General features: G+C 39.0%; 48 protein-coding genes (1 of these 48 running past the window's edge). 16 read left to right on the forward strand and 32 right to left on the reverse strand.

Features of this window, described 5'->3' with window-relative positions:
- Positions 1–179: 179 nt before the first annotated feature.
- From H0W62_10240 to porU, 4 genes are all read right to left on the reverse strand, one after another.
- Complete coding sequence (locus H0W62_10240; protein ID MBA3648909.1) at positions 180–1,529, reverse strand: transposase; 1,350 nt, start codon at positions 1,527–1,529, stop codon at positions 180–182.
- A 303-nt stretch (positions 1,530–1,832) separates the two neighbouring features.
- Complete coding sequence (locus tag H0W62_10245) at positions 1,833–2,318, reverse strand: 2-C-methyl-D-erythritol 2,4-cyclodiphosphate synthase (protein ID MBA3648910.1); 486 nt, start codon at positions 2,316–2,318, stop codon at positions 1,833–1,835.
- A 21-nt stretch (positions 2,319–2,339) separates the two neighbouring features.
- Positions 2,340–3,539, reverse strand: a complete 1,200-nt coding sequence (porV, locus tag H0W62_10250) for a type IX secretion system outer membrane channel protein PorV (protein MBA3648911.1) — start codon at positions 3,537–3,539, stop codon at positions 2,340–2,342.
- Between the two features lie 46 nt (positions 3,540–3,585).
- Positions 3,586–7,464: a type IX secretion system sortase PorU gene (gene porU / locus H0W62_10255; GenBank protein MBA3648912.1), complete on the reverse strand. Its 3,879-nt coding sequence runs from the start codon at positions 7,462–7,464 to the stop codon at positions 3,586–3,588.
- 122 nt (positions 7,465–7,586) lie between these two features.
- Here porU and H0W62_10260 point away from each other — a divergent pair, with 122 nt between their 5' ends.
- Together H0W62_10260 and H0W62_10265 are read left to right on the forward strand one after the other, a co-directional pair.
- Positions 7,587–8,609: a PorP/SprF family type IX secretion system membrane protein gene (locus H0W62_10260; GenBank protein ID MBA3648913.1), complete on the forward strand. Its 1,023-nt coding sequence runs from the start codon at positions 7,587–7,589 to the stop codon at positions 8,607–8,609.
- A 190-nt stretch (positions 8,610–8,799) separates the two neighbouring features.
- Complete coding sequence (locus H0W62_10265; protein ID MBA3648914.1) at positions 8,800–10,251, forward strand: SUMF1/EgtB/PvdO family nonheme iron enzyme; 1,452 nt, start codon at positions 8,800–8,802, stop codon at positions 10,249–10,251.
- A 786-nt stretch (positions 10,252–11,037) separates the two neighbouring features.
- Here H0W62_10265 and H0W62_10270 read toward each other — a convergent pair.
- On the reverse strand, positions 11,038–14,007 hold the full coding sequence (locus H0W62_10270) for a T9SS type A sorting domain-containing protein (protein ID MBA3648915.1): 2,970 nt from the start codon (positions 14,005–14,007) through the stop codon (positions 11,038–11,040).
- A gap of 257 nt (positions 14,008–14,264) precedes the next feature.
- Between H0W62_10270 and dinB the strand changes: the two genes are divergently transcribed.
- Positions 14,265–15,491, forward strand: coding sequence for a DNA polymerase IV (gene dinB, locus H0W62_10275; GenBank protein MBA3648916.1), 1,227 nt, complete (start codon positions 14,265–14,267; stop codon positions 15,489–15,491).
- A 122-nt stretch (positions 15,492–15,613) separates the two neighbouring features.
- Here dinB and thrS read toward each other — a convergent pair whose 3' ends face one another.
- Both thrS and H0W62_10285 read right to left on the reverse strand, forming a co-directional pair.
- Positions 15,614–17,539: a threonine--tRNA ligase gene (gene thrS, locus H0W62_10280; protein MBA3648917.1), complete on the reverse strand. Its 1,926-nt coding sequence runs from the start codon at positions 17,537–17,539 to the stop codon at positions 15,614–15,616.
- Between the two features lie 17 nt (positions 17,540–17,556).
- Positions 17,557–18,576 (reverse strand): tetratricopeptide repeat protein, encoded by a 1,020-nt coding sequence (locus tag H0W62_10285; GenBank protein MBA3648918.1) that lies wholly within the window; start codon positions 18,574–18,576, stop codon positions 17,557–17,559.
- A 229-nt stretch (positions 18,577–18,805) separates the two neighbouring features.
- On the opposite strand from H0W62_10285, the gene H0W62_10290 reads away from it, so the two are divergent.
- The 4 genes from H0W62_10290 to H0W62_10305 all read left to right on the forward strand — a co-directional run bounded on the left by H0W62_10290 (position 18,806) and on the right by H0W62_10305 (position 21,723).
- Positions 18,806–19,888: a mannose-1-phosphate guanylyltransferase gene (locus tag H0W62_10290; GenBank protein MBA3648919.1), complete on the forward strand. Its 1,083-nt coding sequence runs from the start codon at positions 18,806–18,808 to the stop codon at positions 19,886–19,888.
- Positions 19,889–19,990: 102 nt separating this feature from the next.
- Positions 19,991–20,182 (forward strand): cold shock domain-containing protein, encoded by a 192-nt coding sequence (locus H0W62_10295; protein ID MBA3648920.1) that lies wholly within the window; start codon positions 19,991–19,993, stop codon positions 20,180–20,182.
- Positions 20,183–20,313: 131 nt separating this feature from the next.
- On the forward strand, positions 20,314–20,961 hold the full coding sequence (locus tag H0W62_10300) for an SGNH/GDSL hydrolase family protein (protein MBA3648921.1): 648 nt from the start codon (positions 20,314–20,316) through the stop codon (positions 20,959–20,961).
- Positions 20,962–20,964: 3 nt separating this feature from the next.
- Positions 20,965–21,723, forward strand: a complete 759-nt coding sequence (locus tag H0W62_10305) for an SDR family NAD(P)-dependent oxidoreductase (GenBank protein MBA3648922.1) — start codon at positions 20,965–20,967, stop codon at positions 21,721–21,723.
- 9 nt (positions 21,724–21,732) lie between these two features.
- Here H0W62_10305 and H0W62_10310 read toward each other — a convergent pair whose 3' ends face one another.
- The gene (locus tag H0W62_10310) at positions 21,733–22,950 is read right to left on the reverse strand and encodes an aminotransferase class V-fold PLP-dependent enzyme (protein MBA3648923.1); all 1,218 of its coding nucleotides are present in this window, start codon (positions 22,948–22,950) and stop codon (positions 21,733–21,735) included.
- Positions 22,951–23,060: 110 nt separating this feature from the next.
- Between H0W62_10310 and H0W62_10315 the strand changes: the two genes are divergently transcribed.
- From H0W62_10315 to H0W62_10330, 4 genes are all read left to right on the forward strand, one after another.
- Positions 23,061–24,368 carry an aminotransferase class V-fold PLP-dependent enzyme gene (locus H0W62_10315; GenBank protein MBA3648924.1) on the forward strand — a complete coding sequence of 436 codons (1,308 nt, stop codon included), beginning with the start codon at positions 23,061–23,063 and terminating at the stop codon, positions 24,366–24,368.
- Between the two features lie 107 nt (positions 24,369–24,475).
- Positions 24,476–24,784: an antibiotic biosynthesis monooxygenase gene (locus H0W62_10320; protein MBA3648925.1), complete on the forward strand. Its 309-nt coding sequence runs from the start codon at positions 24,476–24,478 to the stop codon at positions 24,782–24,784.
- 241 nt (positions 24,785–25,025) lie between these two features.
- A complete protein-coding gene (locus H0W62_10325; GenBank protein MBA3648926.1) occupies positions 25,026–25,340 on the forward strand; it encodes a response regulator transcription factor in 315 nt (104 codons plus the stop codon).
- Positions 25,306–25,464 carry a hypothetical protein gene (locus tag H0W62_10330; GenBank protein ID MBA3648927.1) on the forward strand — a complete coding sequence of 53 codons (159 nt, stop codon included), beginning with the start codon at positions 25,306–25,308 and terminating at the stop codon, positions 25,462–25,464. Before H0W62_10325 ends, H0W62_10330 begins: the two co-directional genes overlap by 35 nt.
- 67 nt (positions 25,465–25,531) lie before the next feature.
- Here the strand turns inward: H0W62_10330 and H0W62_10335 are convergent, their stop codons facing one another.
- From H0W62_10335 to asnB, 10 genes are all read right to left on the reverse strand, one after another.
- Positions 25,532–26,983 carry an RtcB family protein gene (locus tag H0W62_10335; GenBank protein ID MBA3648928.1) on the reverse strand — a complete coding sequence of 484 codons (1,452 nt, stop codon included), beginning with the start codon at positions 26,981–26,983 and terminating at the stop codon, positions 25,532–25,534.
- A gap of 113 nt (positions 26,984–27,096) precedes the next feature.
- The gene (locus H0W62_10340) at positions 27,097–30,570 is read right to left on the reverse strand and encodes an efflux RND transporter permease subunit (GenBank protein ID MBA3648929.1); all 3,474 of its coding nucleotides are present in this window, start codon (positions 30,568–30,570) and stop codon (positions 27,097–27,099) included.
- A 150-nt stretch (positions 30,571–30,720) separates the two neighbouring features.
- Positions 30,721–31,881, reverse strand: coding sequence for an efflux RND transporter periplasmic adaptor subunit (locus H0W62_10345; GenBank protein MBA3648930.1), 1,161 nt, complete (start codon positions 31,879–31,881; stop codon positions 30,721–30,723).
- 38 nt (positions 31,882–31,919) lie between these two features.
- The gene (locus tag H0W62_10350) at positions 31,920–33,272 is read right to left on the reverse strand and encodes a TolC family protein (protein MBA3648931.1); all 1,353 of its coding nucleotides are present in this window, start codon (positions 33,270–33,272) and stop codon (positions 31,920–31,922) included.
- The gene (locus H0W62_10355) at positions 33,269–33,913 is read right to left on the reverse strand and encodes a TetR/AcrR family transcriptional regulator (GenBank protein ID MBA3648932.1); all 645 of its coding nucleotides are present in this window, start codon (positions 33,911–33,913) and stop codon (positions 33,269–33,271) included. Before H0W62_10355 ends, H0W62_10350 begins: the two co-directional genes overlap by 4 nt.
- Positions 33,914–34,105: 192 nt before the next feature.
- Positions 34,106–35,278 (reverse strand): amidohydrolase family protein, encoded by a 1,173-nt coding sequence (locus H0W62_10360; GenBank protein ID MBA3648933.1) that lies wholly within the window; start codon positions 35,276–35,278, stop codon positions 34,106–34,108.
- 232 nt (positions 35,279–35,510) lie between these two features.
- Positions 35,511–36,602, reverse strand: coding sequence for a glycosyltransferase (locus tag H0W62_10365; GenBank protein ID MBA3648934.1), 1,092 nt, complete (start codon positions 36,600–36,602; stop codon positions 35,511–35,513).
- Between the two features lie 12 nt (positions 36,603–36,614).
- Complete coding sequence (locus tag H0W62_10370; GenBank protein ID MBA3648935.1) at positions 36,615–37,841, reverse strand: glycosyltransferase; 1,227 nt, start codon at positions 37,839–37,841, stop codon at positions 36,615–36,617.
- Positions 37,842–38,771, reverse strand: a complete 930-nt coding sequence (locus tag H0W62_10375) for a class I SAM-dependent methyltransferase (protein MBA3648936.1) — start codon at positions 38,769–38,771, stop codon at positions 37,842–37,844.
- Positions 38,723–40,570 carry an asparagine synthase (glutamine-hydrolyzing) gene (gene asnB, locus H0W62_10380; protein MBA3648937.1) on the reverse strand — a complete coding sequence of 616 codons (1,848 nt, stop codon included), beginning with the start codon at positions 40,568–40,570 and terminating at the stop codon, positions 38,723–38,725. The genes H0W62_10375 and asnB overlap by 49 nt, the downstream gene beginning before the upstream one ends.
- A gap of 100 nt (positions 40,571–40,670) precedes the next feature.
- Here asnB and H0W62_10385 point away from each other — a divergent pair, with 100 nt between their 5' ends.
- A complete protein-coding gene (locus H0W62_10385; GenBank protein ID MBA3648938.1) occupies positions 40,671–41,567 on the forward strand; it encodes a sulfotransferase domain-containing protein in 897 nt (298 codons plus the stop codon).
- Positions 41,568–41,584: 17 nt separating this feature from the next.
- Here H0W62_10385 and H0W62_10390 read toward each other — a convergent pair whose 3' ends face one another.
- The 5 genes from H0W62_10390 to H0W62_10410 form a co-directional block, all read right to left on the reverse strand.
- Positions 41,585–42,637, reverse strand: a complete 1,053-nt coding sequence (locus H0W62_10390) for a GNAT family N-acetyltransferase (GenBank protein MBA3648939.1) — start codon at positions 42,635–42,637, stop codon at positions 41,585–41,587.
- Positions 42,634–43,401, reverse strand: coding sequence for a class I SAM-dependent methyltransferase (locus H0W62_10395; protein MBA3648940.1), 768 nt, complete (start codon positions 43,399–43,401; stop codon positions 42,634–42,636). The genes H0W62_10390 and H0W62_10395 overlap by 4 nt, the downstream gene beginning before the upstream one ends.
- A complete protein-coding gene (locus H0W62_10400; protein ID MBA3648941.1) occupies positions 43,394–44,380 on the reverse strand; it encodes a polysaccharide deacetylase family protein in 987 nt (328 codons plus the stop codon). The genes H0W62_10395 and H0W62_10400 overlap by 8 nt, the downstream gene beginning before the upstream one ends.
- 66 nt (positions 44,381–44,446) lie before the next feature.
- A complete protein-coding gene (locus H0W62_10405; protein MBA3648942.1) occupies positions 44,447–45,733 on the reverse strand; it encodes a hypothetical protein in 1,287 nt (428 codons plus the stop codon).
- A gap of 25 nt (positions 45,734–45,758) precedes the next feature.
- A complete protein-coding gene (locus H0W62_10410) occupies positions 45,759–46,700 on the reverse strand; it encodes a GNAT family N-acetyltransferase (protein MBA3648943.1) in 942 nt (313 codons plus the stop codon).
- A gap of 112 nt (positions 46,701–46,812) precedes the next feature.
- On the opposite strand from H0W62_10410, the gene H0W62_10415 reads away from it, so the two are divergent.
- On the forward strand, positions 46,813–48,063 hold the full coding sequence (locus H0W62_10415; GenBank protein ID MBA3648944.1) for a glycosyltransferase: 1,251 nt from the start codon (positions 46,813–46,815) through the stop codon (positions 48,061–48,063).
- On the opposite strand, the gene H0W62_10420 is transcribed toward H0W62_10415, so the two are convergent.
- Positions 48,015–49,181, reverse strand: coding sequence for a glycosyltransferase family 4 protein (locus H0W62_10420; GenBank protein MBA3648945.1), 1,167 nt, complete (start codon positions 49,179–49,181; stop codon positions 48,015–48,017). The genes H0W62_10415 and H0W62_10420 overlap by 49 nt on opposite strands.
- Positions 49,182–49,300: 119 nt before the next feature.
- Between H0W62_10420 and H0W62_10425 the strand changes: the two genes are divergently transcribed.
- From H0W62_10425 to H0W62_10435, 3 genes are read left to right on the forward strand one after another with little or no spacing between them, the layout of a single operon-like run.
- Positions 49,301–50,458: a glycosyltransferase gene (locus H0W62_10425; protein ID MBA3648946.1), complete on the forward strand. Its 1,158-nt coding sequence runs from the start codon at positions 49,301–49,303 to the stop codon at positions 50,456–50,458.
- Positions 50,439–50,813 carry a hypothetical protein gene (locus H0W62_10430; protein MBA3648947.1) on the forward strand — a complete coding sequence of 125 codons (375 nt, stop codon included), beginning with the start codon at positions 50,439–50,441 and terminating at the stop codon, positions 50,811–50,813. Before H0W62_10425 ends, H0W62_10430 begins: the two co-directional genes overlap by 20 nt.
- On the forward strand, positions 50,804–51,268 hold the full coding sequence (locus H0W62_10435) for an FkbM family methyltransferase (protein ID MBA3648948.1): 465 nt from the start codon (positions 50,804–50,806) through the stop codon (positions 51,266–51,268). The genes H0W62_10430 and H0W62_10435 overlap by 10 nt, the downstream gene beginning before the upstream one ends.
- Here the strand turns inward: H0W62_10435 and H0W62_10440 are convergent.
- The 8 genes from H0W62_10440 to H0W62_10475 form a co-directional block, all read right to left on the reverse strand.
- Positions 51,260–52,153: an FkbM family methyltransferase gene (locus H0W62_10440; protein ID MBA3648949.1), complete on the reverse strand. Its 894-nt coding sequence runs from the start codon at positions 52,151–52,153 to the stop codon at positions 51,260–51,262. The two genes, H0W62_10435 and H0W62_10440, sit on opposite strands and share 9 nt — an antisense overlap.
- 13 nt (positions 52,154–52,166) lie before the next feature.
- Positions 52,167–53,201 carry a glycosyltransferase gene (locus H0W62_10445; GenBank protein MBA3648950.1) on the reverse strand — a complete coding sequence of 345 codons (1,035 nt, stop codon included), beginning with the start codon at positions 53,199–53,201 and terminating at the stop codon, positions 52,167–52,169.
- Positions 53,194–54,243: a DegT/DnrJ/EryC1/StrS family aminotransferase gene (locus H0W62_10450; protein MBA3648951.1), complete on the reverse strand. Its 1,050-nt coding sequence runs from the start codon at positions 54,241–54,243 to the stop codon at positions 53,194–53,196. Before H0W62_10450 ends, H0W62_10445 begins: the two co-directional genes overlap by 8 nt.
- Before the next feature lie 91 nt (positions 54,244–54,334).
- A complete protein-coding gene (locus tag H0W62_10455; protein MBA3648952.1) occupies positions 54,335–55,081 on the reverse strand; it encodes a methyltransferase domain-containing protein in 747 nt (248 codons plus the stop codon).
- Positions 55,082–56,035: a GNAT family N-acetyltransferase gene (locus tag H0W62_10460; GenBank protein MBA3648953.1), complete on the reverse strand. Its 954-nt coding sequence runs from the start codon at positions 56,033–56,035 to the stop codon at positions 55,082–55,084. It lies immediately after the preceding gene.
- Positions 56,032–56,430: an FdtA/QdtA family cupin domain-containing protein gene (locus H0W62_10465; GenBank protein MBA3648954.1), complete on the reverse strand. Its 399-nt coding sequence runs from the start codon at positions 56,428–56,430 to the stop codon at positions 56,032–56,034. Before H0W62_10465 ends, H0W62_10460 begins: the two co-directional genes overlap by 4 nt.
- The gene (locus H0W62_10470) at positions 56,427–57,314 is read right to left on the reverse strand and encodes a sulfotransferase domain-containing protein (GenBank protein MBA3648955.1); all 888 of its coding nucleotides are present in this window, start codon (positions 57,312–57,314) and stop codon (positions 56,427–56,429) included. The genes H0W62_10465 and H0W62_10470 overlap by 4 nt, the downstream gene beginning before the upstream one ends.
- Positions 57,304–57,671, reverse strand: partial view of an ABC transporter ATP-binding protein gene (locus tag H0W62_10475; protein ID MBA3648956.1) — the 3' end only. It continues 874 nt past the right edge of the window; only the last 368 of its 1,242 coding nucleotides appear in the window; its start codon lies beyond the right edge, outside the window; its stop codon occupies positions 57,304–57,306. The genes H0W62_10470 and H0W62_10475 overlap by 11 nt, the downstream gene beginning before the upstream one ends.

Raw genomic sequence — 57,671 nt, forward strand, 5'->3', positions numbered from 1 at the left:
TAGGGTATTCCCGAAAATGTTTCAAATTCATTTGGAGTGATGGCTAATGCTTGCTGATCATCTTGCTAAGAGATATTTTTTTGATTCATGGAGCAGCGGATATCCTTTTGGTTTAGCAGCGAACACACTTCGTGCTGCAGTCTTTTCAACCTTGATATTTTGTGCGGAGTTTTATGCTGTCAGTCGCAGCGAGCGTTGTGGTGGCGCATGATTTTGCCTGGTGGTTTCAAAGCGTTTAGCCATCGTGACGGCATTGGCAGTATGAATGCCGAAGAAGATCCAACAGGTTTCAGTATGCGGTGAACGGGCATTGACCTTATCAAGCAAGTAGTGATTTTTTTCGTTGCCGAAGCTACCTTCCAGTTTGGTACTGCGCTCACGGTTGAGCAGTGTGCGCATGAGTGCTGCTTGTTGGATGTGTGCCGTCTCTGTTTTCCTTTTGGGATAAAGTTGGTGACAATGCCTTTGCTCTTGCAATAGGTACGATTAGCGTTGGTGGCATAGATGGCGTCGGCAGATACTTGCTTGCATTTGCCAAACAGGTCTTGGTGCATACGAATGCCCTGCTGCAGACGTGTGCCTTCGTTGAAGACATCATAACTGAGATGTTCGATGAAGCTGATGCCATCGATCTGCAGCTTGTTAACCTTGGCACCGAACTCTACCTGCTTGACCTCTTTGCCGCGAATGATCGGGCGGATGTATGATTTGCTGATGCTCACGATGCGGTCTTCAATTTTCTCTCCATGAAGTTTTTTAAACTGCTGCTCATAGAGGCGATGGATAGTTTTTAATCGCTTGCTTTTACTCCCGGAAAATATCACGCGATACTTCTCACATAGCTCACCGAGCAGTTCCAGCAAGCGGCGTAAATACTTCACGAGTCTTTGGCGCAACTTCTTCTCCCACCGCCGCGTTTTCTTTCGGCTCTTCTGGTAGGATAAAAAATCATTGCTCCTGTCAGCATAATTGTTGCGGCTGCGACGCTGATGATGCTTGCGACGAATCTGTTGCATCAATTGATGAACCGTGTTACACCCTTGCCACAACAGCTTTACATCCGTGGGGTATGCGATGCGGCTTTCGTAGCAGGTAGCATCTTGTGAGCCTGATTGTGTTTGTTGCATACAGGGCTTCCATCGCGTGGCAAATACTTTCTGCCACTTGTCAATATCCAAGTGCTGACCAAGAAAACTTCTCCATTGGCTGGGCAAATCTTTGTCGCCAATTACTTCACCTGGTTTAAGTTGTATGCCACAAAAATATTGCAGTGACCAATCGGTGTTGATCCGCTCGATGAGTTTGGCATCACTCAACTGTAAATAATGTTTGAGATACTGCAGCGCGATTCCACCTTTGGCATCCAACCACGGCTTGCGACCTAATCCACTCAATGAAGATCGCGGTGCGGGCACCAGTGCTGCTAACTTTTCAAAGGGAATACTGAGATAAATTTTGCCAACATCAGTGCCATTAAATCTTTTCTCTAAAAGTGAAGGACCAAGCTGGAACAGAAGATTTTCATACATTTGAAGTGCAAATTTGATTGCCCCAAAATTGATCACTTCGTGACTTTTTTGGGGATTTTTCTTTGCACATACTACTGTGGAATCTTTGCCAAGTACGCATTCTGCATTTTCGGGAATACCCTAGTTAAAGGTGAACAGTGAGCCTTCGATTCTTCTGTTTGTTCACTGAATAGACTAAATAGTTCCCTGCTTAATTTCCTTTGTAAGCCGCAAACAAGCAACAGCGTAAGACTTCTGCCAAGGTTTTTTACAGAATTTTCATGGAAGAATTCCTCAGGCAACTAACCAGGTTTAAAATGCGGGTTATAATGTATATTCAATCAGAACGACTGCGTATGCGGCAATCCCCTCATTTCTTCCTACATAACCCAGCTTCTCATTGGTAGTTGCTTTAATCGAGATACAATCCTCATATAATCCTGTAACCTCTGCCAGAGATCGCTTCATGGAAGGTATGTAGGAATTTATCTTCGGATGCTCCAGGCAGACAGTTGTATCAAGGTTTCCCACCCGATATTTTTTTTCAGCAAGCAATTCCACAACCCGCTTCAATAAAATTTTGCTATCAATATTTTTATACTGCAGATCTGTATCAGGAAAATGAAATCCGATATCTCCCAGCCCTGCAGCGCCCAATAAGGCATCACAAATGGCGTGGATCAAGACATCGGCATCAGAATGCCCTACCGCTCCTTTGGTATGGGGAAGTTTCACTCCACCCAAATAAAAGTCATTTCCCTCAGCTAAAGGATGCACATCAAAGCCAAAGCCAATCCTGAATGGTGACAAAAAAATAATTTAATAACCCGTCTAATCCTGCTCTGAAGGTGGTGTTTCCTGCTGTGCGCCTTTCAAATTGTTAAAGTCAAACAATAAAGAAAAACGAAGGGTATTATCTAATGGATTCTTTTGGCTGGAAGTAGGTACCAAATAGGAAAAATTAAGGCCGAAGACATTATACTTTATACCTAAACCAGCTGTGAGGAACTGCCTGCCTCCTTTATTCTTGCTTTCGAAAAAGTATCCCGCCCGCACACTGAACAAGCTTTTATACCAGTATTCTGCTCCGCCTTGCACATCAATCTCCTGCATTTCTTCACTAAAACCTCCGGGAGCATCTCCAAATGATTTAAAGATGCCTGATATAACACCTACATTTCTGAAGTTGCCGGACGTATCCGGTGTGGGAACAAGCAATTTATTGAAATTAAGATCGAGTGACAATTTATTATATTCATTAAAGTCAAACGATACATCTCCACCTAACCCCAGGTTTGTTGGAATAAAGTCCTTATTCTCCGCAGATTCTGTATAGGTAATTTTATTACCGATGTTTGCAACAGTTGCCGCAATATTATAACTGCCTTTAGTGGTACCGAACTGAGCATTATGAGTATAAAAAAATGATATATCTGCTTTTACTGCTGTGCCCGCCTTAATAGGAACATTACTTACTGCAAAACCGGCCGCAAGGTTAGAATAGATAAATCCAAGATTCAGGCCTGTTCCAAAGTGATCTGTCAGTTTTCTGGAATATCCAGCATCAATAGCAAATTCTTTAGGGTTGAAATCGCCCAGGGTTTGACCGGAAGCATTTGTAAAGGTGATACTTCCCAGTGAAAAATAACGAAGGCCAAAAGATATTGCCGAGTTAGGATCAACTTTATAATATCCTCCTAAAGTTGCGAGGTAGATATCATTAACCAATTCACGTAGCCAGGGGGTATACGTAGCCGACAACGCCAGATCCTGCTGAGCAAAAGGCAGCTTCGCACCGTTCCAAAATATAGCATTTGCATCCGGTGAAAGAGCAAGCCCTGCATCGCCGATGGCAGCCGATCGGGCATCGGGAGCTATTCTTAAGAATGGAACAGCGGTATTAATAGTGTTTACACGGCCATCCAGCGAATCGGCAATACTCGGGGTTTGCGCTTTAACATAAGATGATATCAGAATAATAATTGTAATAACTGCAATAGAAGCCTTTCGAAATAAAGATATTGTATTCATTAAAATGGAGTGAGATGAAACTGAATGAGAAAACAAAAATATTTTTTTATTTAAGAATGACCAATTTTTCATACCTATCAGCCTTGAAACCATTTGCAGCTCTTACCGAAAGCTTATAAACATATACTCCCTTTCCTATAGGATCGCCGTAATCGTCCTTGCCGTCCCAGTAGATTCCATTCACCCGGTAACCGCCTTCAGCATCTCCAACGCCAAAACCCGAACCGGAAGTATTTACAGATTGGGGAACAATTGCCTGTTGCATGGTTTTTACCAGCTTCCCTGAAACCGTATAAATCTGAATCATAACATTAAGCACCGCACCCGGCATATTGTGCTCAAACATAAATTCAGTACGAGTAGTAAAAGGGTTCGGATAGTTCAGCACGTGCGCTAAGGCCATTGAGGCAGATGTAGAAACCACAAACTGTGTTAATGCCTGGGAAGAATTATTATACACATCCCAGGCCTTAACATTTAGTGTATGCACGCCTTCCGCCAGGCTGGTTAAAGGATAACGCACTTCCCCTGATTGGTAGCTGTCTAAATCGGTTGAATAAAAATTGTTCATGTCCAAAGTATTCTTAGTATCATTATCGAGCACAGCAGTTATATCGTGGCCAATACCAGTACCGACTGTATTAAGCCCGCTTGAATCGATCAACTTAACCAGGATCGTCGGGTTTGGATCTGTAATCCCGCCAAATACAAAGCGTTCGTCATTCATATATACTTTAACCTGCGGTCCTGAAACGTCATGTGCTACCGAGTCTGATATCCCCCCTATCACAATATCATTCTTATATCCTGAAGCATCTATAACACCGTTATCGGCATAGTAGCTGATTTTTCCGTAACCGAACTGATAAGAAATATCTTTCGGCACAATAAAAGAAAAACTAAAAACCCCATTGCGAACGCTTGCCTTACCATTATAGATCACGTTCTTTTGTAAAACAAAGCTTCTTACATAGCTTGCTTCGTCGTTAGCCAGGGTCTGGTAAAGCTGCGGCTTATCATAAATAGTTGGAAAAATAACGCCATTAAAGTCCTGCATTACATTACCGTTAAAATCATTTATGGTTCCGCTTACCGTAACCTTTTGAAGCGCTTTCATGGTATCAGGAACTGATGTTAGGGTTTTACCTTCAATGGCTGTAGTGTTTATATTGTATTGCGGGTAATCCAAAGTAATGGCAGGATCCCCTATAAGTGTGAACTTCCTGTTATTGGTATCACCGCTGATCTTGTTTTTGCCTCTCCTGAATACTTCGCCCAAAGGTGGAATAATACCGTTTTTTGCTACAAACACATTATCCATAAAGGCCTGATTCATCAATTTATTTGCAGATGAATACACCAGGCGAACGGTAGTTACCAATGCAATGGCACCTCCTTTTGCATTTAAAAGCAGCTGCTCTCCTGCCGATACTATGGACGGATTATCATACACTGTAAAATCGCAGGTGGCGGTTACAAACAGGGTAAGCTTATTTAAATTCGTGTAATTCTGAATCTCTGTAAGATTCATGATGCGCTCATGCCCTAGTCCGCCGGTGCCTCCATGACCAACATAATTAAACAGAAGGGTGCCCCCGTTAATTTGATTATTTATTGCAATGTTGACCTCAGGATAACGTGCTCCTCCCGGAATTTGCACTTGCTTATACGCATCTAAATAGATCTTATCGATGTTATACACCGGGTGAGCATTGCCCGTATTTGTTGCGATCTCATCACAGTCATTTATGTGCACATCATTATCTTCATCATCTGCAACAAAGGTGAGCACATTGCGCCAGTTTCCTAAAGATTGGGGAGCCGCATAGATTTTTATTTTATTTATTACAACAGATGCCTGGTCAGTATTGTTAACCGGAAGCCGGCCTATCGCAATATCCACTTTTGCTGCCGGATCGAGAATGTTTCCCCCTTCGGTTACATCTAATAATCCGAAAAAATCGTCTGATACAAAGGAGCTGGTAGGGCTTAAGGAATTGGAGCTCTCGTAAGCAGGAATTAAGCTGCTATTTCCGGGTATATTTTCCTTATTATCATAGGAACCATCTCCAAAAAGAAGCAGGTATTTGGGCATTAATACCGAATCACCATTAGCCCGAACGTAAAACATTCGTATGAAATCACGAATAGCAGAAAGGTCTTTTGCCCCTGCTGAAAACTCATTATATATCTGCTCCACTGAAACTACATTCACGGATTGGCTGAATTGATTCCGGTGGAAATTTCCCAGGTCTTCTGCCGAAGACCTTAACAGGTCGGGGGTAATAATAAACAGGTCAGACTGGCTAAGAGAATGCAAGTCCTGGTTTAATATTTTGCCTGCTATTTCAGGCACCATACCTTCACTATTTGAAAAAATTACAAATTCATGAAGCGTGTCAGTAGCTACCGTAAACTGGCTCTGGTTACCTGTGAAATTCATGGATTCACTCACGACATTAGTAGACTTGGTAACATCCCACGTTAATAAATTACTATTTGTATTGCTGATAGTGAATTGAGATACTTTTCCTATACCCATGGATGCAGCACTCCTGAAATTCATTTGCGAGCCATTCCACGAAAGGTTACTCACAACGTTAATCTCAATATAATCGAGATACCCAACAGCATCCTGAGAATTCTTATTATAATCCAGTTTTACTGTAAGCGTACCCGGGGCAGGATAAAATACAGATTGCAATACAGAGCCATTTGCATATCCGCAAGTATAATCGGCGCATACCGCTGGAATGGATTGGGCAGCTATTAAGCTTTGGCCATTTACAGATAGGGCAAAGCTATTGCTGGCATATATACTTCTGGAGGCTACGCTGGCGGTTACCGTGCCCTGTGAGCCTGCAACAATATTTGGAAAAGTAAAGGGAACGGATACCGCAGTCTCAAAATCAAATTTTTCGCCAAACCATTGCCTTCCACTTTGAAGGAGATTTTCCAGATCCAATTCATGAAAAGCATAATCATCAAAGGTATTTACAGCAAAATTACTGGCTTCACCTGAACTGTAATCCTGCACCCGTTTTCCGGCGCCCAAATCAGTAGTAATAAAATAATAGGTACTCTTGGAGTAAAGATTAGAGATATGACTGAAGCGCTTTAAGGCTGCATCATATTTCCACCTGTCCGGACTCTGTCCGTAAAACAATACGTAATCGCCATCATCAAACTTCCCATCTTCTTCACCCACTACTTTTATAGCATTCTCCTGCAAATCATCATAACGAAAGAAACTATTTGGCTCAGGTAACATGCCACCGCCGTTTCCATAAATACGAATGTTGCGCGGATCAATTGATGTTGTACTGATTCCCAGGGTTTGCAGGAATGACTTATCTATCTTGTAAATACCATCCTTACCTACAGCTATTTTATACCATGTTCCAGTTGCCAATACGGAGTGGGCAACATAAGAATTGGTGCTTCTTAAGGAAGTACCGGCTTCCGGGGTTACGGTTAGTGAATAACTGAATGAAACCAGCCTTTCAACAATTCCAGTAGCAGGATTTCTCCGGAAAGGAAGAATGGCAACCAAAGCAATAGGTCTGGTGCGTTCAAATCCATTATTTACCGTTATAACCGGTGTATTTTTAATCGGATCGAAATCTTTTCCCGTGAATCCTTTTAACTGCGTGTTTACCAGAGCATATACAGCATTGTAAAGCGTAACATTCACCTTTCCAGGCAAAGAAAGGCGGATTGATGCCTCAAAAAGCGGCAGACGGCCAAATTCATTTTCATGGTAAACTGCACCTTCAAAATAAAATGCATTATATATTTTATAATCGGAAAACTCTGATTTCAACAGCGTATCTGACCAGAGTAATTTTTGCGAATAGGAATTTACCTGGCTATAGGAAGAATAATAAATAAGCAATGCAATAATGAGAAAGGAGTACTTCTGCATGAAGAGATTTGTATTAATTAAATTTCATATCAGGGATTCTTAAAAAAATATCGTTCTTTAACGTATTATACTAAAGTTTATTTTTCAGCGTAGTCTAACCACAATTAAACTCAATTGCTGCAGTGAGAAGGATCGCAATATTAGCTATTATTTTATCGGGTCTCACAAAAATACAGGCTCAGGATGTAGTATTCAGTCAATTCTATAATACTACGCTTTATCTGAATCCGGCGTTCGCCGGAATAAGCGGAGGCCCCAGGCTTACCGCGTTATACCGCAACCAATGGCCTTTATTAGGAAATGCCTATTCCACCTATTTAGTTTCATATGATCAGTTTTTAAATCAGATTAACAGCGGTGTAGGCGCCATAGTTTCATCAGATGTACAGGGCGGTTTTTATTACACGAATAGCATTACCGGGATGTATGCCTATCAGATACAACTGAATGAAAATTGGGCGATAAATGTGGGACTTCAGGCAGCTTTTATGCAGAAAAGAATACAAACGGACAAATTGGTTTTTGCTGAAAATATTAACCTTGGAAATGGATCTGTCAACAATTTTCCCAGTAAGGATATTCCGGATAATCCTACCCGATCATTTGCTGACTTTGGGGCCGGTGCACTTTTTTTCAGTAAAAAAGTTTTTATCGGTTTTGCAGCAAAGCATCTTTCGCAGCCAAATGAATCTTTTGATAATACATTGCCGGAGCATTTGCCTATTTGTTATGATGCAAATGCAGGGATAGAGCTGCGCTCCGGCAACTACAGCTCTTCATCCTTTTTTTCGCCTAATATCATGTACGCTCAGCAGGAATTTTTTAAACAGGCAACAGGCGGCTTTATCACAGGTATAAATGTTTTTTATGCAGGTTTATACTACCGGTATGCTTTCGGAAAAAACAATGCAGCCTCTGTTCAGTCAGATAGCATTAAAGCCAGCAACTCATCCGCCTTTATCCTTCTCGCAGGATTACAAAAAGGGATCTTTAAAATTGGTTACAGCTATGACATAACCCTTGGCGGGTTAAGCGGAACAGGAGGAAGCCATGAAATTTCTGTTACACTCAATTTTAATGATTCGAAAAAATCCAGGGAAAAAAACCAGAGGAAAAAGCTTACCGAGTGTCCTAAAATGTTTTAATACCCGCAACCACTGTGTTTTTGGGCAACTGAAATACATCAGAATTCCATTATTGCCTTATTCTTACTGAATCAATTAATCAGGTTTTCGCTTGCACTAAATCAATTACTTTTGCGTTAATCCCTTCTACATTTTACAATTACTTAAGACAAACATGCTAAAGCATTCATTTTTTTTATCAGGACCAATAATGTTAACAGCGGTAGCTTGCCTGTTCATTTTGAATTCCTGCAAGAATGAAAAATCTACCGCTACAGGATGGAACTATAACGATTCTAAGTGGGGAGGATTCGAAGAACATAATTATAAAGGACAGGAAAACGGTCCTAATCTAGTGCTCATATCCGGCGGCTCCTACGTAATGGGCAATACTGAGCAGAACATAACTTACGATTACGATAATGTACCGCGTAAAGTAACGGTTGCTTCTTTTTATATGGATGAAACGGAGGTAGCAAATATTCACTATCGCGAGTATTTATTCTGGCTAAATCGAATTTTTGGGGCTGACTTTCCTGAAATTTATCGGCGTGCTTTACCCGATACCATGGTTTGGCGTGATGAGCTGGCTTATAATGAACCATACGTAGATTACTACTTCCGCCATCCTGCCTATAATAATTATCCTGTGGTAGGTGTTACCTGGGTGCAGGCCAATGAATACTGCAAGTGGCGAACGGACAGGGTTAACGAAGGCATCCTAATGCGCGAAGGAATTCTGGAAAGAAACCCGAACCAGGTAGATGCTGATAACTTCAATACCGGATCTTACCTTATTGGGCAATACCAGGGTACGGTTAAGAAAAACTTAAAAGATTACAGCCCAAATGGCACGGGTGAAAGACCAGTAAGAGTAGAGGATGGAATTTTGCTGCCGGATTACCGGCTCCCAACCGAAGCGGAATGGGAATATGCTGCATTAGGATTGATCGGCAATAGCGCATATAAAGGCGAAGAAATTATTACCGATAGAAAGATATATCCATGGAACGGCAAAAACCTCCGGGATCCCTATCATAATAGTGCACAGGGAAAATTTCTGGCAAACTTTAAAAGAGGAGGTGGTGATATGATGGGTATTGCAGGAGGCTTAAATGATAATGCTGACATTCCCGGGGAGGTTACATCCTTTGTACCTAATGATTTCGGGTTGTATAACATGGCCGGTAATGTGAGTGAGTGGGTGGCGGATGTATATCGGCCTACCACCTTTTATGATGCAAGTGATTTTAACCCTTTTCGGGGAAATATCTTCATGAAAGATTCTCTGGATGCAGAAGGCACCCATGTAGATAAGGATTCTATGGGCCGTGTTGTGCGGATTCCGGTTTCTGATAAGGAAAGTGCTAATCGCCTGAACTACCGCCGTGGAAACGCGATCAATTTTATGGATGGAGATACGATGTCTGATGCCACATATAACTACGGAGTTACCACGCTTATAAATGATAATGCACGGGTTTACAAAGGCGGCTCCTGGAATGACCGGGCCTATTACCTCTCACCAGGCACCCGCAGGTTTTTAGATGAGAACCTGGCTACAGCAACCATTGGCTTCCGATGCGCAATGGTTCGGGTAGGCAGCCCTGCAGGAAATAAAATCCCATCCGGAAATAAAATAAAGGAGTTCAAAACCAGGTAATATAATCCTTTAAATGTCCAGATAAAAAGAGGCTGCTTGAACAGGCAGCCTCTTTTATTTTCCGGGATCTTTATCGCACTCCTGGAAATGAACTGGCCATAAAGGTCAATTACCTTTTATCTAAATAAATTTCCTGACTAGAGTTTCTGCTCCGCTTTTCAGCAGTATTATATATAAACCGTTTGGAACAGCAGGATCCATGTTTATTTCTTCTTCAATACGGTTTTGATTTTTAATACTGATGCGGAATAAAATACTTTACCCACTAAATTAACCATTTGGACACTGCACGACCTTTCAGAATTTTCATCGAATTGTGCACTTAAAAAAATATGATCGCCGGCAGGATTTGGATAAATAGTAAAGCTTGCTCTAAAAGCATTGTAAGAAGCATAATCTTCTCCTTTACAGTTACTAACTACGCTTACGGTATCTACAGTGCGATGCTAAGGGAGAGAAGAAATAAACAAAGTACGCTTTCCGAAAGCCTAATACACGTTCCTGAAACATTAGTAAAAATTAATGATTAACTTATAAGGGGTACGGTGTTTACTTATGGGAAATAAAAGGTTTAACTCCATTTAACCATCTCATAATCATATATATAGATGTAATAATAAACTTATAATTTTTTTTAATTTTTATATTTTTTTTTATCTAGCAGAAAAGACGCTCTCATTTTTTGGTAATGAAGAAATTAATTTCTGAAGCCTGCTCCAACAGGAATAAATAAGGTTAGGTTATCAAAAAATAAGAAGAACCTCTTTCAAGGCCCTCTTTACGTTGCTACTTCCTGCTTACAATAAATTTTTTTATATAAACGTCTTCGCCATTTTTAATATAAACCAAATAAATCCCTTCCGATACTTCGGGGCTGATCTGAATTTCCGTATCCATTTCATCTCCTATAAATGCCACTGCAGTCGAGCTTACTGTTACTCCAATAAAATTTTTGATCTCAACAAGGCATAATTCTTCCTTTGGTTGTTTAAAAGAAACATGAATATTAAGGAGATCCTGTGCCGGATTTGGAAAAAGGGACAGTTCTCTAAATTCACCATTAATTATATTAGAATCATCCTCCCTGCAATTACTGGTGAGTGTAATGGTATTGGAAGTATTTATGCATCCGTTGCCATCCGTAATAAGGCAGGCATAATTACCGGAAGATGTCGCTACGTAGGTGGACAATATAGCGCCGGATATATTAGTCTCATTTTTTTGCCACTGATAATTATAACCCACATCAACAGAAGCAGTTAAAAGTTTTGTAGCTCCCTTGCAGATATTGGTTGATCCTGAAAGTGAAATTTTAGCTTTCGGAAGTTTCCAGACAATGATGGTTAGCGGATCAGAGGTATTCTGACATACAGCATCCAATATTTTAACCGTGTAATTGCCTGACGATAAAGGCGTATAGGTTTTAGCTATAGCACCGCTGATATCCTTACCGTTTTTTTCCCATTGATAACTGTAACCAGCAACACTTGATTTTAACACGCTCGGTGCAATACCATCACAATAAGACGGCGGGCCCGATAAAATAACCTTAGGCTTGGGAAGGGTGCTTGCAGAGATTATAATGGCATTCGAGGTTCCGGTACATCCGTAATCTCCGGTTGCCGTTACTGAATAAGTTCCGGCATCGGCAGTCTTCAATACTTTACCGGTTTTTCCTGAAGACCAAACATAATTTTTATATCCATCATTTGCCGTAAGCGTTTCCTCTTCACCTGAACATACTGTTAATGGACCTGCGGGCGTTACGGTAATTACCGGTAACGGATATATGGTTATATTCTGAGTATCGGAATTCGCTTTGCAGCCATATTCATCCGTTATAGTAAGCCAATAATTTCCGGAGCTTGTTACCTTTAAAAGAGAAGAGGTTGCCCCTGTATTCCACAATAAAGAATAACCTGTAAGATCACCCGGGTCCAGTGAAATTGGTTTACCCTGACAAGCCGATTTACTTCCGTCTATTTTTATTTTAGGTGATTTTGGCAAGGGATTAACGGTAACCATTACCGTATCAGCGGTAGCATATCCATTGGTAATATTACGCACCCTCACCCAATACATGCCTGAAGATTCTACAGTAATATTCTTTGTAGTTTGCCCGGTAGACCATTCGTATTCTGAATAACCACTGCTGGCCTTTAGTAACACAGATTCACCCTGGCATATGCTGACCGGACTTTTTGGTGAAATACTGACCTGGGGGGGTGGGGGAGCCGGAATACCGCTTCCCGATATTCTTAAAACAGAATAGGGTTCGAGAGTAACCAGGGTGTCCGCTGCCTTTATTTTTTTGGTAGTATAAGTTAGTTCAGGCTCAGAGGCAATATATTCCATAGGATCGCCCGCATATTTCTCCTGAGTGCCTCCATTTGGAAAGAGATCTTTTATATTTATTTTATAAGAAGAATCTGAAACATTTACTACCAGCAGATCGGCTGTTTTATCATCTGTCAGAAACCAACCCAGAACCGTTTTATAGGTTACCATTTCACCATCGTAATTAAAAGTTAACACAGGGCACTTATCAAATACAAGAGGAGAAGCGTATTTCTTGTTTTCGATAGCCTTGCCTATTAGTTGCATTACGGATCCGCCTGCAGTTAAATCCCAAGCCACAGTAGGCTTTGGATGAGGTGGCGGAATATAACCATCCTTTCCACCGTAGTTGAACCCTTTGGTATTATCGAAATAGGAGCCGTGAACAGCAGAGCCCACGGTTTCAAAATCATGGAGGTTCGTAATTCTCCAGTCATTTAAAAACATCAATGTGTATTCCGCCAAAAATAATCCATGGGCCCATGTACCCTCTACCGGCCGTTTGGTATCCGTAAGGTTATACTCTGTAATCCATACCTGGTCCCACGGTCGAAGGATAGATAAATCTTCTGTAGCAAGAATATCCCAGGCTTCATTTGGGCGATAGAACATTTCAGGCAGATCACTTGATAGAAAAGGCAATCCAAGTGAATCTATAAGGGAATCACCCGAAGCAGCTGAATAGTAGCAATGGTACGTTATAACATCCTCGTGCTTCAAAGTGGTAAACATGCTTTCATCCCATGTCTGTCTTCGGGTGGCGGATGTTTTATTGAATGCGCCAACTGCTCCGATTTTACATTGGGGAAAGTAATGATGGATGGTATCTATCCATTGCGTACATACTGACCCATAAATGGCTGCAGTAGGAAAAACTTTATACGCGACGCTGTCATCCGGGGTAGGATCCAGGAAGAATTCATTTCCCAGCTCCACATATTTAACAGGCAATCCTATTGAATCAGCATGTTTAAGCATGGCTACCTGGTCCGCAAGAGTGGAAGTAATCATGTTTACCACAAACAGTGGTTCCGCATTCGCAGAATCCAGAAATACCTTTAAGCTCTCAAGAGTGTTTGGCTTCTTCACCTGTTTTTGATGCTTCATAGGAACAATGGAAGAATCTAAAAACCATCCTGTATGCCAGTCCCACCAGTTAGCAATACCCCCGCCTGGATACCGGTAGACTTTCCCATGAAGTGCCCCTACATGTGTAAGCAGGTTATGGTTAATAATAGACATGCCATCTTCGGTAGTGTTGGTAGCATTGTAGCCTATAAAGGTGGGATCTAAAGGTGTACGTGTTGTTAAAGCCGGAGTGATTAAAGGCGGTTGAGTCTGAGCATATCCATTGGAATAAAAAATCAGGAAAAAAATAAAATAGAGTTTTCCCGAAGCGTTAGTAACGTTTCGCAGCATCCTAGAGATTTTGAGTTAACTGTTTTGGGGTAGGTGTTTGGTTCTTAGCAGTAAAAAAGGATTAACCCCTTTTAATCCGTTTATAATCAAATATATATAAGTCACAGAAAAGTCAAAATTTTTTTTATTTTTTAACTCTGTGCATTTTTAAAGTACGCCGTTCCTTATTCCTCTACTCGCTAATAGATCTATTTTTTTAAATCCATATTAAAAAGAATGATTAAATTACAATCCAAAAAATAGATTGGAATACAATCATGTTTTTAAATACTGATAAGACTATTATTCATATGGATCTGGATTGCTTCTTTGTTGCGGTCTCCAGGCTCATGAATCCTGCATTAAATAATAAGCCGGTGCTTATAGGCGGCAGTAGTGGCAGGGGTGTGGTGGCAGCGTGTAGCTATGAGGCACGTAAATACGGTATTCATTCGGCCATGCCTATGAAACTGGCCAGAAGATTATGCCCGGAGGCATTAATTGTGCATGGAGATTATGAGATGTATACTAAAAAGTCAGATGAGGTAACGGAGATTATCCATGAGCAGGTGCCGGTTTATGAGAAATCATCGGTGGATGAATTTTATATAGACATGACGGGCATGGATCGTTTTTTTGGCTGCTATCGCTGGGCGCTGCAACTATGGGAGAAAATTAAGAAAGAGACGGGACTGCCCAGCTCCTTCGGATTGTCAGTTAATAAAACCGTTTCTAAAGTAGCAACGGATGAAGTAAAGCCGAACAATAATAAAAAGGTGGACCGGGGCACTGAAAAGGAATTTTTAGCTCCGATGTCGGTAAATAAAATTCCGATGGTAGGTGAAAAAACATACTATACGTTACGGCAGATGGGCATTGAAAAAATTTATACCCTTCAGCAGATGCCGGTGGAATTGATGAAAGATGTGCTGGGAGAAAACGGTGTTACTATCTGGCAGAAGGCAAATGGCATCGATGATAGTCCCGTAATTCCCTACAGCGAGCGTAAATCTATATCCTCAGAAGAAACCTTTGATCAGGACACTATTGACATAGTGAAGTTAAAATCACTGCTCATCACTATGACGGAGAAGCTGGCCCTGCAGCTGCGGAACGAAAATAAGCTGACCGCATGCGTAACCGTAAAGATCCGCTATTCCAACTTCGATACGCATACCATGCAATGCCAGGTGCCGTACACCAACTGCGACCACCACCTTATTTTAAGAGTGAAAGAACTGTTTGACAAGCTTTATAACCGGAGAATGCTGATTCGCCTGGCAGGCGTACGGTTTAGTCACCTGGTGGGCGGTGGTTACCAGATTAACCTGTGGGAAGATTCCGAAGAGATGATACAACTCTACCAGGCCATGGATAAAATACGCAAAAGATATGGTGATAATGCCGTACAGCGCGCGGCAGGGCTTGGATTTCATTTACGTGATTTTAACCCATTTAATGGAATACGTAAGAGTGTGGCGGAAGGCGAGAATAAGAAGGGATAGAGATGGCCTGAATTTTAAAAAATCTTATTATGTTTTGTTAACAGCTATTACTTCTACTGCAAAAGATTATTTCGGTAAGTTTGACAATATATCCTTTACCAAATGCTGATAGCAAAAAAAAATCAGGGTATAGCCGCTTCTGATATTAGCTGATTTAAAAACACATCCACCGGCATTTGGCCCTTATCTCCCTCACCATGCTTTCTTACACTCATTTTTTCTTCCTGCTCTTCTTTGTCACCAATTATCAGCATGTAGGGAATCTTCTTCATTTCTGCATCTCTGATCTTTTTTCCAATCTTTTCTGCGCGTTCATCGAGTTCCGCCCGCAGGTTATGCTTACGTAAAAGGTCTAATAATTTTTTACCATACATTGTATGCCGGTCGCTAATGGGCAAAATAGCTACCTGCCTGGGCGCCAGCCATACCGGAAAGTTGCCTGCATAATGCTCAATTAAAAATCCGATGAAGCGCTCATGTGTTCCCAAAGGTGCCCGGTGAATAACGATTGGCGTTTCGGATTCGTTGTTCTTATTCTGAAAAGACAGATCGAAACGTAATGGTTGTGCGAAATCAACCTGGTTTGTTGCTAAAGTAAATTCTCTTCCAATAACACTCCAGACCTGAACGTCTATTTTAGGTCCGTAGAATGCAGCTTCATCAGCTACTTCTACATGGGGAATATTTGATTCAATTAATACTTTGCGAACCATATCCTCAGTCTTCTTCCATAATTCGGGCATGTCCAGATATTTCTTACCCAGCCGTGCAGGATTATGGGTGGAAAAACGCATTTGGTATTTTTCAATCCCGAAAATTTTAAAATACTTCAGGTACATCTCATTTACTGCCTTAAACTCACTTTCAAACTGCTCTTCGGAGCAATAAATATGGCCATCATTTATCTGGAGGCAACGTACGCGCATAAGTCCAAAGAGCTCGCCCGACTGTTCATAGCGGTAGCACATTCCATATTCCGCCAGCCGAAGCGGAAGGTCTTTATAACTACGGGGGGAAGCAGCATAAATTTTATGGTGATGAGGGCAATTCATAGCTTTCAGGTAATACTTAATTCCTTCAAGTTCCATTGGCGGGTACATGGAATCGGCATAGTAAGGCAAGTGCCCGCTCTTTAAATACAGGGATTCTTTTGCAATGTGAGGAGTTTTTACACGGGCATAGCCCCCCTCAGCTTCAGTCTTTTTTGCGAGTGCCTCCAGTTGCTCAATCAAAATGCCACCATTAGGCAGCCACAATGGAAGTCCCGGTCCTACATCATCATCAAAAATGAAGATTTCCAGATCCTTGCCTATTTTCCGGTGATCACGCTTCCTGGCTTCTTCAAGCGCCGTTACATAATCATCAAGCTCTTTTTGTTTTGGAAAAGTGATACCATAGATGCGGGTGAGCTGCTTGTTCTTCTCATCACCCTTCCAGTAAGCTCCTGCTATATTTGTGAGCAATATTGCTTTTATAAAGCTTGTATTGGGAATATGAGGCCCTCTGCACAAATCAATAAAATTTCCCTGCTGATAAAAAGTGATCTCGCCGTCATTCAGCTCATAAATGGTTTGCACTTTATACTCATCTCCTTTTTCCTGAAAATATTTTAATGCTTCTTCTTTTGAAACTTCCCTGCGGATATAATGATTATTTTTTGCCGCGAGCTCTTTCATTTTTTGTTCTATCTTCCTTAAATCTTCAGGCTTTATTTCTCTTCCTCCTAAATCAATATCATAATAAAATCCATTTTCAACGGGTGGGCCATATCCGAACTTTATCCCGGGAAAGTAAAATTCCAATGCCTCCGCCATCAGATGTGCAGAGGAATGCCAGAAAGTGGCTTTTCCTTCTGAATCATCCCAGGTCAGCAACTTTAAAGTCGAATCCTGGTTAATAGGTCTTGTTGCATCCTGCACTTTGTCATCCACCTTTGACACTACTATTTTTCTGGCTAATCCTTCGCTAATAGACTTTGCTATATCAAGTGAAGTGATTCCTTGTTCATATTCCCTGATTGTACCGTCGGGAAATGTAATCTTAATCATGTTGACAGATTAAATATTTACCTGGTTATATTATTTAATTCTTTTTGGGCAGGCTCATATTCTGGTTTCAGGGTTATTGCCTGACGGAAATCATCGATGGCATCCTCTTTCCTGCCTTTTTGTAATGAACACAAACCTCTGTAATAGTAGGCTTCAGCATACGCCGGCGAAACCTTTATTGCAAGGTCGAACATGCGGTATGCCTTATCTATTGAATCCTGATTTATAAAAATAAAACCCAGGTTAAAATATGCATTCTGGTACTGGGGATCAATCATAATTAATCTGTGGTAAATGTCTTTTGCTTTTTCATATTCTTTCCTCTCCTGGAAAAATTTCCCTTTGTCATAATAGGCCTCAGTGCTTGAACTGTCGATCCGGATTGCATTATCAAAATATTGAGGAGCCTGCCCGCCAGGCTGGTGCATAGAAAGTAACCCTAATTCCATGTAAGCATCATAAAAAGCAGGATTAATAGAAACTGCATTCTGAAATGCTGCAAGGGCATGAGTGGTGTCGCCCATTTCTTTATAATTCATTCCCCTTATAAAATTTATTTCAGGATTGTTTTTATTTATTTTTTCTAAGTTCTCTAATTGCTTTAATGAATTCGTATAATTTTTTTCATAAAAATAAACTTTACTCATTCTCATCAGCGCTTCTTCATTTTTTGGATCGAATTTTAAAACAGAATTAAAGGCACTCAGCGCACCACGCACATTGGCACCCTTCAAATATATATCCCCTATTGAAAAGTAGTATTTTGTATTGGATGAATCCAGGGCAATTGCTGTAGAAATATCATTAAAAGCTGCACGGATAAAGTTTGCCTGCATCAGTATATTGCTCCTCGTAAAATAATTTTCTGCACTCTTTGGATCTTTTGAAATCTGCTCAGTAAGCACCTTTACCTGCGGATCACCCAGCGCTTTTTTAATGAGTGAATCCTGCTCTTTGCTTTGCACATTTGCGACCGGGTGCTTGCATGAAAACAGGAAGGATAACCACAAAATGAGCAGCAGCCAATATTTTCTCATCACCCAAAATTAATAATTACCGAAGCGAAATGGTGGAATAGCAAGCAAGCTACCAATGGATTCAGTATTATCGTTGGAAATTGAATTTTGGTTTTCTGTAACATCTGATTTTTGAGAGAGATAGACTTATCACTACATTAACTTATAAATTGTAGATGGCAGAACAATCTGATAGCTAAATTACCCTCATCAGAAACAGCTATTTTTGATAGCTTTATTATAGTCTCTTATGAAAAAGCATAATTATGCTGTGATATTGGCAGGAGGTATCGGAAGCCGTTTCTGGCCTTTGAGTAAATCGCGTTATCCAAAGCAGTTCATTGATTTTCTGGGAACAGGAAAGTCTCTGATGCAGCTTACCTATGAGCGTTTTATCCAATTTTTTCCGGCAGAAAAGATATTTATTATCACGAACGAGGCTTACAAGGACCTTGTGAAACTCCATATTCCTCAGGTAAAAGAGGAAAACTTACTACTGGAACCGGCAAGAAAAAATACAGCGCCGTGTATTGCTTACGCCGGTCATAAGATTTTATCGCTGGACACAAACTCAAATGTGGTAATTGCACCTTCAGATCACGTGATCCTTAATGAGGCAAAGTACCGCGAAGCCATTGAAAAAGGTTTGAAGGTTGTCGAAAAAAAAGATCTGATTATTACATTAGGTATACCTCCTACCCGGCCTGATACGGGCTACGGTTATATTCAATACATGGATGAAAAAGGAGAGGATGGCGTATTTAAGGTAAAAACGTTTGTAGAAAAGCCACCTTTTGACATTGCGACTACCTTTTTTCAAAGCGGCGATTTTTTATGGAATGCCGGCATTTTTATCTCCAATGTTAGAACCTTATTAAATGCCTTTCATCACTTTCTTCCTGAAGTGAATGATAACTTTAAAGAGGGTAAAAAAGTATACAACACACCTGCTGAAAAAGAATTTGTATCTAATGCTTTTGCTCTATGCCCGAATGTAAGCATCGATACAGGCATTATGGAAAAAGCAAAAAATGTTTGCGTAATTCCTGCACAGTTCGGATGGAGTGATTTGGGTACATGGGCCTCGTTATATGAATCCCATCATAAGGATTATTTGGGAAATGCCGTATCCGGTAAAAATGTAATGATCTATGATTCCAATAACTCCATGGTTATGGTACCTGATCAAAAACTGGTGGTGTTACAAGGCCTGGAAGATTACATTGTGGTGGACACGGAGGAAGTGCTGCTGATTTGCCGCAAAGACAAAGAGCAGGAGATTAAGCAAATTGTTGCCGACATCAGGCGTAAGAAAGGTGACCGTTTCCTATAGCTCCAATACCTGTATTTCACGATTCAATTTATAATAAAAAATTAGGTTGCGTCGAAGATTGTTGTAACTTTGATCCTCTTTAAACAATAAAATTTAATTTCAATGAAAAAAGGTAAAGTAAAATTCTTTAATTCCACCAAGGGTTTTGGATTCATCAATGACGCATCCACCGGGCAGGATATTTTCGTCCATGTATCAGGATTAACACAAGAAATTCGTGAAGGAGATGAAGTGGTTTTCGACGTCACCCCAGGTAAAAAAGGTTTAAATGCAGTGAATGTGAAACTAGCATAAACGATTTAATTCTTTTTGTCAAAAGCTCTGCGATTCACCGCGGAGCTTTTTTGTTTTAGCTGAATCCTTTCTTCCTTTTAAATACGAGTTAGGTTATGGCTGGTAAGCGTATTTTACTTGCTACCGTGTTAATGCTTCCCATCCTATTTTTACAAGCCCAAACTAAAAGTATGGCCAAAAAAAACCCTTACACCATGCTCTGTCTTGGAGATTCTTATACTGTAGGTGAGGGATTGAATGAACAGGATCGCTTCCCAAACCAGGCCGTATCATTGCTTAAAAAAAGTAGAATATATTTCGGAAAGCCTGAAGTTATTGCAACCACGGGATGGACGGCCGGTGAATTACTGGAAGGTATAAAAGAGAAACAGGCTGACTCTCTATTTGATTTTGTCACTTTGCTTATTGGGGTAAACAATCAATACAGGGGCGAAAAGATGGAACCCTATAGTAAACAGTTCAAAGAACTTCTGAGTCTTGCAATTCAGTTTACAGATAGCATAAAAAACCATGTGATAGTGCTCTCCATTCCCGATTGGGGAGCTACTCCTTTTGCAGAAGGACGGGACAGGCAACAAATTGCTAAAGAGATTGATCTTTTTAATGCTATCAATAAAGAAGAATGCAAAAATCAGGGTATTCATTATATAAATATTACACCCTTAACACGTGACCACGCCAATTGGGTAACCGAAGATGGCCTGCACCCAAATGCAGAAATGTACCGGGTGTGGGCAGAAATGCTGACTAATGTTATAGAACAAGAGCTAAATCAATAATAAATGAATTCCACCATTTTTATCACTGGTGCCTCTTCAGGATTTGGGAAAGCCATTGCCGCAAAGTTTGCTCAAAATAACTACCGGCTTATCTTAACGGGCCGGAGGGAAGAGTTGCTGATGGATTATGCAGCTGAATTGAATACTGAATACGGAGTAGAAGTATTTATTCTGAATTTCGACGTCCGCGATAAGCATGAAGTTTCCAGATCAGTCAATTCTTTGCCTGACAATTGGAAAAATATAGATATCCTGGTTAATAATGCGGGCCTTGCTGCAGGATTAGATTTAATCCAGGAGGGATCTATTGATGATTGGGATCAAATGATTGATACCAATGTAAAAGGTCTTCTATACGTTACCAGAGCAATTGTTTCATTAATGATTAAAAATCAGAAAGGTCATATCCTGAACGTTGGTTCTACTGCGGCAAAATATGTTTACGAGAAAGGAAATGTGTATTGCGCGACTAAGTTTGCTGTGGATGCTCTTTCGCAGGCTATGCGAATAGATTTATTGCGCGACCATATTAAGGTAACAGCTGTTCACCCCGGCGCTGCAGAAACAGAATTCTCTACCGTTCGATTGAAGGGTGACCAGGAAAAAGCAAAAGCTGTATATAAAGGATATCAGCCATTACATGCAGAGGATATAGCCGACGCCGTCTACTATTGTGCCACATGCCCTCCTCATGTATGTATCAGCGAGATGGTAATAACTCCAACCGCACAAGCAAATCCCTTTTATATCGACCGGAAATAAGTTTGATTATTAAACATATTCTGCGAAGCTGGATTCTAATAAAGAAGCTAAGGCTTCACCAAGGTATTTATATTGCTCTACAGAATTATAGCATTGTGCTGAAATTCGTACCCATAGACGCGGATCTTTCCTGCTCCATACAAAAACCGGCACTTCGATTTTGTATTTATTCCACAGATCCTCCTGCAACGGGTGCAGGTAATTGAATCCATAAGAAGAGGGATTAGTTTTTCCAATATAAAGAGTGGAGAGATTTGCAATCATATTTTCCGGGGCGGGAAGTTCCGTTTGGATTTTTTCCGCAATAATGGCCCTGGCATTTAAACATAAGTTGCGATTGTAGTTTTTTAATTCCTGCCATCCTCCGGGGAACAAAGTATCCAGATATTCTATTGCATCTTTTACACACAAATAAGCTGAATAATCATTAGTGCCTGGCCAGAAAAAGTGTGAGGACCATAATCTTTCTTTTTCTATCGGTTGATCATACAGATGACTCACCACCATAGGATGTATCAAATGCTTTTTTTCTTTATCAACATATAAAAAGGCTGCTCCTTTCGGCGAACAGATCCATTTATGGCAGTTGCCTGTATAGTACGCTGCACCGATATCTTTAATGTTTAGATTAAGATGTCCGGGGGCATGTGCGCCATCTATTAAACAATCAATCCCTTTTTCCTTAAGGAGTGAAACTATTCTTTGAACCGGGAATATGATCCCTGTCGCAGAGGTGATGTGGTCTATCATTAAAAGCCTGGTCTTAGAAGTAACCTTTGACAGGATAGCATCAATTATCTCTTCCTCCGACGAAACAGGGAACGGTACTTCTGCTTTAATCATTTTTGCCTTTGCCTTATCGGCAAACCATTGAAGCGCATTTACGCATGCACCGTAGCCGTGGTTAGTAGTTAACAATTCATCTCCTTCGCTGAAGTGTAATGCATTTAATACAGTGTTTACACCAGTGGTAGCATTTGGAACAAATGCCAGGTCGGCGGCTTTTGCTCCAATAAAATTTGCAAGGGCTTCTTTTGATTTCCAGATTAACGGTTCCAGTTCCCGAACCATAAATCTTACCGGTTCCTGTTCCATTTGCCGGCGGTATTCAGCTTGCTTTTGTAAAACAGCAAGCGGGCAAGCCCCGAATGAGCCGTGGTTCAGGAAGGTAACAGAGGAATCGAGCTGCCAATGCTGAGTATAAGGAGAGTAAGAGGGTGTCGCCATGATAAAGTAACTGAGTTAGTTAGTACAAAACAATATGTTTTTAATAGTTATTTATGTCCGATAGAAAAAAGAATTTTAAATGTATCAACTTTAGTTTTTAATTTTTTTAAATGGCCTCCCGACGTCAATTTTTGAAAAAATCCGGTCTTGCTGCATTGGGTTCCTTGCACATTCCTTCATTTTCATCCCGGATTACAATAACGGATATAGAGGCGGCATTGCATACGAAATCACGTCTGGCACCGGACCAAATTGCAGCCGATGAAGATTTCTGGTCGCTGATCCGCGAGGCTTATTCCGTCTCTCCCTCGCTCATCAATCTCAATAACGGGGGCGTAAGTCCGCAAACGCAACATACGCAGGAGATGGAATATAAATATATTCAGATGAGCAATGAGGCGCCAAGCTATTATATGTGGCGCGTTCTCGATCAGGGCCGTGAGCCATTGCGGCAGAAGCTTGCATTGCTTGCAGGATGTGAGGCGAGGGAAATAGCAATTGACCGCAATGCTACGGAAGCGCTAGAAACTATAATCTTTGGTTTGGAGATGAAAGCCGGAGATGAGGTTATTCTCACCAGGCAGGATTATCCGAATATGATTCATGCCTGGAACCAGCGTACTCAGCGTGATGGAATAAAACTGGTATGGCTTAACCTTGATTTACCAAATGAAAGCGATGGGTATTTTGAAGAACAGTTTCAAAACGCTGTAACCGATCGAACACGGATTGTTCATATAACGCATATGATTAACTGGATGGGGCAAATTCAACCAGTGAAAAAAATTGCGGATGCTGTAAGAAAAAAGAATCCAAACATCGAAGTGATTAGTGATTCTGCCCATACTTTTGGACAGATTGATTTTAAAATTCCGGATCTGGGATGTGATTATTTAGGTACCAGTTTACACAAATGGCTTTGCGCACCTTTTGGTACCGGGATGCTCTGGGTAAAAAAGGAAAAAATTCCTTCCCTCTGGCCATTATTCGGTGCTGATGACCCACGAAGTCCGGATATTAAAAAGTTTGAAGTGCTGGGCACCCGATCCATACCGGCAGAACAGGCTATAGGATATGCGATTGATTTTCATAATGCCATTGGAACTGCAAGAAAAGAGGCACGGCTTCATTACCTCAAAACTTACTGGACAAAGGAGATTAGGGAAACACCTAAAGTGAGGCTGCATACTTCTCTTAAGCCAAAATATGGCTGTGCTATCTGTGGTGTTTCTATAGACGGCATTGAAGTAACTGACCTTGATAGCTTTTTTTATACTAAATACAAGATACATACCGTAGGCATTAACTGGGAAAACATACATTGTGTAAGGGTTACGCCGCATGTATACACCTCGTTAAAAGATTTGGATAAACTAGTAATTGCTATTAAAGATGCCGCAATGAATGGAGTCAAGTGAGGTGGTTGAAAACTTTATACACCATCTATTAAATTTTAACTACAATCCAAAAAGCAACAGTTTACGTTATTAAGTTTTAAATTAACTTTCTTACTAAAATTTAAGGCATGAATAATAAAAACAAAATGGCATTATGGGTATTGCTGGAAGCAAAGCCAGGCAAGGAATCTGCAGTGGAAGAGTTTCTGAACAGCGGTTTATCTTTAGTAGAAGATGAGCCCAATACACTCACCTGGTTTGCACTTAGGATAGGACCTTCCACCTATGGCATTTTTGATACGTTTCCTAATAGTGAAGGCCGGGACGAACACCTTAATGGAAAAGTTGCCGCTGCACTGATGCAAAAAGCGTCGGAGCTCTTTTCTAAGCCTCCTTCCATTCAGAAGGTAGATGTTTTGGCAGTGAAGCTTCCGTAAAAAATAACAGTACAGTTTTTAACGGCATAATGTTGCAAGTTCCTCTTTCAGGGCCATCTGATTAAAGATGACTTTTACTGAACTGTACTGCATTATATCCGCTCCAATAGTTTTGTTTCTTTCCAATTTCTAGTATTTTATATATTACCATTAGCATCTACATATTACCTTTTTACAGGTCCCAACTAAACTATCATTTACTGATATTTGAGGCAGTGTTTGGGCGAACTAAGCTAAAACGTTGTTATACTATTTAAAATTTTTAAATACATTATTAGGAATTTATTTAAATTTCTGCACCGTTTATGAAGATGATGAGAATATTTTTAAAGCATTATCAAATGGCGCTTCGGGGTATATTCTAAAACCTACACCACCCGTACAACTGATAGAAGCCATTTATGAGCTGCATCGCGGCCGCTCACCAATGAGCAGCGGCATTGCACGCAAGAGTGGTTGCTTCACTTCATACCAAAGAAACAGATGCCGCCTGGGAGATATTAACAGGCCGTTAAAAACAGATACTGGAACGGCTCGATCAGGGTTTTTTCTATAAGGAAATTGCAGATGAATTGGCAATTAAAACAGATGCCGTGAAAAAGCATATTCATAATATTTACTCCAAGCTGCACGTGCAAAGCCGCACAGAGGCTATTAATAAAATGTACGGAAGAAGGTAATTACCATTAAGTAGTAACTAACAAAGGAATACTTAGTTTCTCCACCTTTCGCTTCTACTCTGCTTATTCATTCTCCTTCTATCAAGCTGCCTTTTTTCTTTTGCCAGTGTTTAGGAGCGCCCCCATCCATTTTTACAATTTTAGGGATGAATTTCCCTATCACATCCACCAGCTGTTTTTGTGAGCGCATCACTACTTCAATATCCTTATAAGCAAAGGGTGCCTCATCCAGTCCCCCACCAAGCAGCTTTACATTGTTTTTTTCCAGCTCCTGTTTCAGATCTTTATGCGACAGATTACGGAGTGCTGCTGTTCTGCTCATTCTTCTGCCTGCGCCATGGGATGCAGAACTGATGGATGCTGCATCACCTTTTCCTTTTATAATAAAACCGGGCGCAGTCATGCTTCCTGGAATAATGCCCAAAACATTTTTCCCGGCAGGAGTAGCACCTTTACGGTGCACAATCACTTCCCTGCCCTCATAATCTTCTTTCCAGGCAAAATTGTGATGGTTCTCTACCATCCTTACAGGTTGCCTGTTCAATTGCTCAGCGACTTTATCATGTATGATGTGGTGACAGGCGCTTGCATAATCACCTGCAAGGTTCATTGCTATCCAGTATTCTGCTCCTTCAGCTTCTTCCATAGAAAGCCAGGAAAGGTTAATGGCTTCCTGCGGAAGTTTTCTTTTTTGCATTGCAAGCTTTGTAAAATGGCCTGCAATATTAGCACCGAGCCCACGGGAGCCGGAATGACTTAGCAGTGCCACATAGCTGCCTGCAGGCACGTTTAAAATTTCATCCTGCGCGCCAATCTCTGCAATACCAAATTCAACAAAATGGTTACCGCCGCCGCTGGTACCTAGTTGCTTCCATGCTTTCTGCTGAAGCCCTTTCAAAAATGGGATCTCTTCAAATGCTTTCTGTTCCAGCACCTCATGATCTGCAGGGGTATCAAACTCGGAACCACTACCAAATCTGGTTGCACCAAGCAATATTTTTATAAATTGATCATGCCTGGTAGCAAGTTCTTCCGGCTTTATATCAAAAATGCTCAGGCACATCCGGCAGCCAATATCAACTCCTACACCATAGGGAATCACAGCTCCTTCTGTTGCAAGTACTCCGCCTATCGGGAGGCCATAACCGAAATGCGCATCAGGCATTAGCGCGCCGGCAATGGCAACCGGGAGCCTTGAGGCAGCATGCATTTGGTGTAATGCACCTTCTTCAATAAATTCAGCACCAAACACATTAAAATGAACACCATTATTCAATAGGGCTATCTCATCAAGTCTTGTTTTTTCTTTTGGCAAAAGCATTTTTGCAATGTTACCCAGCACCGGATCTTTTATAAAAACAGCAGGTTCTGCCAGCACATTTTTCAGTGTTGTTATCACTTCGCCTTTTGGAAGATGTTTGTAATGTTTTTCCATTACATTGATCGCTACGCTTATTACCGGTCCTTGCGGATAGCCCAATGCCCTCAGTTTTTTACCATTTAATTTTGATTTGCTCACTGAATCCGGAGATAAATAGAGAAATAAATTTAGAGGATTCCTGTGTTTATAGTACTATAATAAAAAAAACCCTTCCCGATTTTGCAGGAAGGGTCTTCAGACATTAAAATTCCCTAAATTAATATTTCAACATTCTCTGGCTCTTCCACTTTTTTGGCCGGGCGAATGCCAAAGGTGCGACCTCTCCAGCGGCTTAGTTTTACTTTTAAAGAATAGGCGATCAGGTACATGCATGGCACCAGGATGAGGGTAAGAAAAGTGGCAAAGGATAATCCGAAAATAATAGTCCAGGAAAGAGGTCCCCAAAATGCGACATTATCTCCGCCAAAATAAATGTGCGGTTGTAAATGGGTAAACAATGAAACAAAATCAATATTAAATCCTACCGCAAGAGGAACAAGCGCCAGCATGGTTGCACTAGCCGTGAGAATAACCGGCGTCATGCGCGTTTTTCCCGCCTGAATGATTGCATCGCGGGTTTTTAAGCCACGCGCTTTTAACTCGTCGGCAAATTCGACCAGCAAGATTCCATTGCGCACTGCAATACCTGCAAGGCCAACAATTCCTATACCTGTCATAACAATAGAAATTTTCATCTTAAAGATTGCAAAACCAAGCAATACGCCGATAATGCTGAACAATATTTCTGAAAGGATGATCAATGGTTTTGAGAAAGAATTAAACTGGGTGACCAGAATAAGAAAGATCAGGCATAGCGAAATCATCATTGCAGTCATTAAAAAGTTCTGTGATTCATCCTGTTCTTCCTGCTGACCTGTTTGAGAAATCATAAGACCTTCCGGTATTTTAAAGTCTTTAACTGCATTACCTATATTCTGATTTACCTCGGTTGGTGTATAGCCATTCAGCACATTCGATGAAAGCGTAATCACCCGCTTTAGATTTTTCCGGGTTACAGCACCCAGTGAATTGTTATAAGAAATGCTTGCAATGGAGGAGAGCGGAATTTGCCTGATCTGGCCATTATTCTGATTTCGGAATGTAATCTTCAGGTTTGACAATGCATCCAGGTCTTTACGCTGGCTCGGATCATATCGGACCATGATGGGATATTCGTCCTCTAATTCACGATACTTGGATGCTTCATTTCCGTACACTGCAGTCCTGATTTCTGATCCCACCTGTCCGGTAGAAATGTTTTCGCGCCTCATCCGCTCGCGGTCAAGGCTGATGGCGATTTCAGGATTGCTTACTTCTGCATCACTTTTTAATGCCTCTACACCTGGTATTTGCACAGAATCAAGATAATGACGTAAACCAATAGAAGTAGCAATTAACTGGTTATAGTCATCACCGGTTATTTCTATATTGATAGGCTTTCCTGTAGGGGGACCGCCTTGTTCCTGGTCAACAGAAATTTCTACACCCGGCAAATTTTTCACTGATGAGCGGATTTTATCCATATAGTCACGAGTTGACTGGCCGTTCCGGTATTTATATTCCTTGAAAGCCACGGTTACTTTTCCTTTATTAGGAGCCGGATTACCACCCCCAAACTGATTGTCATCAGCTCCAATGGCTACATTACCAATCACAGCATCCACAATAGGATTGTTTTTACCAACAATATCAAATACTTTTTTCTCGAGAGTTTTGGTAACAGAATCGGTTACTCTTACGTCAGTTCCCACGGGTAATTTAGCGTAGACATAAATAAAATTCGGATCGCTGGTCGGGAAAAACTCTATCGGCGGTTGCCGCAATCCGATCATCACAAAAGAAAAAATGAAGAGCAGGACCGTCCCTAAAAGCATCATCCATGGACGCATAATTCTATACCTTCTTCCAAAAATTTTAAAATGAATCATTCCCAGTGCCCAGGTAATTACTCTCGCATAACCATGCTGCATTCTGGGAATAAATCCTTGCTGAAAACGTGCAATTAGACCAGTAAGCACGTATTTATTCAAGTAAACAAGTGCTAACAAAAAGAGGGTAAAATTTCCTAACCCCGGACTTTTGAATAAATAGAAAATGATGGCCAGAAAAACAAAGGCTCCGGAGGTGATATACAAAGTCCGGTTTGATTTTTTACGGACACCATTTTCGTGACCCGGTTCTTCCTTTATTTTCATGAAAGTAACTGCGAATACTGGATTAATGATATAGGCAACAACTAAAGATGCAAGCAAGGTAAGAATCAGGGTTATCGGAAGATAAAACATAAATTTCCCCACAATGCCTGGCCAGAATGCAAGCGGCACGAAGGGAGAAAGTGTAGTAAGAGTTCCTGCAAGCACAGGAGCGAAAACTTCACCAGCTGCATACTTTGCTGCAAGTGAAACCGGTAATTTCGTTTGATTGAGAATACGCCAGGTATTTTCAATTACCACAATGGCATCGTCCACTACTATTCCCAAGGCGAATAAAAGGGAAAATAGCACAATCATATTCAGATTAAACCCGATTGTTGGCATTACAAGAAAAGCGAGAAATATAGAAAGAGGCACAGACAAGCCGACAAATATTGCATTGGTAGGTCCCATGAAAAACATCAGGATCAGGGTAACAAGCACAAACCCAATAATAATTGAATTCAGAAGGTCCGTAAGTGTATTCCGGGTTTGTGTCGACTGATCTCCGGTAACAGAAATTTTTAGCTGCTGTGGAAATTGTGTTTCCTGCATGTCCTTAACAATATCACGAACTTTATCGGAGGTCTGAATGAGATTCTGACCCGATCGTTTGATTACGTTCAGCGTTATTACATTTTTTTCGTCGAGTCGTGCATACGATTCTTTTTCCTTATAGCCATCGGTTACGGTTGCAATATCTCTTAGATATATCGGATCACCTGAACCTGTTTGAATAATAAGATTCCGGATCTGATCCATGTCAGTGAATTCCCCATCTACTTTCAGACTTCTCTTCATACCGGACATGGGTATTTGACCGCCAGAGACTATCACATTTTCATAAGCAATAGCATCTTCCACATCCCGGGTAGTCACTTGGGCTATTTCCATTTTGTACATATCGAGGTCTACCTGTATTTCACGCTCAGGGGCCCCCACTATATCTACACGGGTAACTGCAGGTAATTCTTCAATACGGTCTTTAAGATCATCCGAATATTTTTTCAGCTTGGATAATTCAATATCACCACTCAGATTTATATTTTCCATTGGAAATTCGGAGAAATTAATGTCAATAACCTGCGGATCTCCGTATGTGGACAGATCGGTAGGTAAATTTCTCTTTGATTTATCGACGGCATCCTTCACCTTTTGCTTGGCATCTGCCACCACTACGCCTGTATTAAATTCAACAACAATTGTCGCGAAATCCTGAACGGAATTACTGGTTATTTTTTTGATGCCTGAGATGGACTTAATTTCTTTTTCAATATGCCGCGTAACCAAATTCTCCATATCTGTAGGAGATGTGCCGGGGTAATAGGTTGATACGAATATGGTTGGAATTACTATATCAGGAAACTGTTCTTTGGGTAAGGAATTATAAGTTGCAATACCAAGTATCATCACAATCACAGTGAAAATGAAAATACTGGTCTTGTTATTTATTGCCCAGCTGGTAGGTTTAAATTCCTTAGGAGTGTGTTTCATATAAATCTATTTTTTCAATGATTGTTGACTGCATAGATTTTATTACGCAACAGATCATTGCTTTGTTAACAGGAATAGTTTAAAGGATGACTTTGCCATATCTTTTAAACTTATTTAGGTTCTGTTCATTTTTCACAGCATCATCTTCTTTTATTGTTTCATAGTATTTGCTGCTGTTGCCAAATTATCCAGCGCAATCAACTGTCCGTTATTCAGATCCTGGTAGCCGACCGTTATTAACTGGTCACCTGCTTTTAAACCGGATACTATTTCGATGCGATCGCCATAAGACATGCCTGGTGTTATTATTTGCTTGATGGCTACAGTCTTTCCATCCTGGTTAGAGGCTATAAAAACAAACTTTCCTTCTTCCGAATTTTGAACGGTATTTATAGGAATAGCTATAGAATTATTTTTTGAATAGTCTCCGATTTTTGCTATTACAATCATGTTTGGGCGGAATAGCTCTTTCTCTTCGGTTCCAAGGCGTGCTTCGATCTGGAACGATCGTGAGTTTGGATCAATTACCTGGCTTACGGCAGTAATTTTTTTAGTGATTTGCTTACCTGCATCCTTTAAGGTGATGGTAACCTGATCGCCCACTTTAATTATTCCGGCATACCTTTCTGCCACATCTGCAATTACTTTTAATTTAGACAAATTAACTACGCGAAAAGATGGCCGGCCCGGCGTAGCCATTTCACCAAGCTTTGCCATCACTTCATCAACGGTTCCATCAATAGGCGATTTAATTTTAGTCATCTCCATTTGCTGCTGCAGCACATTCAGATTTTTATCTATAGCTTCCTTCTGATTTTTTGCCGTCAGGTACTGCACTTCCGTTCCTATTTGCTGATCCCATAATGATTTTTGTTTTTCATATAATGTGTTTGCAAGTGTAAGGCTGTTTTTAGTTACCTCAATATTTGCCTGCAGGGTAGCCGCATCCGTAATGGCAAGCACTTGTCCTTTCCTAACACGGTTTCCTGCCTGTACAAAAATATTTGTTATCACACCTCCTATCTGAGGTGTTACACCTACATTTTCATCTGCATCAACCTTTCCCTGCACTTCCAAAAAATGCTGAAATACACCGGGCTGAAGTGTCTCTATAGCTACCAGCTTAGGCTTCTGCCTGGATCCGGAGGTATCATTAGCAGCAATTTGTGCCTGCAATGTTGTTATCTCCCCGGAGATTTGCAGCTGTTGTTTTTTTAATTCTGCAAGACGTGCCTGTGGGTCCTGTGTATTTGCCTGCTGACAGGAAACCAGCCATATTACACAGCCAGCGAGTAATAAAAACTTTTTCATGCTATACAATTTTACAAGTGATGAGGTCATCTTATTAATTATTTTTTATAAAGTGTTCCGAGCGATTTCTGTAAATCAATTCTTGCAACCCAGGCATCGTAAAGGGCATTCAAATAATTGACCTGAGCTTCCCTGAGTGATGATTCTCCATTGGTCACTTCAAGGGAGCTGCCAACACCCTGATCAAATTTTTTTCTGGAAATATCCACTACTTCCTTTGCAAGATCCAGATTGGTTCGCTGAGTATTTAAGGAAGAAATAGCGTTTTGCAAAGAAGTCTTAGCACTGGCTACCTGCAGAGATACGGCATTCTTAAAATCTTCAATATCATTATTGGTTTTTTCAACACTTAATTTTGCCTGCTGAAGCTGACGTGCTTTCTGGAGTCCGTCAAAAATAGGAAGTGATAATTTGAATCCTGCTATGCCTGTTGGATACCAGGCTTCATTGTTAAAAAAGTTTAGCTTTTCGCGTTGTGCCTGGTAGCTTAAACTGGCAAATCCATACAGGGTGGGCAAATACTCAAGCTTATACTGCTTTACATTCATTTCGGAAAGAGCAAGACCGGTTAACAATTGCTGGTATTCGATCCGGTTATTCAAATCCGATGTTCCTGCATTCTGCAGCACGGATTGAAAATCATCTTCACGGATAGAATCGGTAAGCAGAAGCCCGTCGTTACCATTCATACCCATATTATATTTAAGCAAATAATAACTCAAAGCAATTGAATTCCTCACGTTATCACGCTCTGTTAATAGATTATTATAACTGACAGAAATACGGTCTACGTCCAATTTTTCTACGAAGCCGGCTTCGAACTGAGCCTTCGTATCATGAAATATCTTTTGCAGACGATCAATATTGGCATCCAGTTGTTTCACACGCTCTACATTAATTAAAGTGGACAGGTATGCCTTCATAACGGTATTTACCACATCTATCTCGGAACCCGTTACGGCAAGCTGCGCCTGATCTGCCAGCGCACGGCTGGCTTTTAATCCCAGGAAATACCTTCCATCAAATATCAGCTGTGATGCCTGAGCACCCGCAGTAACGTTGTATTGTGTTCCAAACTTTACAGGGATGAAGGTACCTGCCTCACCGCCAAAGAATTCCCCTGGAATAAGGGAGGTGGGCAGCTTCAGGAAATCCGTAAACTCCAGGCTGCCATTTATTTGTGGCAAAGAGAGCCCGGTATATTCCTGTGTCTTCCGCTTAGCGATCTCAGCATCAAGGCGGGTATTTTTTACATTATGCTGATGCTGCAAGGCATAGTCAACGCATTCCTGAACCGACATACGCAGGGTATCGGGCTTCAGGTCGGTGGCCTGCTGTGCATTCGCAATTCTAAAAATTACACTCAGTAAAAGCGTTATACAGGTTTTCATGCCAATACTTTTAGTTTTTTTATCTTCTTCTTTGTCTTGTAATCATTCAATAATTTAAGGCCTTCGAGTGTAATTATTCCATATAGAAAATGTACCAGCAGCTCCAGCTCTACTTCCCGAAGGTTAAAATTTGATGGTGGATATATTATTGGATTCATACCTAAAACCACTTCCTCTATTCGTAACCTTGCAAGAATCTTTACATTAATCTCTGATCTGTAATACCCCTGACGAATTCCTTTCCTTAAATTCTTTTCCACGCTTCCTTTCAAATGATCTTCCCTGAATTTTTGAAATTCACTCCATGCAGCAGGATGAAATTTCTGTAAATCGTAGATCAGGTTTGGATTCAACCGTGAAAGAACAGCGGCAAGAAACTCCATGGATTGCATAATTTCATCGATGGCATCTTTAGACTGATCAGAAATTTGCTGCATTGTAAGCACATTCTGATCACAGTCGATATGACACAGAGTTTGTACAATTTCGTCTTTATCTTCAAAGAACTGGTAAATAGTCTTTTTGGAAATAGAGAGGTGACGGGCAATATCATCCATGGTGATGCTGCGGATTCCATAGCTGAAAAATAACTCGGTTGCAGCCTGCAATATTCTCCCACGCATGTCAGTTCCATTATTCATAAAGAGGGCGCAAAACTATGGAAACATTTTACATTTCCAAAGTTTCCAAACAAAATAAATTTTTCAGTTCTGGAAATTCGACAAACCATGCAACGGTTCCGACGAATGACAGGAATATTTATTGCAGCATATTCACATAAAAAAATCCTGAGTGGAGAACCAAAGCAGTATTTAAGTCGTTAGACAGCGCGACTAAAAAAGTTTTTCTACTATGGAATTCTTATTTAGCTGCAGGGTTTCTGCATTGACATTAGTTATTAAATTCACGCCCGGCTTTTTACCGGGCTCCAGCCGCCCCAGATTATTCCACCCAAAAAATTCAGCACCATTTAATGTTGCCCAGGATACCAGTTGTGGGGTTAATATACCAGGATTTACCTGTTGAATGGTTTTCATCTCCTCAAATATAGAAAGCCCCTTGTTACTGGCGTAGCTGTCCGTTCCCAGGCAAATGCGTTCATTGTAAGTAATGAAATTTTGAAAATCCGGTAATGTATTTTCTATAAATAAGTTGGCATTCGGACAAAGGCACCAGTAGCAGTTTTTATGCTTGTTCATCACAAACTCTATATCCTCTTTAGAAGAGAATGTATTATGAACCAATAAAATTCTTTTTTCTTCCGGAAAAATATTCAGGTGAGCCTGAACAGAGCTCGCAGCAATTCTATCCGCAATAAATTGAAAATTAAACTTCCTGTAAAAATCTAAAAAGCCACCAGTGCCTTTTGTATATAAATCATTTTCTTCTGCGGTCTCCTGATTGTGGTAACTGAAAATCGAAGTTTGGTTTTCCGGAAGCCGGAATATTTTCTTCATCAGTTCCAACGACATAGAATAAGGGGCATGGGGGGTGATAGATGCTTCTAAGGATAATTGTTTTGCTGAATGAAAAACTGCTATTGATCTGTCCAAAAATTCGTCGGCTTTTTCAGGTAACAACCCCAAACATTCTACAAATGTGTGATACTCTATACGTCGTTTTGATTTTTGCAGGAAAGATGTAACAGCATTTGATATATCGCCTACGCCTACAATTCCGTTCTGTATCATTTCATCCTCTGCATCCTTAATTGCCTGCTGAACATTTTCTCCCGAATCGTCTCTTTTACTTAAAAATTCAATTATAAAATTAACCAGGCCAGTATGTTCTGTGATCTGTTCTTTTAAATAAGATAATTCTAAATGACAATGCGCATTTATAAAACCCGGACAAATGATTCCCCTGTAAATTTGCAATTCTGCATTTTCAAAATTATTCCGATCACTGAGTGAAATGATTATGCCATCATCATCAATTACTATCACTCCGTTTTTTAATGGAGCGGAAGAAACCGGTAAAATATAGTCGGCGGAAATTTTATGCATAGCTGCCTGGACTCTTAAAATTGGAACTTACTTACCATAAAAAAGAGGAATAAATTTTAGGAAATTATACGCATTCATTCCCCAAGATAATTCCAGCACTGACTGTACCTGAAAATGATCTTTGGCAGAAGTTATACTTCCATATAATTTCACCGCAAACTCCGGTGCATTTTTTAACCCATGTAAAGGACATCATGATATTTTTATTGCACTTGTTACATTTATCGTGAAGCTATTTATGGATTATATCATTGAAGGCGTGAATTAAAGAACTAAGCTGTGAAGCCACTGAATATTTTTCTACTACCGTTTTTCTTGCCTCCATACCCATTTGTGTCCTCATTTCAGGGTTTTCTATTAACCGGCTAATTGTGTCTACCCATTCATTTTGATCAGCTGCCAGAAAGCCGTTTTTACCATGCTGAATAATTTCACAATTAACACCTACGGGTGACATAACAGGTGGAATAGCCAAGGACATATAAAGCAACCCTTTTAATCCACATTTCCCCCGGGTCCATTCATTGTCAGGCAGTGGCATAATCCCAATATGATAACTGTTTAATTCCGCCATTTCAGTTTCCTCAGACCATGCCGTTCCCTGAATGTTTAATTCGCGGTCACTGAAGTTTTCGTCCCCCATCACCTTGAAATGTATGCGGTTACCGTACCGTGCTTTTAATTCTTTAAGGGCTGGTATACACGTTTTAAAATGCTCAATCGTAGTAAGGCTTCCGCTCCATCCAATGCAAACAGGTTCATTATTTTTTCCCTCTAATGGTGAAGGTTGAAACATATCGGTGTCTACTGTGGTAGGAATAATAATTACATGATCATTAAACCGTTTTGCATACGTTGCCAAGTAATAATTACCGGCAATTACCAAGTCTGCTAATTTGATATTACGTGACGTCTTTCTTTCATCCTTTAGCCATGCAAATTTTCTATTGGCATTAGACGTTTCCGGAATCCAGATGGAATCATCAAAATCAAAAATTATTTTCGCACCAGATTTTTGAAAGAGGTTTTCAAAAAAGGTAGTGCCGGTTAAAAATGCTTCCCGCTGAATAAAGATAATATCATAATTATTTGCGCGAAGAATGTCTTTCAGACGCCTTGAAGCACCACTTAATAGGAGCCCTAATTTTTTTAAATAATTGCCGGATCTATAAAGACTGATATCCCCGGTTTCTGAAATAAATGTGGAATATTCATATTCAAAACCCTTCTCACTTAAGTATGGAAAATAATGCTCCATGCGAAATCGCTGAGATGGCGACCGCCCGGGCCTGTGTGAGCCAATGAATAGAATCCTAATAGCCAAATAATGGTCGCTTTAAAGTGATAAGTAAATATGGTTGTATTGCTGGATTCCTTTATCCAGAGAAAAAAACTTTTCAGCACCTTCCCTGATTTTATCTGCGGAAAAAGACGCAGCAAAATATTTTTTAATGGCCGTATCAAAACTTTTAATGCTGAAATCTTCAATTAATATTCCTGCATTAGTTTCAGTGAGTATTTGATCAACATCACCGATTCCTTTATTACAAAATACCGGAATACCAAGACTCATTAATTCACCCATTTTAGTTGGCGATGATGCCTTTTTTGAAAAAGTCGATTTTATAAAAAATACAGATGCATTACTTAAGCTCAAAAGCATTGGCATTTCGTTTCGACGAGCTGCATACACAATAACATCCTTAGGATTTAATCCTGCCTTTTCAACTGCGTCACAAAGAAACTGATGATGAATTTCTGGAGTAAGAATTAAAAATTTAGAATTTTGTTTATGCGTTTTTAACCTTGAAAAGAAAAGCAGCATCTCATCAATTAAATACCAGGTGCCTACGGAGCCGGAATAGGAAATCACAAAATCCTCATTTGTAATTCCGTATTTATCTTTAAAAAAACTTTTGGTTTTTTCTTCAAAACCTCTTTCAGAGAATAAGTCCAGGTCTGTACAACAAGGAATAACCGTTATTTTATCAGGCAAAACAGCGGTCTTTTTCCATGAGAGAATTTCCTGTTTTGCATTATCTGTTAAGCTCACCACAGCATCACTGTCAATTAAAAACTCGGCTTCTTTCTTCTTGAAAAAACGATATGCCCAATGGTACAAGGGATTTTTTAAGTTCCATAAGTTGCCTTCTACACGTTCATCTGCCCAAAAACCCCGCATATCAAAAATGAATTTTAACTGATGTCTTCTCTTTAATTGCAATCCAATGAGGGAGGGAATATAACTGCGGCAATGAACTATATCAAAATAATTTTTTTTTTGAAGTCGGAAAGCTTTTACGAATAATCTCCTGTAATTCATTCTCTGTGAAAAACCAGGAATGGCATTCGAGTATGCTACAGGAAACCACTTAATTCCAGATGCGGACAATGAAATAGAAACCTGCGTTCCTTCTTTTATTAAATATTTTTTCTTTTCTGCACTTATAATTGTAATGCTATGGCCCAGCCTGGTAAGTCCCAACAGATAGGGAATCACCTGTGATTGCCCAAGAGAATCAGTCATGCCTTCGTAGGAAATATAAAGTATTTTTTTACCCATTTAACGAAAGCTATCTCTTACAAATACTGCTTTAATGGAATCGCCGATATAAAGGAAAGTAAGTATGCGGTTTATAAAACTTTTTAGTCCTCTTTTAAAACGGTTCGCTTCCAGCATAGTTCGAAGTTTTTCGTCATCAGAACTCCGGGTATTACAGTGTGATTGTACATTCGCCAGGCTTTCTTTTATTCTGCTGGTGCTAATTCCAGTGGTCTCCATTTTAAGATTTGAAAATCCTGTATTCTCGAATAAAGCCGAAATAGTGTTTGGAGTGTAATAACATAAATGCTCAGGATAAACCAAAATATTCCATTTTTCTTTCAGTAAGAATTTCGATACGGAATGGAAGTTTGGTGTGGTGATGTAAACAGCACCACCTTCCCGCAACAGTTGCCGGAAATTTTTCATTTCCTGTATAGGATAGTTGATATGCTCAATAACTTCAAAAGAAGTTATAACATCAAAAGACGCAGGTAAATAATTTTCCGGATCTAATTTTCCCTGCTGTGTTTCAATTCCTTTTTTACGGCAGATCTGTACTGCTGCCTGTGTAAATTCTGTGCCATATACTTCCCAGTTACGTTCTTTTGCTACCTCAAGAAAATAACCGATACCACAACCTACATCCATCAGCCTGTTAGTCTTTCTGAATTTCTCCAAATAATCTAAGATTTCATGATACCTCTTAACGGTAACAGGAGAGAGATAATCATTTCGGCCGTAGAGATTATAGTGGCGGATTAACTCATTTTCTGCAGGAATTGCCTGTGAAAAAACAAAACCACACCGCGCGCATTTCACAAGAAGAATTTTTGAATACCTGTTTAGTGGCTTTAATAATGCACCATTGCAAAGCAGGCAACGATCATGCATTGGCGAATTCATGCACTGTGCCTTTCCATCCATCGATGCAGTATCAATAAATTCCACAGGCGATTATAGAGGTAGGTCTTTCCATTTGTGAATTTTTTCTTTATCCGGTTCACTATTGCCACATCAACCAGTTTGTGTTTATTTATAACGTCATCAGAAAGATATTTATCGATCAAATATTTCAGGTCCGTTTGAAGCCATTTCTGCAGGGGAAGAGCAAATCCGTGTTTAGGACGATCAAACAATTCCGGCGGCAGGTAATCGGCCAGTAAACGGCGCGTCAGGATTTTAAGATCACCTTTTTTAAGCTTCAAATTCTCTGACACATTAAGTGCAAAAGAAACTAAACGGTAATCCAAAAACGGAGTGCGGCATTCAAGACCATATTGCATACCTGCACGATCTACTTTCACCAGCAGATCATCTTTGAGGTAATATTTTAAATCAAAGAGCGTCTGCAGTTCTTTTGCACTTAGCTTTCGATGTCCGTTAGGTTGCAGATCAAAAAAACTTTCCTGAAGGTTTTCACTATTGATCAGCAGATCATGTGTTTCTTGCTCTGAAAAAAAATATTGTTCCTGTGAAAAAATATGAGCCTGAATCTTTTCTTCAGATATATATTGAAAAAGTCTGGATACCCGTTGAGCGCGATTGTTACCCAAAGAAAACATGGCGCCTAGTGGAAAACGAAACATTTTGACGACCGGATTATTTAATCGTGATGCCCAGCGGTATGCACCGTACCCCATAAAAAGTTCATCACCACCATCGCCGGTCAATACCATCTTTATATGTTTCCGCGCCTCTCTGGAAAGAAGTAATGCAGGAATAGCAGAAGAATCGGCAAATGGCTCATCATATATATCCATCATGGGCTCCACCCTTTCAATTGCATCTGCCTGGCTTACATAAAATTCATAATGGTCAGTTTTCAGGTACTGCGAAATCTTTTTTGCATGATCTGCCTCATTGTATTCAGATTCCTTAAAGCCGATGGTAAAAGTCTTAATTGGCACTGGGCTGTTTCTCTGTGCAATAGCGGTGACAAGGGATGAATCAACCCCTCCGCTTAGAAAGGTCCCGAAGGGTACATCACTGATCATGCGGTATTTTACAGAACTATGCAGCAGTTCATCCAGTTTTTGCTTTGCCGTATTCTCATTATCAATAGTATCATCTGTCAGCTGATCTTCTATTTTCCAATAATTTGTAAACGCTGCCCGATCTTTTTTTAATGTCAGGAAATTTCCCGCAGGAAATTTTTTGATTTCATTCCATATCGTAAGGGGTTGTGGAATATAGCCGAGCTGCAAATACCAGTATATTGCTTGCTGATTAATAGTACAATTCGTGCGTATCCATTCTACACTTAATAAGGCCTTTATTTCTGAGGCAAAAAACCATTGATTATTAATTTCCACATAAAATAGAGGCTTAACACCTAATCGGTCACGAAATAAAGTAAGCACCTTTTCCCTGGTATCATACAAAGCAATGGTGAACATTCCGTTGAACCTGGTAACTGCCCCGGTACCCCACCGATTAAAAGCTTCCAGCATCACCTCTGTATCGGAATCAGACCGAAAAGAGATGTTGAGCTCCCGGGCAATTTCTTTATAGTTATAAATTTCCCCGTTAAAAATAATAACATACCGCCTGTCATGGCTAAACATAGGCTGATTTCCCTCACAGGAAAGATCGATAATGCTTAACCGTCTGTGTGCAAGGCCGGCAATATCATCTTTATAAAAACCTTCAGCATCAGGTCCACGGTGTGCAACACATTCAGACATGACCTTCAGCCACTCTGTTGGAAATTTATTACCTGGAGCAAAATAACCTGCAATGCCACACATGCATTAATCAATGAACCGCAAAACTAAATTGAAAATTATGATTCGATGTAAATTAACGGGTTATTGAAATCTTACCACTATTTTTATCTGCGTAGAATAAATGATGGAATCTAAAGTAGAACTAATGATTGTGGGTGCTCAAAAGGCAGGTACTACGTCATTAAAAAATTATCTCGGACAACATCCTTCTCTAACTACTCACCAGCTAACAGAGTTTTCATTTTTTGTAAATGATGAGGACTATAAGGACGGCTTTGAAAAAATTTGCAAGACCTATTTTCCGAAACAAACCATCACGCCGGAAAAGAAAATTGTAGCTAAAAACGCAGGCATTTATTATAATGAAAAAGCCCTTTCACGTCTGCAGCAGCATAACCCCAATTGTATAGTGGTACTGATTATCCGTAACCCGGTAGAACGAGCCTATTCTTCTTATAACATGGAAATCGAAAGCGGATGGTTTAAAAAAAAATGGAACACTATTCTTTATTCAATAAATAAATTCAGAAACGGCGAGACGGATCAAATGTTCAGGCTGTTTATCAATTTGGGAATGTACTCTGAACATTTAAAAAAAATATACAAATATTTTCCTTCGGACCATGTAGAGGTTGTTCTCTTTGATGATTTAAAGGAGGATGCTACCTTAATTTGCCAACGGTTGTTTCGGAAACTTAATATTGAAAGTTCCTTTTCACCAGATACCAATGCTATTTTTAATCCTACTGAAAAACTCAGGTCAAAAAAAATAGGGAAGTTATTGGTCTGGCTTATGGACAATAAAAATCCTATTAAAAAAATTTTCAAGTCATTCCTTCCGAGTGCTGCTTTTTCGAAAATCAGAATATGGCTGTGGAAAGTAAATACTGCCGGAATAATTGCCGCTCAAAAACCTATGGCACCAGAAATACGTCAGGTATTAATTGAGTTTTTTAAACCCTACAATGAAAAATTAGAATCAATGACAGGCCTTAACCTAAAAAAGTGGAATCAATAATCTGATAGTTTCACAGGTTATTTTTTATGCTTGCGTTCACGAATAAAATTGCGCAATACAATGCCCTGTTCAATAGTTCTCGATAAAACCGGTATAAGATCAAATACCAACTGCGGTGGATAGTGAACAGGGAAACCTCCAAATCCTAATTTAAAACGATTGATATTATATAATTGACTTCCCGGTAATTCATTTGCTGGTAAGCCACCAAAATCGAGCACTCCGATCTTGTACTCCCGGCATAACCGGATGATGTCAAAAAAAGCTCCATAAAGAATAGGAATGGTCCTTTTCTTTTTTTCTGTTGTGGAAGCACCTAAATAATAATAAGCAACATTCCCCTGGAAAACAATTACAACTCCCCCAAGCAATTGTTCCTCCATCTCAACAGCCAGCATAAATCCTTTACCGGATTGCTGAAGAAATTTAAAAAGAGAAAGAATTAATAATTTATTTTTTTGCTCATTAATTGGAAGCCGGCGTTTTTTATACATTGCCATGTGAAGATTCGCAAGATCTTCCGCTTTGTTTATATCTGTAATTATTTTATAAGACAGGCCTGATTTCAAACTTTTTTCTATACTTTTTCGGTGCTGATTACTGAATGATAAGAATAATTGTTCCGGCTCCTGATCTAAATTAAGCCACGCCGTTTTCCAATTAAAGAAAGAGTCTGATTGCCTGAACTTAGATGAATTACGGATCCGGGTTAAGATCAGATCTGTATTACTATCTAAAGGCATGGGCAATTGAAGAGTCAATCGCCACCAAAATTTTTTCTTAAGCCATTTGACCATTTCATTAATCATTAATGCATATTCATCATTTTTATTTGTAACAGGGCCGAATGAAATATTAATAGTCCGAAATGGTTTTATGCCCACTGCTGTATAGGCAATAATTTCGTTAGCTTGATTTAAAACCAGCAGTACCGGTATTTTTTCAGGGTTACAGTATATCCAATCGGGGTCCTGATGAAAAGATTTATAATTGCTGTGTGCATAAATCTGCCTTAAGCTAATAATATTTTCATCCGATAAGGAATAAATAATTTTAAAGGTCCATTTCATATTTTTTCAGCCTCAACAAATATCCATGGCATGGTAACTTGTTTCCATTGTTCTCTTAAGATTACCTTACCCGTTTGCATATCTTTAAATCCGGTGCTTCTAAATCCAATACTTTTAAGATCTCCATCTTGTCTTTCCACAGTCAGGTATAATATTTTGGTTTTAAAATGATCGGCACCGTCGTATATTGAAAAATATTCTTCATTTTCAAAGAGTGAATAAGCACCATTTATTTTTTTAATTTTTTTTATACGTTTAAGTTCTTTAAAAATTCTGAAAGGATTTCGGGGACACTGAAGAGAATATAATTTGTGAAGATGTCGTGCATTATGAAATGAAAAAAGTAAAAGGCCTTTTGGCTTTAGTACCCTGTAAAATTCATTTAAAATCTCAATCCTCCCTTCATAATCCACACAGTCAATACCGTTGAAGGAAAATAACACCAGGTCAAAATAATTATCAACAAACGGATTAAGGTTTCGTGCATCCATATTTTTGAATACTGCATTTTCTAACTTCTTAAATTTATTACTGCAATAGTTTATCATGAGGGAGGAGTAATCAATTCCTATGTATTCCCGAACCCTATTAGCAAAAAATGGCGTGGTACGACCTCCACCAATGCCCACATCAAGCATGTTAAATCCCGTAAGTAATTTCCCATGATTCTTTAGAAAATTTTTCTCTACAGAAAAAAGCCAGGGTTGTTTAAAGTAACTGCCTGCGTTTTTTTTATTCTCGTAAACTTTACGGTTTTCATCCATTTAAAGTGTTCCTCCATTTTTTTATGGATGAATGAAATCCTTCCATTTTCAAGATGGCTTCATCTGCACCAGATGTTGGTGTGACAATCCTGGGGAAAATAATAGGGAACTCTTGCATTGTATTTTGATAAAAAAAAATATCTCCTGCTGCAAAAAGATAAGGATAACCAGCTGCTGCCGTAAAATTTACTGCACGCTCATTATAGTGGGCAGCAGGAAAGGCAAAATACGGAACCGGATGATTGAGTAATTTTTGCAATTCGTTCCTTGAATCGACTATCTCATGATGTAATATAGAATCAGAAAAAGGTCCGTCAACCAAAAGATGCGACCACCCATGAGAGCCTATTCGTATTCCCGCGCTTTCACACTCCAGTAAATTACTCCTGTCCATCATTTCAGGGAATACCATTCTTTCTTTATATGGATTTTCCAGACCCTCTATTACTGCTCCAATCTCTGACGGAGTAAAATCTTTTAATAACTGCACAGCCTCAAGAGACATAGCTGAAACATTTTTAAGCGTTACCAGCTTGCAATAATCGATGTTGAATTTTTTCAATGAAAATGGTGCATTTGAATCAACATGATTTTCTAAAATCATATTCAGGCGGTAGGTCCAGTTAGGCCTGCTATTCAGTACAGAATCAATCACCACATTATGGACAGCCGGAAAATTATACTGTGATAGTATAGGCAATGCATAGTGCATAAAATCACCAAAACCATCGTCAAATGTTATAATAAGCTTTGGGTTAATCGTTTTCTGCTGCCAGTCTTCGGGAAGAATCACTGAATAGTATCGTTTGCAGTAAAGCATAATATTCCGAAACATAGCAGTGCCTGTTGATGGCCAAACAATATTTTTTTCATCATTTACTCTGTGAAAACATAATACAGTAACTGCACTTTTTTTCTCCTTCCTTAAGACATCATGAATGCCTGCAAAACGTATTACTCGTGAAAAAAAAGAACGCATATCGTTTATAAAAAGTAAAAAATATAATCTCAAGGGCGAATCTAAAATCTTTAAGACAATCCAGGCTTATAGATTATCCAAAACTTTTACCATCGCTTTAGCTTGCTCCTCTCTTGAAAATTTATTGATAGATTCAATATTTGGATGAATATCAATCAGGCTATCAGTTAGGTATTTATCAATTATTTTTTTTAGCATCGAGTAGGTTTCTTTTTCCGAGGTGGGAATAATACCCAGCCTGGTTTCAATCAGAATCTGCTCCAGAATATCGTGATCTGAAGGATACAATAGCACCGGCTTATGTAAACCTATATAATCGAACAATTTTGCCTGGATATTACCTTTTAAATTTCCAGCTGAAAGAAGCAGCATAATATGGGATTGACCCAAAATACTGAGAAGCTCATTCTTTGGAATGCGTGGAGTAATCTTATAGTTGTTTTCAAATCCCGCAAGAGTTTGTGTTACACGATTTTCCTGAACCTTATCAAATCCAAGCCCGGGAAACAATATTCTTATTGGTAATCTTTTCTCATATTCTTTAATTAACAATGTAATAGGGCGAAGAGTACTTTCGATTTCCTGCAAATGGTATAATGTTCCTGCAAATGTGAATGTAAACTGGCTGTAAGAATTAAGCTTTCTGTATGAAGCGCACTCTTTTTCGAAAAAACCATTATATACAACTGATGCCGGTTTTTGATGGAATCTATGCAACTTCTGGACGAAATAAGGAGTAACTGTTGTAATAGCTGATGAAGTTTTAATCCATTTTTTTTCACTCTTCTTTTCCAATTCATAAGTAAACCTGCGCCATCCTGACTTAAGATAATCCCAGTCGGTAGTGCTCCATTCGTCCCGGTAATCGGCTATCCAGTGTATGTTGAATTCCTGATGAAATAAATAACCGAGTCTGAAAAGGGGAAAAGGATTGCCTGTAATGATCAGCTTTTTAATATCACGGTTGTCCGCTAAAAAAGCCTTTGCAAAGCGGTATAGATTTTTGTATGGCACAATTGAGCTTGAAAAGTTTTCTAAAAACGCATTATAAAATGTTAGAAGTTTTCGCACCAGAATGAGTTTCTTTCCCATCTGCAAATAGATTTTATCCCGCAACGATTCCTGGTGAGGCAATGCATACACTTCGTAGTCATCGCTTTTTTCATGGCGCATTGTGTTTACCGATTTTCTGATTAAGTCCCCGGGCGTCTTTATATCATTATCCCACCGCCGGGTAATAATTATAGGATAATACCCTGAGCTTTTTAAGTATTGAGCCCAGCTCAGCACCCGAAAAGACGCAGGCATATTAGCAGGAGGAAAATAATAGGATATTATTAACACCTTTTCCATATTTGCGTTGTAGCCGTTCTACGGATTACTTTAACATTTTAAGAAGTGCGAATTTTATAGATGCAGGAATACTGCTTGTTTTGAATATCTCAAAATAAGGCTTTTGCTTTGCACCAAATGAGCGAAAATAATTTTCCACCCCTTTTATCATGCTGCCTTCAAAGTCAAAAACAGATACCCTTTCACTCATAGTTTTAATAGCATGCCAGAAAAGAAAACTCATAGTACCAGTATTTTTATTCTCAGGATTTTTACCACCAATAAGATAGTACGCCGCTGTTCTATCCCAAACAATGAATATAGCGGCATCAATTTTACCCGATGAATCTTTAGCGATCCAAAGTTGACCAGCATTGTTTGATTTACATCCGTTGTAAAGATTTTGCAGTACTTCCCTGCTGAATGCAATCCTATTACCCTTAGTAAGTAAATTTTTTTTCAGAAGCCAATAAAATGCATCTACATCTTTACTTTCTTCAATTATATAATTATTAGCAGCTTTTTTTATTTCCCTGCGGATCTTTTCATTAAACTGACTCCATAGTATATCATGATCTAGAATGTTTTCCAATATGTAAGTATATCTAACTGTTTGCCGGTACCTTTCCCAATAAAACGGTAACCAATTTTGAAAGCTGAAATGCCAGCGTTGAAAAAATATTGAATTGGAAGGAATCTGACTGAGAAGATCAGATATCAAATCCATTTCTTCATTTAGCCGACTGCGATAGGTAGATGCCGTTAATTGATAATACGGTCCCAGGAACTGGGTTAGATGAGGCATAATAATTTCCCTTCCTGCCAGTGTCTTTTTAAAAACGAAAGGCATGCTCGCCAGCAATCTTTCATCTTTTGTGATCAATGCAACATCCCAGTTTTTTCCTGCGACCGCATCAAGCCAAAAAGGCTGATGAAAAACAGGCACTGATTGACAAAACTTTTTTATGTATTGCTCTTTATTACTCATGCTTCGATTACAGAAAGGTCTTTAAATTTTATATAACGCTTCTGCTCCGGTCGAAAATTGTTATCGAAAAATATTAACCTGCAACTGATTCACGCTTTATATTTGGTTTCACATGAAGAAGAAGATTCTGCTCATGCTTACCGATTCTTACCCTTTTGGATTGGCAGAGAACTACGTAAAAAATGAAATAGAATATCTCTCAAAATATTTTAAAGAAGTTTTTATTTTTTCCCGAACGTTAAACTCAGGAGAATCGCTTTATAAACTACCTGAAAACGTTCGGGCCTTTTCCTTAAGCGGCAGGCTTTTATTGACTGATAAAATATTAAGCTATCGTTACCTGATCTCTAAAATTTTCTGGGATGAAGTAAAATACCTTTCGCATTATCAATTACACATGCGCTGGTCTATATTAAAAATTATGCTGGCAGAACTTAAAAAAGCTCATAAGTGCATGTCGGTGCTTAAACAATTTTTGACAGATCACAATCTTAAAGAAGAAGATATTGTAGCTTATTCATACTGGACTGATAGCCGTGCATTAGCGTCGGCATGGTTGCGGAATAAAAAAATTACTGCTATTTCAAGAGCACACGGCTGGGATGTATATTTTGAGAGGCATCCTATACTGTATCAGCCATTCCGCAAGTATCTGCATGATCATCTCAATGCAATTTATTTTGTTTCAAAGGATGGAAGAGACTATTCTTTGAAGAGAATACCCGGCACAAATACCACAAAATTCAGGGTATCCAATTTAGGTACTCCATTTATTGGTCGAAATCCCGATACATTATCCAATGAGTTTATTGTTGTAAGCTGTGCCCGCCTTGTAAGTTTGAAACGGGTACACTTAATTGCAGAGATAATTTCCCGGATAAAATTATTTCCTGTCCGATGGATCCATTTTGGTGATGGTCCCTTACAGGATGAGCTATTAAAAAAAACATTTACGCTTTTCTCAGGACACGCAAATATTCACTTCGATTTCAGGGGAGATACATCCATAGACGAGATCAATAATTATTACTTGCAAAACCATGTGGACCTGTTTTTACTTACAAGTGCATACGAAGGGAAGCCGGTAGTAATTATGGAAGCGTTGTCCTTTGGCATTCCCGTAATGGCCACAAATGCCGGTGGTATAAAAGAAATGGTTAATGAGTCTAACGGTTTTTTATTAAACCTTGATTTCAGGCCGGAAGAGGCAGCAAAAAAAATTGAATGTTTTTATAATATGACAGATAAGGAAAAAGAGAATTTCCGCAGCAATGCTTTTCTTACCTGGAAGCAAAGCTTTAACGCTGATGTTAATTATCCCTTATTTGTTGAAGAAATATTATCACTGGGAAAGAAGGATTGATAGAGGCTTAAAAGCTTATCAGCATACCCGGTAATATCATACTGCCGCGCCTTCCTTCCCGCATTAACAGAAAACCTTTTATAAGTAATTTCATTGTCGATTATACGCCTGATCTTTTCTGCAAAAAGAGTAGCGTTCTGATTGGCAATCATAAATCCATTTACGCCATCATCTATTATTCCACGGTTCCCTTGTCCATCGAGGCACACTACTGGTAAACCGGTTGCCATAGCTTCTACTATTGCAAGCCCGAAAGGTTCATGAGTGGCACCATGCACATACAGATGCGCACCATGCAGATAATCTTCCACGCTGCCAACACTACCCCTAAGGGCTATATTATTTTCAAGACCATATTCCACTATTTTATTCCAAATTGCTGTATGTAAATTCCCCTCTCCTAAAATGTCCAAATGGACGGCATAATTATCTTCTTTTAAAATCTTAATTATTTCGAGAAGAAATAAATGATTTTTGCGCGGAATTAAATTTCCGGTTGTAACGAGGTTCAATTCTCTTTGAGGCAAATTTTTTGATACAAAAGAAAACCTTTGCAGATTAATTGCATTTTCAAGAAGGTGTAAGCTACTGGCTTTGAAAGGCAAAAATTTCAAAAGATATTTCATTGTATACGCGGAGTTTGCAATAAATTGATTGTTACATTCCCGGTATCTTTTCAAAATCCTCTTCCTGGTAAAAAACTCTATGATTTTTTTCTTTTGAATAATCTCCTTAAGCTTCATCGGTTCATAAGGTGAAACGGGGCCATGTACATGTGAGAAATAAGCGGTTTCCTGATTTATATTTTCACGTGTGATCTGATCGGCATAGAAAAGATGCGAATGAATAATATGAGGTTGAAATGAATCGCATATTTTTCTGAATGATTTCAGGTTTGAAATTGTACGATTAGGAAATTTCATGTATACTTTACTGTTACAATAGCATACCGGCAGATCTTTTGTAATCTCAGGATAATCATTCTGCTTATTAAAAACAATCAGCATTTGCTCAACTCCCTTTTTGGAATTAAGCTCATTACAAATATCTAATGCCAGCCGCTCAGCCCCCCCACGTGCAAGTGAATTAATCGCAAATAAAATCCGAAGGTTACTCATCCATTATTTATATGCCTGTGTGCCAAAAACAAAAAAACATTCTTAATTTTTCATGAAAATAATTTTTATGCGACTTTATGTGTTCTTTTAATTCAGTAGGCTGAAAACTAATATAATTCGTGTTTATACACATAACATACGGCAGGTCCCGATGGTTTCTTAAGGCCGTAGACATTTATAACTTTATCAAGTACCGGATACTGCGACCCATTATTTCCAATGTGAGTTTTTATTGTTATTACATTTTTTTCTATCGCCGATACGAAAAAACATTTGAAGGAAACCCTTTAAAGCCCGGCATATCGGCATATATCCCTTGTAAGAATGAAGCAGCACATTTAATGCTTTGTCTTAAAAGTCTGCTGCCCGTTGTTGATCATTTTATACTGATCGATAATGGATCTGAGGATAATACGCTTGACCTGATGTATGAATTTCAAAAAAGCCACCAGCATGAAGCCTCAATTGAAGTCATTACTATGGCAAAGGCATTACTGGTAGAAATGGTACAGGCGGCATTGACAAGAGTAAAGCATAAATGGGTATTGAAATGGGATGGCGATATGATAGCTATCACTGAAAATTTGAAAGCCATGAAAAAACGGATTACTAATATTTCCCGCCCTACCGCATATACATTACCCAGAATAAACCTTTGGGGAGATTTCTTTCATGTGAGCACATGGATGCCAGTTTTGGATGGAGGTGAATATTTTCTCCGCACCTTCAATAACCGTTTTTTTTTCAAGGAAGAATACGGAAGGCTTGAGCACGCAATTATTCCTATTTATTACACCCTTAAACGGGAAATAGATGTATTCTACAGTTTTCATCTCAGTAATATTCGCCCTCCGCTTCGCATACTCTACAGGCATTGTTATCTGGACTGGAGGCAAACGGTGAATACGGGCACAGATAAAAATAAATACAGAAGCTGGGAAAAATTTCGCAACGATTGGATGCAGCATAATTTTGGCACCAACCATGAACCTTCAGTAAAATTCAGGTTCTCGAGGTTAATTGCATCCATGGTGAAAAGAGAATATCACCCTGTTACAGAAGCGATGCAGCAAATCATTGATGAAGGAAAAGAGCCTTTTAAAATTATTTACAGAAATGACAGGCCATACCTGATGATGGATAAATCCGATTCTGATTTTAAGAATTATTATCCTTCCGACGAAGATATAAGCTGGGAACCAGACTACAGGCGTTTCTACAATGATCATATTCGGTTAGGCTTCACCAAACAGGACCATGAACCGAATAGCAGATAAATCTCCTTTCCGCATCTTTAAAAATGTTCCCTGGATTCGTTCCGGGTATCACAGTATTCGAACTTTTACATTTTATCTAAAACGGCTTGGCATTGTTAAAGGATTCAAAACTTATTCTGCTTTCCGGTATGTAACAGGAGGGATTTTAGAAATAAATGTGCCTGGAATTCGTATGCCAGTTTTGGTTAGAAGCGGCACTTCAGATGCACATTCGTTTGAACATATTTTTATTTTTAATTCATATTCCACTTCATCTAATAATGAGTCGGGATTAATTATTGATGGGGGAGCCAATGCCGGCTATGCATCCATATGTTTTACCCACCGTTTTCCTGAAAAAAAAAAATTGCAGTAGAGCCTGAACCCTCAAATGCCGAAATCACCAAAAAAAATATCAGAAATTATCCAAACATTATATTATTGGAAGCGGCTATATGGAATAAAAATATCCCATTGAAAATAGTGGATAAGACTGTTTCAAAATGGGCAATACGAGTCAAAAATACAGGTTACAATGAAACAGGAACAATTCATGGTATTACTATAGATACCATACTTAAGCAATCCGGCTACAATTATATTGATATTCTGAAGCTGGATGTGGAAGGATCGGAAGCAGAAATTTTTTATGAAGGTGTAGATGAATGGCTGCGGAAAACGAAATGCATTATAATTGAGTTTCATGACCGGTTTAAGGAAAAATGCTCAAAAACATTTTATAAAGCAATTGAAAAGTATTCTTACCACAAATTAATAAATGGAGAAAATGATATTTTAATTTTCGACCACAATGATCAGAAATCAGAGTAAACCAATTTGTCTGGCTACTTCCTCCTGGCAAAGAAGGATGTTATCTGCACTTCCCCGATTGATTGCCGGCAGGCGAACAGGTGCATTCTTTTCATTCATATCAAAATAACAGTAAGTCATGTTTTCCAGCATTTGTGAAATTTTAATCGCTGTTTCCTGTTTCAAAACCTCCAGCAGGATGGACGGTTTAAATTGACGCAGGTAATTTTCCATTCCTGCCAAAACTTCCAGTTCATGCATTTCAACATCTATTTTCATCAAATCTATTTTCTGCAAGTTATTTTCCTGAATGAATGTTGCAATTTTCTTTACCGGGACTATTGTTTCTTTCAGAAAAGAATTTTGCTTAAGCATCTCCCGATTTAGACTTGCGCTGTATGTGTGCGTATTTTCTAAATCATAAAATTTTGCGGTGTCATTTTTATCAGAAAGAGCATAATAAAAACAGTGGACATTTTTTAGCTTGTTGAGTGCCACATTCTTTTCAAACTTTGTATAGATATTTTTAGAAGGCTCAAAACCATACACTTTTGCAGATTGATTTAATTTTGCAGCAATCAGGGAATATATGCCTGTATTAGCCCCGATATCAAATATAACTGATGATTGTTTTGAAAGTAGTTTCCAGTATTTGATCGAATTTTTTTCCCAGCCATTATCTATCCCTTTCCAGAAGATTTCATTTTCAATTGTAGAAGAATAGTGTACCAATCTTAATTCCTCTTTATCAACCCGGGTTTTAAAAATTCCGTTAAACTTAGTGTCCCGGTAGTATTTTTCATGATTAAAAGGTAATGCACGCAATAAAAGGCAGATATCTTTTTTAAAAGGAAGAATATGGTAGGTTTTTAAAAGCCATTGGTAAATAACAGCAGAAATGCTCATACAGATTAGAGTATTACTTTAAAGCTTCCGCTGGAATTTTATTATTGAAAAATAGCTTAAAGAGATACCCCACATCACGAAGAGTATATCCGGCTCTATTCCTGAATATAAGAATTTTAAAAAGCTGGATAAAATAATTTATTGCCAGTCTTTTTATTCTTAGATAGTTAAGTATATACGGATCAAAAAAGGAATAGACAAAAAAGGAAATAGATTTTGTATCACTGCTGTATTTTGAAATATGAAAAACACGGTAGGCCGCAGTGTTATTCCGAAGAATGATCCGGTCAATCTGTTTTGATTTGCCTAAAAACTGAGAAGTAATCCTTATGTAATACAGCGGAAGCACATAGGCACCATCCCTGATAAAAAAATCTGAATTGCTACTATTTTTTATTTCTCTTCTATAAATAACCAATGGTTTTGGTATATACTTAAACAAATATTTTTGTGCAAGCTTAAGCTGCATGTCAAGATCTTCATAAATCATCTGCTCGTTAAAGCTACCTGCTTCTTTTAAATGAATGGTTCGGTAGATAACAGAAGGCGCAATCACCATACTGCCATTACAGAGTATTTCAAAAAAAACCTCTCCTTCCATTATTTTATTGCGGCGAGAAAAATTTTCCTCTGTTATAGATCCACTCTCATTGCAAAAATCAACAGGTGTATGAAGAAGCGCATACTCTTCCGGTAACTTTTCAAATTCCCTAACTAAAATTTGAAGGCGCTCCGGTTTCCAAAGGTCATCACCAAGGGAAGAAAAATATTTACCCTCTGCTAAATTCAGACCATCATTTAAGCTTTTACAGATGCCTTCATTTTTTTTGTGCCGGATAAAGGTGCAACTGAACTGATGAGTATCAATCCATTCCTTTACTATTTCAGCAGAATTATCTGCGGAACCATCGTCAATAACAATGTTTTGAATTCTTTCCTGAGGATAATATTGTTTTAATACAGATTCCAATGCCATGATTACTCTTTCACCGGAATTGTAAATAAGCGTGCACACCGTCACCAATGGTAAATTGATGTAATTATCCATGAAAGAACCCGTTGATTTGTTCGCAAACATACTCCACTGAAACGGAGCTTAAATTTGGATACATCGGTAAGCTAAGGCATGTTTCCGCAATGGTTTCAGCTATCGGAAATTCACCCCTTTTATAACCCAGATAAGAATAGGCTTTTTGAAGATGAGGCGGAACAGGATAGTGAATCATTGTTTCGACATTTCGGCTGGCAAGATATTTTTTTAACTCATCCCGTTTTTCAGTTCTGATTAGATAAATATGAAAAACACTGGTGGAGTTTATTGCTACTTCCGGAAGAATAATTCCTTCTATACCAAACAAAAGGCTACTGTAGTGTTCCGCAATTTTAACTCTTTGTTTATTGCGTTGCTGAAGCTTATCTAACCTGGTTAAAAGAATAGCTGCCTGTAGCTCATCAAGTCTTGCATTATTGCCGATTATATCACTGTAATATTTCTTCTCGAAACCGTAATTTCTAAGCTTTTTTATTGCAGTTAATAACCCTTCACTATCCGTGGTAATGGCACCTGCATCTCCCAATGCTCCCAGGTTTTTGGTAGGATAAAAGCTGGTTGCGTTTATATGTCCGAAGCTGCCGGTCAGTTTTCCAAAATTGGTTGCACCGTGAGCCTGGGCATTATCTTCTATAACATACAAACGAGAATTTTCTGCAACACTCATAATTGCACTCATTTCACAGGCCTGGCCGAATAGATGAACGGGTATTATCGCCTTAGAATGCCCGGTAATTTTTTCTTTAATCAGCGCCGGATCAATATTGCACGTAGTTTTAAGAGGCTCTACAAAAACAGGCCTGGCACCAACATTTGACACCGCAATAACAGTTGCAATGTAGGTATTGGAAGGCAAAATTACTTCATCACCTTCACCAATATCCAACGCCTTAAGAGCGAGCTGCAAAGCATCTAATCCATTGCTGATACCCGCACAAAATTTCACTCCATTAAACCTTGCGTATTGTCTTTCAAACTCTTCCACTTTTCTCCCAAGAATATACCATCCACTGTCTAATACCTCCTTAACCGCATCCATAATTGAAGATGCTTCATCCGGCAATAAACTGAGATCATTAAAAGGGACGGTCACAGAAAAAGTTATTTCTTTCAATCAAAGAAGCAAAGCACTAATTAGATTTTTTACAATTCAAAAAAAACTCAGAACCGTTCTCCGGAAAATATTTTGTAATCAAGTAAAATCCCTCAAGCATGTTATCATCTATTAATTTTATATCTACCAGTTGCTGCATTTGTTTATGTGTAAATGGTTTAAAGAAATAGGAACCGTTATCTATTACATTAAATCCATATTCATTTACTAAATGGGACAAAGATTCTATATCATAAGTATGGTGTTGCTGAAGGCTTATCTGGGAAGCGGATATCTCATGTAGGTCTTTAATGAGCCCTGCTTCCTTAGCAAGCAGCCGGTGAAAAGACTTAGCATTCGGAACATTGAAATGAATAACAGTATGGAGCGCACATAGATTGGATAACCTTAACAAGAGGCTTTCCGGCTTTTCAATTTCATGCAACAAACCACTTACAATTATCATATCAGGAATAAAGGGCAATTCCCTGACCTCCTCAACCATCCCGTTTACAATCAAAACTTTTTCTTTAATCCGGGTATTTTTATCAATGTCATGCACTGCCTGCTGAAAAAATAGTGAAGCAGGTTCGATTATAAACCACCGATCGAAGTCGGTGAAATGATTAACAAGACTATCGGAACCGCAGCCCACCTCTACCACTGTTCTATGCGGATATTTCATAATACTTTCAATTACACATTTTTTCCGGTATCGCGCCTGTATTATTTCGAACGGATGATTACGATAGGAATCAGAATATTGATCAAGGTTTCTGGCCATTTAAATTTTTATTCTGTAAAAATCTGAAATACTAATTTTAGCTCCGAAGCTTTCTTTAAACGACATTAAGTTTTCATTAAGCCACCTACCTTCCTGTTCTGTAGATTTTCCCAGATCTAAATATTTCTTTTCTTTGTATACTTCTGAAAGAAGGTGATAAATAAGCAAATCAATAGCACCCATTTGTTCACCGGCATTACTTGCTGCTATATATTGGGCATGGGCCACATTTTTAGATTCATAAATCAATGTTCCACCAATCATTTCTGTATTCTGATAACAAGCAAATAGCTTAATATTTTCTGGAAATTTTTCAGCAAGCAATTCTATCTCTTTCGCATTATGCGCGGCACGTGCATGATATTTTGACTGGAGGCGAAAATCCACTATCTTGAAATAATCAGAAAAATCTTTTGATTGTTTTATTTGCAAGTTCATTTTTCCTGCACGTGAAATTTTCGCTTTTCTGTCCTTTCGCAATTTTACTTTGCACGAAGGAATTAATGTAGCAGAAGAATCTCTCCTATGTAATTCAAAGCCATATATAAACAAGCTGTAGAGATCTTCTTCTGTAAGGCAAGTGTGATAAATACCGGGAATAGCTTTATAAATAATTTCTCTCACGCCTTCTTCTTTTGCATAATTCAAGAAAACATCAAAGCAATTATTCATTCTTTTCTGTTTCATGGCAGAATTGCAAAGAAAACCGCCGTATGTTAATCCTTCATGGCTAATAAAAGATTCGTTATTTTTATTTAAAGGCAACAACGCAATCAGATGATCATCTTCTGTTATCATCAACGAATGATCTTGAAAGCGATCGCTATGGTAATCCATATAGTCGCGATAAAATAAAAACGTAGCGTTTTTACTTTCAGAGATAAAATTATCCCAGCGCTGTTTCCATGAAGGATTATATCTTATAATATTAAGCACAATTATTTCTGCAATCAAATTTTGAATACCTCATAATTTCTAATGTACTCTGTTTCATCATATAATTTTGAGCACAATACCAGTTGTACCGCATTGTGTGAATATTGCATTGTAGTCCACGTAAAAGGTGGAATGTATAAACCGACATTTGGATTATTCAATCTGAAAACCTCTAATATTCCATTCCGGCGCTCGGTATTGACCGTTATCTGACCTGCTACTGCAATAAGAATTTGTTCATTTAACTTGTGAGCGTGTCTTCCCCTTACAATACTTTCAGGTGTATAGTAAGTCCAAAATGAGCGAAGGACCGGAAAAGGAATTTCCTTTTCGAACTCAAACACGGAGATATATCCTGTTATCGGTTCGCCTATTTTTTGAAATTCAATAAGATGGGGTTCAGTAACATTCATTGAAACTCTTTCCAGGATGAGAAATTTATTGCTGTAATTTGCTTTAAAAACATCACATCATCTTTTAGGAGATTAGTGAGCCAGATGCTGACCGATTCATCAGGTGAATAAGTCTGAATATTATGTTTTTCTTCCTGTAATAAAAGTTGCTTTGTAAATTCATTTTGTATAAGGTAATTTTTTACCCGGTTCGGTACCAGCTTTTTTATTGCAGGTAAATTTAAACGTGCCCTATTGGTTTTATAACTTTTTTGCGTACCGTTTGCCTGGATTTTAACAGCAGTTTTTAATTCGCTGATCTCTAAAAATCGGTAACAGGAGTTAATAGTTTCCATTGGCTGACTATTCAGCTCTTCGGTAATAATAATGTGGATATTACTTCTTCCGAAAACACGTATATATTCTGAAATCCATTTACCGTAATGGCTTAGTTCGAGATAGCTTTTGTAAAAGCCATTATAGAATGAAAAGTTTGGATTAAAAGGTTTTTTAATATCGGCCTCTAACTCTTCCCGAAATGAATTCAAGGGTCGTCCCTGAGATAAAAGCCAGTTATAATGAGAAACAATCCTTTGGATGGGATTGCGCAGAATGAAAATGAATTTTGGATCCGCAATATACTGTTGGATTCTCCTGATGGCGTTAAGTGAAGCCATATAGGTAGTGCTGGATTCACCATAGTATTTAATATTGACAGCTGAGGTGCTGAATAAATTTAAATATTGATCAAACCCTTTTTCAAAATATTTATCAATGGAAAAGAAATGAGGTTCTTTAACCGAAGCCATCTGTACCAATGGGTGCTGATTCAAATAAAGATGAAGGCTTGACGTGCCGGACTTCCCGGCTCCCGGAATAAATAAGTTCGGAAACCTATATTTCATTTACTGAAATTTTGAAATCCATAAAAAACCTGTCACGACCCTTTTGTTGCACCATTCCTGCGCCAAAATAATCTCCTTCTTCAATACTGAGCGTAAATGCATTTTCAAGATAATCCACCATATCCAGACCACCGGCAGTTTCAAACAGGTATAAATCACACAGGTAATCATCGGCAGATAAAGGACATTTTTTTATTTCCCAAATAATACGGGCAGCACCTTGAAGATTTACTTTTTCATTTTTAAGCCCTGATGCCAGGCTCAATAACCGATTCCCAAAATTATCTTTTATGGAAAGAGTTATATAAGCACTAATGCGCTCAGCCGGTAACCGTGGAACCAAACTTACTATAATAC

This window comes from Chitinophagales bacterium, assembly GCA_013816805.1.
GTDB lineage: Bacteria > Bacteroidota > Bacteroidia > Chitinophagales > UBA10324 > MGR-bin340.

What these genes read in the sequence shown, in the direction of transcription:
- porV (MBA3648911.1), bottom strand. Translation starts at nt 3,539, where the DNA reads ATGAATACAATATCTTTATTTCGAAAGGCTTCTATTGCAGTTATTACA.
- H0W62_10430 (MBA3648947.1), top strand. Translation starts at nt 50,439, where the DNA reads ATGAACCGAATAGCAGATAAATCTCCTTTCCGCATCTTTAAAAATGTT.
- H0W62_10345 (MBA3648930.1), bottom strand. Translation starts at nt 31,881, where the DNA reads ATGAAAAAGTTTTTATTACTCGCTGGCTGTGTAATATGGCTGGTTTCC.
- H0W62_10300 (MBA3648921.1), top strand. Translation starts at nt 20,314, where the DNA reads ATGCTTCCCATCCTATTTTTACAAGCCCAAACTAAAAGTATGGCCAAA.
- H0W62_10455 (MBA3648952.1), bottom strand. Translation starts at nt 55,081, where the DNA reads ATGGCCAGAAACCTTGATCAATATTCTGATTCCTATCGTAATCATCCG.
- H0W62_10290 (MBA3648919.1), top strand. Translation starts at nt 18,806, where the DNA reads ATGAAAAAGCATAATTATGCTGTGATATTGGCAGGAGGTATCGGAAGC.
- H0W62_10305 (MBA3648922.1), top strand. Translation starts at nt 20,965, where the DNA reads ATGAATTCCACCATTTTTATCACTGGTGCCTCTTCAGGATTTGGGAAA.
- H0W62_10360 (MBA3648933.1), bottom strand. Translation starts at nt 35,278, where the DNA reads ATGCATAAAATTTCCGCCGACTATATTTTACCGGTTTCTTCCGCTCCA.
- H0W62_10465 (MBA3648954.1), bottom strand. Translation starts at nt 56,430, where the DNA reads ATGAATGTTACTGAACCCCATCTTATTGAATTTCAAAAAATAGGCGAA.
- H0W62_10355 (MBA3648932.1), bottom strand. Translation starts at nt 33,913, where the DNA reads ATGAATAATGGAACTGACATGCGTGGGAGAATATTGCAGGCTGCAACC.
- H0W62_10450 (MBA3648951.1), bottom strand. Translation starts at nt 54,243, where the DNA reads ATGGATGCGGTTAAGGAGGTATTAGACAGTGGATGGTATATTCTTGGG.
- H0W62_10370 (MBA3648935.1), bottom strand. Translation starts at nt 37,841, where the DNA reads ATGGGTAAAAAAATACTTTATATTTCCTACGAAGGCATGACTGATTCT.
- H0W62_10400 (MBA3648941.1), bottom strand. Translation starts at nt 44,380, where the DNA reads ATGCGTTCTTTTTTTTCACGAGTAATACGTTTTGCAGGCATTCATGAT.
- H0W62_10295 (MBA3648920.1), top strand. Translation starts at nt 19,991, where the DNA reads ATGAAAAAAGGTAAAGTAAAATTCTTTAATTCCACCAAGGGTTTTGGA.
- H0W62_10340 (MBA3648929.1), bottom strand. Translation starts at nt 30,570, where the DNA reads ATGAAACACACTCCTAAGGAATTTAAACCTACCAGCTGGGCAATAAAT.
- H0W62_10350 (MBA3648931.1), bottom strand. Translation starts at nt 33,272, where the DNA reads ATGAAAACCTGTATAACGCTTTTACTGAGTGTAATTTTTAGAATTGCG.
- H0W62_10285 (MBA3648918.1), bottom strand. Translation starts at nt 18,576, where the DNA reads ATGAGAAAATATTGGCTGCTGCTCATTTTGTGGTTATCCTTCCTGTTT.
- H0W62_10395 (MBA3648940.1), bottom strand. Translation starts at nt 43,401, where the DNA reads ATGGATGAAAACCGTAAAGTTTACGAGAATAAAAAAAACGCAGGCAGT.
- H0W62_10240 (MBA3648909.1), bottom strand. Translation starts at nt 1,529, where the DNA reads ATGTATGAAAATCTTCTGTTCCAGCTTGGTCCTTCACTTTTAGAGAAA.
- H0W62_10310 (MBA3648923.1), bottom strand. Translation starts at nt 22,950, where the DNA reads ATGGCGACACCCTCTTACTCTCCTTATACTCAGCATTGGCAGCTCGAT.
- H0W62_10415 (MBA3648944.1), top strand. Translation starts at nt 46,813, where the DNA reads ATGAAGAAGAAGATTCTGCTCATGCTTACCGATTCTTACCCTTTTGGA.
- H0W62_10410 (MBA3648943.1), bottom strand. Translation starts at nt 46,700, where the DNA reads ATGAGTAATAAAGAGCAATACATAAAAAAGTTTTGTCAATCAGTGCCT.
- H0W62_10445 (MBA3648950.1), bottom strand. Translation starts at nt 53,201, where the DNA reads ATGGATAATTACATCAATTTACCATTGGTGACGGTGTGCACGCTTATT.
- asnB (MBA3648937.1), bottom strand. Translation starts at nt 40,570, where the DNA reads ATGTGTGGCATTGCAGGTTATTTTGCTCCAGGTAATAAATTTCCAACA.
- H0W62_10420 (MBA3648945.1), bottom strand. Translation starts at nt 49,181, where the DNA reads ATGAGTAACCTTCGGATTTTATTTGCGATTAATTCACTTGCACGTGGG.
- thrS (MBA3648917.1), bottom strand. Translation starts at nt 17,539, where the DNA reads ATGATTAAGATTACATTTCCCGACGGTACAATCAGGGAATATGAACAA.
- H0W62_10385 (MBA3648938.1), top strand. Translation starts at nt 40,671, where the DNA reads ATGATGGAATCTAAAGTAGAACTAATGATTGTGGGTGCTCAAAAGGCA.
- H0W62_10315 (MBA3648924.1), top strand. Translation starts at nt 23,061, where the DNA reads ATGGCCTCCCGACGTCAATTTTTGAAAAAATCCGGTCTTGCTGCATTG.
- H0W62_10440 (MBA3648949.1), bottom strand. Translation starts at nt 52,153, where the DNA reads ATGAGCATTTCTGCTGTTATTTACCAATGGCTTTTAAAAACCTACCAT.
- H0W62_10390 (MBA3648939.1), bottom strand. Translation starts at nt 42,637, where the DNA reads ATGAAATGGACCTTTAAAATTATTTATTCCTTATCGGATGAAAATATT.
- H0W62_10270 (MBA3648915.1), bottom strand. Translation starts at nt 14,007, where the DNA reads ATGCTGCGAAACGTTACTAACGCTTCGGGAAAACTCTATTTTATTTTT.
- H0W62_10265 (MBA3648914.1), top strand. Translation starts at nt 8,800, where the DNA reads ATGTTAACAGCGGTAGCTTGCCTGTTCATTTTGAATTCCTGCAAGAAT.
- porU (MBA3648912.1), bottom strand. Translation starts at nt 7,464, where the DNA reads ATGCAGAAGTACTCCTTTCTCATTATTGCATTGCTTATTTATTATTCT.
- H0W62_10320 (MBA3648925.1), top strand. Translation starts at nt 24,476, where the DNA reads ATGAATAATAAAAACAAAATGGCATTATGGGTATTGCTGGAAGCAAAG.
- dinB (MBA3648916.1), top strand. Translation starts at nt 14,265, where the DNA reads ATGTTTTTAAATACTGATAAGACTATTATTCATATGGATCTGGATTGC.
- H0W62_10405 (MBA3648942.1), bottom strand. Translation starts at nt 45,733, where the DNA reads ATGGAAAAGGTGTTAATAATATCCTATTATTTTCCTCCTGCTAATATG.
- H0W62_10470 (MBA3648955.1), bottom strand. Translation starts at nt 57,314, where the DNA reads ATGAAATATAGGTTTCCGAACTTATTTATTCCGGGAGCCGGGAAGTCC.